The organism is Streptomyces sp. NPDC001292 (genome assembly GCF_042896465.1).
GTDB lineage: Bacteria > Actinomycetota > Actinomycetes > Streptomycetales > Streptomycetaceae > Streptomyces.
In genome coordinates this window covers 1-57671 of sequence record NZ_JBIAXG010000043.1, presented here as the reverse complement: position 1 = coordinate 57671, position 57671 = coordinate 1, and the positions used below count along the sequence as shown (strand labels likewise).

At 68.2% G+C, this 57671-nt stretch carries 43 protein-coding genes, 1 tRNA gene and 10 pseudogenes; 30 read left to right on the top strand and 24 right to left on the bottom strand.

Translation table 11 applies throughout. From position 1 onward, the window contains the following. The first annotated feature begins 291 nt into the window (after positions 1-291). The 11 genes and pseudogenes from ACFY4A_RS33450 to ACFY4A_RS33400 all read left to right on the top strand — a co-directional run bounded on the left by ACFY4A_RS33450 (position 292) and on the right by ACFY4A_RS33400 (position 11286). The gene (locus ACFY4A_RS33450) at positions 292-1308 is read left to right on the top strand and encodes a hypothetical protein (protein ID WP_390833078.1); all 1017 of its coding nucleotides are present in this window, start codon (positions 292-294) and stop codon (positions 1306-1308) included. Beyond that, positions 1305-2642, top strand: coding sequence for a replicative DNA helicase (locus ACFY4A_RS33445; RefSeq protein WP_390833077.1), 1338 nt, complete (start codon positions 1305-1307; stop codon positions 2640-2642). Before ACFY4A_RS33450 ends, ACFY4A_RS33445 begins: the two co-directional genes overlap by 4 nt. A gap of 197 nt (positions 2643-2839) precedes the next feature. After that, entirely contained in the window at positions 2840-3226 is a 387-nt protein-coding gene (locus ACFY4A_RS33440; RefSeq protein WP_390833076.1) for a hypothetical protein, read from the top strand. A 736-nt stretch (positions 3227-3962) separates the two neighbouring features. Next, a complete protein-coding gene (locus tag ACFY4A_RS33435; protein ID WP_390833075.1) occupies positions 3963-4556 on the top strand; it encodes a TetR/AcrR family transcriptional regulator in 594 nt (197 codons plus the stop codon). Beyond that, positions 4553-5395 carry an alpha/beta fold hydrolase gene (locus ACFY4A_RS33430; RefSeq protein WP_390833074.1) on the top strand — a complete coding sequence of 281 codons (843 nt, stop codon included), beginning with the start codon at positions 4553-4555 and terminating at the stop codon, positions 5393-5395. Before ACFY4A_RS33435 ends, ACFY4A_RS33430 begins: the two co-directional genes overlap by 4 nt. Before the next feature lie 612 nt (positions 5396-6007). Beyond that, positions 6008-6241: a hypothetical protein gene (locus ACFY4A_RS33425; RefSeq protein ID WP_390833073.1), complete on the top strand. Its 234-nt coding sequence runs from the start codon at positions 6008-6010 to the stop codon at positions 6239-6241. A 16-nt stretch (positions 6242-6257) separates the two neighbouring features. Further along, positions 6258-6632 (top strand): fic family toxin-antitoxin system, toxin component, encoded by a 375-nt coding sequence (locus tag ACFY4A_RS33420; RefSeq protein WP_390833072.1) that lies wholly within the window; start codon positions 6258-6260, stop codon positions 6630-6632. Positions 6633-6928: 296 nt separating this feature from the next. Further along, positions 6929-7237 carry a helix-turn-helix domain-containing protein gene (locus ACFY4A_RS33415; protein WP_390833071.1) on the top strand — a complete coding sequence of 103 codons (309 nt, stop codon included), beginning with the start codon at positions 6929-6931 and terminating at the stop codon, positions 7235-7237. Next, positions 7234-8937: a helix-turn-helix domain-containing protein gene (locus tag ACFY4A_RS33410; RefSeq protein WP_390833070.1), complete on the top strand. Its 1704-nt coding sequence runs from the start codon at positions 7234-7236 to the stop codon at positions 8935-8937. The genes ACFY4A_RS33415 and ACFY4A_RS33410 overlap by 4 nt, the downstream gene beginning before the upstream one ends. A gap of 622 nt (positions 8938-9559) precedes the next feature. Then, the gene (locus ACFY4A_RS33405; protein WP_390833094.1) at positions 9560-10135 is read left to right on the top strand and encodes a transcriptional regulator; all 576 of its coding nucleotides are present in this window, start codon (positions 9560-9562) and stop codon (positions 10133-10135) included. 73 nt (positions 10136-10208) lie between these two features. Next, positions 10209-11286: pseudogene (locus ACFY4A_RS33400) on the top strand (IS3 family transposase). Here the strand turns inward: ACFY4A_RS33400 and ACFY4A_RS33395 are convergent. Continuing rightward, complete coding sequence (locus ACFY4A_RS33395) at positions 11207-11452, bottom strand: reverse transcriptase domain-containing protein (protein ID WP_390833069.1); 246 nt, start codon at positions 11450-11452, stop codon at positions 11207-11209. The pseudogene ACFY4A_RS33400 and the gene ACFY4A_RS33395 sit on opposite strands and share 80 nt — an antisense overlap. Before the next feature lie 333 nt (positions 11453-11785). Here ACFY4A_RS33395 and ACFY4A_RS33390 point away from each other — a divergent pair, with 333 nt between their 5' ends. Further along, the gene (locus tag ACFY4A_RS33390) at positions 11786-13141 is read left to right on the top strand and encodes an epoxide hydrolase family protein (RefSeq protein ID WP_390833068.1); all 1356 of its coding nucleotides are present in this window, start codon (positions 11786-11788) and stop codon (positions 13139-13141) included. A gap of 120 nt (positions 13142-13261) precedes the next feature. On the opposite strand, the pseudogene ACFY4A_RS33385 reads toward ACFY4A_RS33390, so the two are convergent. The 4 genes and pseudogenes from ACFY4A_RS33385 to ACFY4A_RS33370 all read right to left on the bottom strand — a co-directional run. After that, positions 13262-13659 (bottom strand): annotated as a pseudogene (locus tag ACFY4A_RS33385) (RNA-guided endonuclease InsQ/TnpB family protein); the annotation flags it as partial. A gap of 3 nt (positions 13660-13662) precedes the next feature. Next, positions 13663-14068, bottom strand: a pseudogene (locus ACFY4A_RS33380) (MFS transporter); the annotation flags it as partial. Between the two features lie 192 nt (positions 14069-14260). Then, on the bottom strand, positions 14261-14455 hold the full coding sequence (locus ACFY4A_RS33375; protein ID WP_390729438.1) for a hypothetical protein: 195 nt from the start codon (positions 14453-14455) through the stop codon (positions 14261-14263). A gap of 665 nt (positions 14456-15120) precedes the next feature. Further along, positions 15121-15396: pseudogene (locus ACFY4A_RS33370) on the bottom strand (IS5/IS1182 family transposase); the annotation flags it as partial. A 343-nt stretch (positions 15397-15739) separates the two neighbouring features. Here ACFY4A_RS33370 and ACFY4A_RS33365 point away from each other — a divergent pair. Further along, entirely contained in the window at positions 15740-16987 is a 1248-nt protein-coding gene (locus ACFY4A_RS33365) for an IS110 family transposase (RefSeq protein ID WP_390833067.1), read from the top strand. A 48-nt stretch (positions 16988-17035) separates the two neighbouring features. On the opposite strand, the pseudogene ACFY4A_RS33360 reads toward ACFY4A_RS33365, so the two are convergent. After that, positions 17036-17440: pseudogene (locus ACFY4A_RS33360) on the bottom strand (transposase); the annotation flags it as partial. A 641-nt stretch (positions 17441-18081) separates the two neighbouring features. On the opposite strand from ACFY4A_RS33360, the gene ACFY4A_RS33355 reads away from it, so the two are divergent. From ACFY4A_RS33355 to ACFY4A_RS33345, 3 genes are all read left to right on the top strand, one after another. Further along, positions 18082-19305 (top strand): radical SAM protein, encoded by a 1224-nt coding sequence (locus ACFY4A_RS33355; protein ID WP_390833066.1) that lies wholly within the window; start codon positions 18082-18084, stop codon positions 19303-19305. Positions 19306-19454: 149 nt separating this feature from the next. Then, positions 19455-20474: an alpha/beta hydrolase gene (locus ACFY4A_RS33350; protein WP_390833064.1), complete on the top strand. Its 1020-nt coding sequence runs from the start codon at positions 19455-19457 to the stop codon at positions 20472-20474. 221 nt (positions 20475-20695) lie between these two features. Then, on the top strand, positions 20696-20863 hold the full coding sequence (locus ACFY4A_RS33345) for a hypothetical protein (RefSeq protein ID WP_390729428.1): 168 nt from the start codon (positions 20696-20698) through the stop codon (positions 20861-20863). A 258-nt stretch (positions 20864-21121) separates the two neighbouring features. On the opposite strand, the gene ACFY4A_RS33340 is transcribed toward ACFY4A_RS33345, so the two are convergent. Next, positions 21122-21316, bottom strand: coding sequence for a hypothetical protein (locus tag ACFY4A_RS33340; RefSeq protein WP_390833063.1), 195 nt, complete (start codon positions 21314-21316; stop codon positions 21122-21124). Positions 21317-21340: 24 nt separating this feature from the next. Between ACFY4A_RS33340 and ACFY4A_RS33335 the strand changes: the two genes are divergently transcribed. Both ACFY4A_RS33335 and ACFY4A_RS33330 read left to right on the top strand, forming a co-directional pair. Next, positions 21341-22075, top strand: coding sequence for a PP2C family protein-serine/threonine phosphatase (locus ACFY4A_RS33335; protein ID WP_390833062.1), 735 nt, complete (start codon positions 21341-21343; stop codon positions 22073-22075). Next, the gene (locus ACFY4A_RS33330; protein WP_390833093.1) at positions 21978-22397 is read left to right on the top strand and encodes a PP2C family protein-serine/threonine phosphatase; all 420 of its coding nucleotides are present in this window, start codon (positions 21978-21980) and stop codon (positions 22395-22397) included. The genes ACFY4A_RS33335 and ACFY4A_RS33330 overlap by 98 nt, the downstream gene beginning before the upstream one ends. A 158-nt stretch (positions 22398-22555) precedes the next feature. On the opposite strand, the gene ACFY4A_RS33325 is transcribed toward ACFY4A_RS33330, so the two are convergent. The 3 genes from ACFY4A_RS33325 to ACFY4A_RS33315 form a co-directional block, all read right to left on the bottom strand. Then, positions 22556-22990 carry a DUF2267 domain-containing protein gene (locus ACFY4A_RS33325; protein ID WP_390833061.1) on the bottom strand — a complete coding sequence of 145 codons (435 nt, stop codon included), beginning with the start codon at positions 22988-22990 and terminating at the stop codon, positions 22556-22558. Between the two features lie 68 nt (positions 22991-23058). After that, a complete protein-coding gene (locus ACFY4A_RS33320) occupies positions 23059-23454 on the bottom strand; it encodes a DUF2267 domain-containing protein (RefSeq protein WP_390833092.1) in 396 nt (131 codons plus the stop codon). Positions 23455-23560: 106 nt separating this feature from the next. Continuing rightward, on the bottom strand, positions 23561-23992 hold the full coding sequence (locus ACFY4A_RS33315) for an Hsp20/alpha crystallin family protein (protein WP_390833060.1): 432 nt from the start codon (positions 23990-23992) through the stop codon (positions 23561-23563). A gap of 112 nt (positions 23993-24104) precedes the next feature. Between ACFY4A_RS33315 and ACFY4A_RS33310 the strand changes: the two genes are divergently transcribed. Together ACFY4A_RS33310 and htpG are read left to right on the top strand one after the other, a co-directional pair. After that, a complete protein-coding gene (locus ACFY4A_RS33310) occupies positions 24105-24755 on the top strand; it encodes a type III effector protein (protein ID WP_390833059.1) in 651 nt (216 codons plus the stop codon). Between the two features lie 128 nt (positions 24756-24883). Continuing rightward, complete coding sequence (gene htpG, locus ACFY4A_RS33305; RefSeq protein WP_390833058.1) at positions 24884-26803, top strand: molecular chaperone HtpG; 1920 nt, start codon at positions 24884-24886, stop codon at positions 26801-26803. Between the two features lie 692 nt (positions 26804-27495). On the opposite strand, the gene ACFY4A_RS33300 is transcribed toward htpG, so the two are convergent. From ACFY4A_RS33300 to ACFY4A_RS33290, 3 genes and pseudogenes are all read right to left on the bottom strand, one after another. Next, positions 27496-28380 (bottom strand): endonuclease/exonuclease/phosphatase family protein, encoded by an 885-nt coding sequence (locus tag ACFY4A_RS33300; protein ID WP_390833057.1) that lies wholly within the window; start codon positions 28378-28380, stop codon positions 27496-27498. 12 nt (positions 28381-28392) lie between these two features. Continuing rightward, a complete protein-coding gene (locus ACFY4A_RS33295) occupies positions 28393-30210 on the bottom strand; it encodes a glycoside hydrolase family 3 protein (protein ID WP_390833056.1) in 1818 nt (605 codons plus the stop codon). Positions 30211-30735: 525 nt separating this feature from the next. Next, positions 30736-31169 (bottom strand): annotated as a pseudogene (locus ACFY4A_RS33290) (carbonic anhydrase); the annotation flags it as partial. A 33-nt stretch (positions 31170-31202) separates the two neighbouring features. Here ACFY4A_RS33290 and ACFY4A_RS33285 point away from each other — a divergent pair. Together ACFY4A_RS33285 and ACFY4A_RS33280 are read left to right on the top strand one after the other, a co-directional pair. After that, a pseudogene (locus ACFY4A_RS33285) lies at positions 31203-32007 on the top strand (transposase); the annotation flags it as partial. Positions 32008-32089: 82 nt separating this feature from the next. Beyond that, positions 32090-32341, top strand: a complete 252-nt coding sequence (locus ACFY4A_RS33280) for an integrase core domain-containing protein (protein WP_390833091.1) — start codon at positions 32090-32092, stop codon at positions 32339-32341. On the opposite strand, the gene ACFY4A_RS33275 is transcribed toward ACFY4A_RS33280, so the two are convergent. The 3 genes and pseudogenes from ACFY4A_RS33275 to ACFY4A_RS33265 all read right to left on the bottom strand — a co-directional run bounded on the left by ACFY4A_RS33275 (position 32277) and on the right by ACFY4A_RS33265 (position 35640). Continuing rightward, positions 32277-33197, bottom strand: coding sequence for an IS1634 family transposase (locus ACFY4A_RS33275; protein WP_390833055.1), 921 nt, complete (start codon positions 33195-33197; stop codon positions 32277-32279). The two genes, ACFY4A_RS33280 and ACFY4A_RS33275, sit on opposite strands and share 65 nt — an antisense overlap. 325 nt (positions 33198-33522) lie before the next feature. Next, positions 33523-33660 (bottom strand): annotated as a pseudogene (locus tag ACFY4A_RS33270) (group II intron maturase-specific domain-containing protein); the annotation flags it as partial. A 27-nt stretch (positions 33661-33687) separates the two neighbouring features. Continuing rightward, on the bottom strand, positions 33688-35640 hold the full coding sequence (locus tag ACFY4A_RS33265; protein ID WP_390833054.1) for a LamG-like jellyroll fold domain-containing protein: 1953 nt from the start codon (positions 35638-35640) through the stop codon (positions 33688-33690). A gap of 545 nt (positions 35641-36185) precedes the next feature. Here ACFY4A_RS33265 and ACFY4A_RS33260 point away from each other — a divergent pair. The 5 genes and pseudogenes from ACFY4A_RS33260 to ACFY4A_RS33240 all read left to right on the top strand — a co-directional run bounded on the left by ACFY4A_RS33260 (position 36186) and on the right by ACFY4A_RS33240 (position 42213). Next, positions 36186-37469 carry an IS4 family transposase gene (locus ACFY4A_RS33260; RefSeq protein WP_390833053.1) on the top strand — a complete coding sequence of 428 codons (1284 nt, stop codon included), beginning with the start codon at positions 36186-36188 and terminating at the stop codon, positions 37467-37469. A gap of 393 nt (positions 37470-37862) precedes the next feature. Next, positions 37863-38509 (top strand): annotated as a pseudogene (locus tag ACFY4A_RS33255) (hypothetical protein); the annotation flags it as partial. A gap of 183 nt (positions 38510-38692) precedes the next feature. Next, positions 38693-40132 (top strand): alkaline phosphatase PhoX, encoded by a 1440-nt coding sequence (locus ACFY4A_RS33250; protein ID WP_390833052.1) that lies wholly within the window; start codon positions 38693-38695, stop codon positions 40130-40132. A 78-nt stretch (positions 40133-40210) separates the two neighbouring features. Continuing rightward, positions 40211-40280 (top strand) — tRNA-Met (locus tag ACFY4A_RS33245). Positions 40281-40623: 343 nt separating this feature from the next. Continuing rightward, positions 40624-42213 (top strand): annotated as a pseudogene (locus ACFY4A_RS33240) (TROVE domain-containing protein). 513 nt (positions 42214-42726) lie between these two features. On the opposite strand, the gene ACFY4A_RS33235 reads toward ACFY4A_RS33240, so the two are convergent. The 5 genes from ACFY4A_RS33235 to ACFY4A_RS33215 all read right to left on the bottom strand — a co-directional run bounded on the left by ACFY4A_RS33235 (position 42727) and on the right by ACFY4A_RS33215 (position 51448). Further along, on the bottom strand, positions 42727-44649 hold the full coding sequence (locus tag ACFY4A_RS33235; RefSeq protein WP_390833051.1) for a calcineurin-like phosphoesterase C-terminal domain-containing protein: 1923 nt from the start codon (positions 44647-44649) through the stop codon (positions 42727-42729). 279 nt (positions 44650-44928) lie between these two features. After that, on the bottom strand, positions 44929-46356 hold the full coding sequence (locus ACFY4A_RS33230; protein ID WP_390833050.1) for an IS1380 family transposase: 1428 nt from the start codon (positions 46354-46356) through the stop codon (positions 44929-44931). 583 nt (positions 46357-46939) lie between these two features. Then, on the bottom strand, positions 46940-47863 hold the full coding sequence (locus tag ACFY4A_RS33225) for an RICIN domain-containing protein (RefSeq protein ID WP_390833049.1): 924 nt from the start codon (positions 47861-47863) through the stop codon (positions 46940-46942). Between the two features lie 276 nt (positions 47864-48139). Beyond that, positions 48140-49315 (bottom strand): family 20 glycosylhydrolase, encoded by a 1176-nt coding sequence (locus ACFY4A_RS33220; protein WP_390833048.1) that lies wholly within the window; start codon positions 49313-49315, stop codon positions 48140-48142. 756 nt (positions 49316-50071) lie between these two features. Beyond that, positions 50072-51448 (bottom strand): S41 family peptidase, encoded by a 1377-nt coding sequence (locus ACFY4A_RS33215; protein WP_390833047.1) that lies wholly within the window; start codon positions 51446-51448, stop codon positions 50072-50074. Between the two features lie 1134 nt (positions 51449-52582). Here ACFY4A_RS33215 and ACFY4A_RS33210 point away from each other — a divergent pair. Further along, positions 52583-53062, top strand: coding sequence for a hypothetical protein (locus ACFY4A_RS33210; RefSeq protein WP_390833046.1), 480 nt, complete (start codon positions 52583-52585; stop codon positions 53060-53062). 58 nt (positions 53063-53120) lie between these two features. Next, on the top strand, positions 53121-53954 hold the full coding sequence (locus tag ACFY4A_RS33205; protein ID WP_390833045.1) for a transposase family protein: 834 nt from the start codon (positions 53121-53123) through the stop codon (positions 53952-53954). Positions 53955-54038: 84 nt separating this feature from the next. Here ACFY4A_RS33205 and ACFY4A_RS33200 read toward each other — a convergent pair whose 3' ends face one another. Beyond that, entirely contained in the window at positions 54039-54305 is a 267-nt protein-coding gene (locus ACFY4A_RS33200) for a hypothetical protein (RefSeq protein ID WP_390833043.1), read from the bottom strand. A 112-nt stretch (positions 54306-54417) separates the two neighbouring features. Next, positions 54418-55539, bottom strand: coding sequence for a group II intron reverse transcriptase/maturase (gene ltrA / locus ACFY4A_RS33195; protein WP_390833042.1), 1122 nt, complete (start codon positions 55537-55539; stop codon positions 54418-54420). Positions 55540-55574: 35 nt separating this feature from the next. Between ltrA and ACFY4A_RS33190 the strand changes: the two genes are divergently transcribed. Continuing rightward, the gene (locus ACFY4A_RS33190; protein WP_390833041.1) at positions 55575-56477 is read left to right on the top strand and encodes a transposase; all 903 of its coding nucleotides are present in this window, start codon (positions 55575-55577) and stop codon (positions 56475-56477) included. A 38-nt stretch (positions 56478-56515) separates the two neighbouring features. On the opposite strand, the gene ACFY4A_RS33185 is transcribed toward ACFY4A_RS33190, so the two are convergent. After that, positions 56516-57160 (bottom strand): hypothetical protein, encoded by a 645-nt coding sequence (locus tag ACFY4A_RS33185; protein WP_390833040.1) that lies wholly within the window; start codon positions 57158-57160, stop codon positions 56516-56518. Positions 57161-57671 lie beyond the last annotated feature (511 nt).

Genomic DNA, 57671 nt, shown 5'->3' with positions numbered 1-57671 from the left:
CGTGAGCCCTAGGAGCCCGCGTGGTCACCTGTACCCAGAGTATGCGCAACAGATAGCGCAACGCCACTACTCTGATCCCGAACTGGGTCACATTCGCTGGTCGCGGCTCCCTTACTTGGGGAGATGTACCCCTTGCAACACCAGCACAAAACAGCTGGCAGCGCCCCCGCGGGGCCCGCCGGCAGCATCGATGGATCCGGCCTGCTTCGCCAGGCTCAGGCGCCCGCCAGCGGCATTTCGGTCCCCCGCCACATGGGTGTCGGGTGTGATCTTGTTCACTCTCTGGATTACGTGGTGCTGCTCCAAGTCATGTTCAACCTTGCCTCCGGTGTGCAGTCCACTCCCCTCGCCGTGTGGGAGCAGCTGAAGGAGCGGGGCATCCGCTCCGCGAAGAACGCGCGGGAGCTGGTCGGGAAAAACGCCGTCTACGAGTCGTTCGCGCGCCTGGTGGAGGCCGGCTACGTCCGCCGCCTCCAACTGCCGCATCCGACTCTTCCCGGCCGGAAGGGTCCGGTCGTATACGAGGTCTACGACGACCCCGCCTGGAACCCCGATCGTTCCCCTGCACCCGAAGATCACGAGCAGGTAAACCCGCAGGTCGCGACGCTTCCCGGAACGCCGGATCCGTCAACCGGGGAACCTGGTGAACCCGCAGGTCAGAACGCTTCCCGGAACGCCGGAACTGTGAACAACGCATCCGGCGTTCCGGGAAGCGTCAAACAGCGTGTTCCCGCAGGTCAGAACGCTTCCCGAGTTCCGGGACGCGGAATGGCTTCCCCCCCACACCCCCCGGAGGGGGAGGATTCCTCCTCCCCCTACCCCCTCACCAGCCCCTCGAGCTCGCTTCCGTCACAGAGGGAGGAGGCTGCGGAGTTCTCCCTGGAGGAGATCTCCGCAGCGACCGAGTTCCTCCAGCGCATGCAGCGCTGGCAGGCAGGTGCCACGACGGCCCGCCGGTGCGCGCCCCGGCTGCTGCGCGCCATGCGCAGCCAGGGTTGGCCGATGCTGACCGAGATGGACGACGCGCACCGGGTACTGCTGGAGGCGGACATCCTGAAGAACACAGGCGGCGCCGCGTCTTGGACCAAGTGCCTGCCGGGCTGGGTGGATGACCTGCGCCTGTATGCGACCGTGCGCCCCCTCACAGCCCCGTCCGAGGTCAGCGGCGCGGCCGTGCGCGCCGAGCTGGTCGCGGCCTGCACTGCGTGCGACCGCAATGGCTGGGTCCTGGACGACGACGATGACGCGCCGATGCGGCGGTGCGCGCACCCAGGGGTGACCGTGGGGACGGGGGCGCGGCAGCAGTGATCGATGAGCAGCTCGCGCTGTCCAGCCCGGAGGCCGAAGCCCGGGTGCTCGGGGCCTGTCTCATGGCCACCCCGGCCCATGATCCGGTGGCAGAGGCCGCACGGTTCCTCGACGACGGTGACCTGGAACCCGCCAACCAGCTGGTCTGGGCTGCGATTCAGCGTCTGCACGGGGCGAGCAAGCCGACCGGCCTGCCGATGGTCGAAGCTGAGCTGCGGCGCGCGGGCGAGCTGGAGCGCGCCGGCGGCATGGTGCGGCTGTCGCAGCTGGCGATGGAGGCGTGCGGGCCCGGCGAGGTCGGCTACTACGTGGACCTCGTCCACGGCTACGCTGCGCTGCGCCGCTACCAGGCGGCGCTGGCGCGGGCGGTACAGGCGTCCCGGCTGGCGGCGCCGACCGACGTGCCCGACGCCATCCGCGCGCACCAGGCCGAACTCGACGTCCTTGTCCTGGGCGATGGTGAAGTGGACGCCTGCTTCGGCAGGCTCGGTGACGACCTCGACGAGCACCTGCGCATGCTGGAAACCCCGATCGAGGCGACGGCCGTGACCGGCCTGGTCGACCTGGACCACATCGTCAAGTTGCGCTCCGGCAACGTGGTCGTCGTGGCCGGCCGCCCCGGCATGGGCAAGAGCGCGCTCACCCTGGGCATCGCCCTGGCGAACGCCGCCTCCGGTCGTCCGACGCTTGTGCACTCCATGGAGATGGGCAAGCCCGAAGTCCTCAACCGGGTGCTGGCCGCCCGGGCCCGCGTCGGGCTGCACCGCCTCATGGACGGCGGGCCCGTCATCGAGGACGGCGACTGGACTCGCATGGTTCGCATCCTGCCCGAACTGTCTGCGCTGCCGCTGTGGATGGACTACGCCGCCCGTCTGACCCCCAGCCGGGTCCGGCACCGCATCAAGGCCCTGACCCGGGAGACCGGGCGCCCCCCGCTGGTGATCATCGACTACCTGCAGCTGATGGACACCAACCAGCGAAGCAGCCGCCAGTCGCCCTACGAGCGGGTCTCCGAGATCAGCCGCGAGCTGAAGGTGATTGCCGAGGACACCGGGGCGGTCATCATCTGCTGTGCCCAGCTCAACCGGGGCAGCGAGCACCGTGAGGGCAAGCGCCCGGCCGTGTCGGACCTGCGGGACTCTGGACAGATCGAGCAGGACGCCAGCGTGATCATCCTGCTGCACCGTGAGGACTACTACGAGCCCGCCGGCCCGCACGCGGGCGAAGTCGACCTGATCGTAGGCAAGAACCGCAACGGCGTGACCACGACCGTGACCGTGGCGCACCAGTTGCACTTCGCGCGGATCCGGGACATGGCACGGGAGGATGGCTGAGGTGTTGTAGGTTCTCTGGTTCCGTGTCATTTTCTCGGCCGAAATGTCATGGCGGCGGCAGTTCTGACACGCCTCGGAGAATTGCACGTGAGGGGCGTCACTCGATTGAGTGACGCCCCTTTGTTTCCTCCCGTACGGCCATGCGCCTGGTGCGACTCTCATCGAGGCGGGGGTGGTCGTCCAGCAGGGGGCGAGTCGTGGAGGTCGGGTCGGTCGAGCATGTGACGGTGAGTCACCGTCGCGTCGACGGAGTTGTCGAGGAAAACCGTCCATGGGGCGTGGTGGGTATCTCCGCGCTGTCGCAGGCGGCGCCGTGGCGTACGTTCCGGTGGCATCGCAGGCAGCGGCACTATTCGGGGACGTACTGGGCGGCTACGGTACGCGATCACGTGATCTACGAGTCGCGTCTGGAGTTGGCTCGGCTGCTGCTCGCTGACTTCGACCCGTCAGTACGGCACGTCGTGGCTCAACCATTCCTCGTGAAAGCGCTGGTGCAAGGCAAGATCCGCAAGCACATCCCTGAACCGCCCCCGGAATGTGCGGTTCCTGGCCGGTTACCGCCGGGACTGGCTCTTTCCCGGTGATCTGCTGGATGCAGTGGAGTCGGCCGCCGTCGACGGGATAACGCTCCGCGAGGCCGCGGGCCGTGTCGCGGGGTTCGCCCCAGAGCTTGGTTGCGCGGCGATCTTCCACTCGTTGTGGGCAGGTCGGCTGGTGACGGACCTTCAGAGACCGCTCAGTCCCTCGCATATGCTGCGGGGGGCGGCATGAGCGGAGCGGCCATGCGCCTGGGGTCGGCACGCACTTTCGCTACGACGGCGAGACCGTCGAGGTGGTGGAGATGGCCGCGACGGCGGCGGGCAACGAGGTGGTACTCAAGAATGGGCGCGGCGGCCTGTTGCGGGTCAGCTTGAAGGAGCTGCTTTTCTCTGATCGGGCAGCGATCATTCCTGCTCAGGACGGTCCGGGTGCCGAGGATGAGGAGGAGATCGCTGGGGTCGTGTTGCACGCGAGTACGGCATCCCACTCCGCGACGGCCCGCAGGACTACAAGCCTCGCGGAGCCATCGACCGCGACTGGCTCATCGAACAGTACGTTCACCACCGTCGGACCCTGCCCGACCTCGCCCAGGAGAAGGGCATGAGCACCGCGAACATGGCGAGATGGGCCCACGCCCACAAGATCCCCCTCCGGCCCCGCGGCGGAGCCTCCCATGACGCCGCCCTCCGGGCGGCAGGCCGGGCCGACTGATCGCGCCCCCGATTGCTTTCCTAGGGATCCTAGGCTAAAACTAGAACCTCAAGGATCTTAGGAGGGTGCATGGTGCGGGCCGGGCTGACAGCGGAGCGGGTGACCATTGCGGGCGCAGAGCTGGCGGACGACGTTGGGCTCGACCAGGTGACCATGTCGCAGGTGGCGCGGCGGCTGGGCGTGAAGGACGCGAGCCTCTACACGCACGTCCGCAGCCTGGGGGATCTGCGCGGTCGGATCGCGCTGCTGGCGGCGGACGAGAAGACCATCCGCATCGCGGAGGCGACTGCCGGGCGAGCAGGCAAGGACGCGCTCATCGCGTTTGCGAACGCCTGGCGGGAGTACGCCCACAAGCATCCGGGCCGCTACATGGCAACGCAGACCCCGATCCAGATCGACCCCGAGCTGGCCGCAAAAGCGCCCGGACCACGGCGCGCGGTCGAGCTGACCTACGGCATGCTGCGCGGCTACGGACTGGCCGAGCCGGACCTGACCGACGCGGTCCGGTTGCTTCGCAGCACGTTCCACGGGTTCGTCGCCCTGGAAGCGGCGGGCGGCTTCGCGCACAAGCGTTCGCCACAGCAGTCCTGGATCCGCGCGCTCGACGCCCTGCACACCCTCCTGGAGCACTGGCCCCCGTCCCGAGAAGGAGACTCCTCATGACCGACCCGACCATCGGCAGCCTGCGGGTGAACGGCGCAACCCTGCACTACGAAGTGCGAGGCCAGGGCCCGCTCCTGCTGTTGATCCCCGGAGGGACGGGCGGCGCGGCCTCTTTCGACGGCATCGCCGACGACCTGGCCGCCGAATACACAGTCGCGACCTACGACCCGCGCGGCATGTCCCGCAGCACACTGGACGACCCCGACGCCGAGCAGCAAGTGGCCGAGCACGCCGATGACGCGTTTCGGATGCTGGAACTGCTGTCGCCTGGCGAGGCCGCCCGAGTATTCGGCGCCAGTTCGGGCGCGATCGCTGCCCTGCACCTGCTCACCGCCCACCCCGAACGCATCGCACGCGTTGTGGCGCACGAGCCGCCAGTAGTGGAGGTCCTGCCGGACGCGGCTGAACACCGCGCACTCATCGCACAGGTGCAGGACACGTTCCGCACCCAAGGGCTCATGCCGGCGATGGCCGTGTTCGCTGCGGGCCTCAAGAAGGACGGCGACACCACCGAGCCGGAGGCCGAGCTCAAGCTTCCGCCCCAAGCAGCGGCGCGGGCCGAGCAGACGATAGCCAACCTGCCGTACTTCGTCGGGCGGATCGTGCCCAGCTTCATGTCCTACGCGCCGGACATCCGTCGGCTGGAGGGGCTGTCGGACCGGCTCGTGATCGCCGGTGGCCAGGACTCACGGGGTGAGCTGCCCTACCGCTCGGCGGTTTTCCTGGCCGAGTGTTTTGGCACGGAGCTCCAGCACTTCCCCGGCGGGCACATCGGACTGACCACGCACCCCGCAGAGTTCGGCGAGCTCCTACGGAAGGCCCTCGGAGCCTCGATCTGAATCTCGCATGACCTGGTCAACTCTGTCGGAGGCGGTCGAAGGAAGTGACACGATCCTGAGACACAACTCATCCGTCACTACCTGAGACGGGAGGGAGAACAGCAGGTCACAGCATCGCCATATGACAGCGAACCGGAGAACCTACAGGTGTGGGATCTCAAATCCCGTGGCCGAATCTCACGAACCGTGGCTACCCGATGGCCAATTGGCCACGAATCTGAGACTGGCCGACCAGGGGTCCCGGCGCCATCACCCACAAGGGTGACGGTGCCGCCCTTCTGGCCATCTGAAGCGGGGATCTGCCGCAGTTCTGAGACTGATCAGCTTGGCCACGGCGTGAGACAGCCTCAAGACCAGCGGGTCATGGGCACGCACTTGGCCACGAGCGGCGAGACCCTACATGAGGTGAGCGACTTCCAGGCCATCGATGCCCTGCTCGCCGCCGCGCCGGCCGACCGGACCCAGCTGCCGCCTACCGATGGCCCACGCGTCGGCAGTGGTGGCGTCGAGGTCCAGGCCCTTGTAGGCCAAGGATGCCGGAAGGTGGCCTTGCGGGGTCTGGCTTCTGGTATCCGCTCCCGCACGGCGGTCGGCACCGCTACCGTGGGGGCCATGGCCAGGGAAATCCGCATCGAGATCGATGACGAGCAGTACGCGCAGTTGGAGCGCGAGGCGCACGAGCGGCACGAGGATCCGACCGTGTACGCCGGACGCGTCCTGGCCCAGGAGCTCGACAAGGCCCGGTTCCTCGAGGGCAGCGCCCTCTTCGTCCGCACTCCCGGGGTGCGCGAGGAGTTCGCTCGCCGGTTCGGTCCGGGACCTGGTACCACCGCGTCCGCGGCGTAAGGCGGGCAGCAACGCAGTGGACCTCACGGTAGATCTTCCGTGGCTGATGGAGATCGCTCGCACGCAGTTGGGCGACCCTGACGTGACGGACTGGGGAGCGCTGGAGGCGGCCCGCGCCCGGCATGCCTTCCGTGTCATGGACGAGTTCGTATACCCGCGGCCGCATCACCGGGCTGCCGCTCTCTTCCACTCGCTGGTCCGGGTACCGGTCCTGGAGCACAGCAACGAACTCTTCGGTGCGACGGTCGCAGCTGGCTACCTGCATGCCAGTGGCCTGCCCCTACGGTTCACCGCCAAGGAGGCCGCAGACCTCGCCGATCACGTGTCAGCCGGGAACGTGGACGTGCCCGCCCTGGCCGTGGCTCTGAAGGAGTGGACCGAGCGCGGCTGAGCATAGGCTCCGCCCGGTGAAGACATTGCTGATCATGACGGCCCCTGTGGGGCTGCCCTGTGTTCCCACCCGCCCGTTGCCGCGGCTGCGGTGAGCGGAGCCAGAATGGCGTCCGGCTTCGGCTGTGGCATCAGCGAGGACTCCGCCAGTCTCCACCGGCGTGCCTGCGCCGTCGAAGACTCGTGCCTTACGTCGGGCCGCTCCGATTCGCCCGACCGGGGCCGCTCCACTCCTGAAGCTTGATGCGAAATTCGCATGTCTAATAAGCCTTAGGTGGTAAAATCCTCAGTGTGGGTATGAGTCTCGATGAGCGGGTACGGTCCGCAGTAGCCGCGCTCCTGCACGCGACGGGGGAGTCGCAGACCGATCTCGCCTCGGCCTTGGGAGTGAGCCAGGCCCAGGTGAGCCGCCGTCAGTCCGGCACCGCCGCGTGGAGCCTGACCGACTGCGACGCAGTCGCCTCGCACTACGGCATCGACGTCCTCGACCTGCTGGCGGGGCCGACCCGGGCCGCGGAGTCGCTGCCCGCGGAACGCCGTCGCGGTCCCGGCCGGCACGCGGGCACCGCACGCCCTGTAGCCGTACAGGACGAGGGAGCCCGATGACGAACTTCGACGCGATCGACGCTCTGCTCGCCGGGGCAAAGAAAGAGGTCCCGCTGCCGCCCGCCGAGGAGCGGCGCGCCCTGCGCGAAGGGCTGAGCCTGTCGCGTGCCCAGCTCGCGCAGGCCTTGGGCGTCAGTCCGTCCACGATCGGGGGCTGGGAGTCCGGGCGGGACCCGAGCGGTGAAGTACGGGAGAAATATGCGTACTTCCTCCAGGGAGCGCGGACGAAGTTGGCTACTGCTGCGACTGACGATTCCCTGGCCGAGGAACCGGCGGACGACGCCCCAGCCGAAGCCGTCAACGCTGAGCAGGAGACGGGTCAGGACGGCGTTGACGACGTTGAGGCTCTGTCCGCGCCTCAGCCCTGCGTCCTCTGCGGGCAGCCCGCCTCCCACCAGGTCGCGGGATTCCCGCAACATTTGGAGCCCACCGAGTGCGGCACGGCCGAGGAGACCCAGACGCAGCAGTTCGCGCGGCCGGAGAGACCCGCTCCGCAGAGGGAACCCCGTCCGACAGCTCCCGCCGCAAGGCAGGACAGCCCCGCGGCACGCGGGGTCAAGGTCGTGCCCGTCGGCCGCCGTCTGAAGACCGCCGACACCCCGGACCTGATCGGCTCCGCCGTCGCGGCCGCCCTCGCGTCGCATTCCGGCGACGTGGAAGCGGCGACCGCGGCGCTGGTGAAGCGGGCCATCCCGGACGCGATGACGCTGCTGGACGAGACCCGCAAGGGCGGCCGGTACGACGTTGTCGCCCACCCGTGGCTGCCGGACATCCTGCGCAAGCAGACCTCCCGGGGCGCCGACCAGATCTGGGAGGCCCGGCCCAAGTGGTCACGCGCCGAACTGCCGCCGGGCGAGCACGAGGTGACCGCGCTCGACATCAACGGCGCCTACCTCTCCGCGCTCAAGACGCACCTGCCCATCGGCCAGCTGGAGCACACAGCCGGCAACCATTACGACCGCCGCCGCGCCGGTGTCCACCTGATCACCCCACCCGTCTGGGAGCACGACGCGGTGCTGCCCAACCCGATCGGCAGCCGCGAGGAACCAGGCCCACTGTGGGTCACCGAGCCGACCCTGCGCCTGCTGCTGCGCCTGTCGGGCCCGAAGTACGGGCTGTGCGACCCGCCGGAGATCCACGAGTCCTGGACGTCGGGGGCTACGGAGGGCCTGCTGGAGAAGTTCCGCATCGCTCTCAAAGACGCCCGGGAGCGGGCGATCGCCGAGGACGACGAAGTGACGCTGGAGTACGTCAAGGCCATGTACTCGAAGTTCGTCTCCACTATGGGGGAGTCGAACTACAACCGGGAGCTGTACCGCACCGACTGGATGCACCTGATCCGCTCCCAGGCCTTCGTGAACCTGTGGTGGAAGGCCCACCGCGCTTACGACGAGGGATTGATGGTCGTCCGCGCGATGGGCACCGACGAACTGCACGTGATCGGCGACTGGCGCGCCGTGTTCCCCGAGGGACGTGGCGTCACCGAGGTGAAGGTCAAGGATGCCTACACCGTCGGCACCCCCACCATCACGGCGGCCCGCCACACCACTGCGCGTCGGGAGCTCCCGGCGTCAAGCACCGGCATGGCAGCGGCTGGCGCCTGGAAGCCCAGGCCTGCGGCCGGCATGCAGGCCGCAAGGGCTGCACTGCCTACTGGCCCTGAACAACGCGGCGGCACCCCCGGACCAACGACCGACTGATCCATTTGAGCGAAGCTGCGCAGCCATCACTGCGGGCATGCGTTGCACAGGGCACGAGCAGATCCACCAAGCTGGGTGCCCTGCTGCTTGTCGGCGCCCTGGCCCTGGCTGGTACCGCAAAAGCAATGGCGGCGCGGTGCATCTGCGATCGGACCGGGCCCAAGTCCCCTCACGTGCACCGCTGAAGCCGGGAACCGACTTCTACGCCGAAGCAGCATTGCGCGAACTCGAGGAGCGCGCGACCGAACTGGCCCAGCAACTCCACGCCACGGTCGAACTGCGACGCCGCATGCGAAATGACTTGGACCGAGCACGACAGCGAGCCGCACAGGCAGACCACGCTGCGCAAGAGGCACGCCATGCTGCGGAGACGGCGCGAGCCCGTGCCGAGCGCTTGACTCTGTGAGGTCTGCGTCCCCGCGGGATGCCGGGGGCCATGAGTTCCCTGACCAGGCCGCATGCCGAGTGCGTCCGGTCCCTCGAACCTCGTGAGCCAGCGGTCTGCCTCACAGCGAACGTGGGGGTGGTTGGATCGCGTAAGTTGAGCAAGTGGTTGTGCAGTTTCCCAATGGAGCGTCATCGTGACAGCGAGGCGCTGACGCGCAGGCTGAGGAGAGACGGGGTGCCAGAGAGAAATGTCGAGTTCGGCAAATATGGGGCTCGGGGTATCAAAGGGCACGAAGCCGTAGCCAGGCAGCTGGACAGGCTCGCTAGCTTCGTGGCGACCCCGATCACCGTACGCCGGGGCCTGCTCGCACGGCTCCACTACCTCACTCGTACCAGTCATGCCCAGCAGGCGGCTCGTGAGGCCGGCCTTACCGTCACGGACCGCACCCTCAAAGCGTGGCTCGGCGGCGAGCGCAACCCATCGAAAAAGAACCTCGAGCGTATCGAGACCGCGTACCGGACGGTGCGCCGGCACAACGTCGCACGCTACCTGCTCGCCCGCCTCAACCGTGAAGGCCGCGGAACCCGTGTCGAGTTCCACCCGCTCAACCAGTCCCAGGTCAACCGGCCTCGCCAGCGAGTGGTTTCCTATCGCACACTCAACGTCCGGCACTGGGACCGCATCGTCGAGGCGTGGGCCAACGACGACGAGGCGGCCCTGGACGATGCCTGGATCACCGATGCGGTCGTGGACCTCGGCTCGGAGTGGGGCCAGTACGAGTACGTCACCAACGTCGGGTTCGCCGCCTGAATCAAGAGAAGACCTACGAAACCTGAAGTGCTCCGGGTCTGATGGAGGCTCGATTCCCTGAGAGGATCGAGTCATGGCCCGTCCGTCCCCTTACCCTGCCGAGCTTCGTGAGCGTGCGGTGCGCATGGTCGCGGAGATCCGCCCCAACTACCCAACTGAGTGGGCAGCGATGAAGGCAGTCGCTGCCAAGCTGGGGATCGGTTCCGCCGAGGCGGTGCGGACGTGGGTCCGCAAGGCCGAAGTCGGCGCCGGCCAGCGTCCTGGGGTGACCTCAGAGGAGGCCGCGGAGATCAAGCGGCTGAAGGCCGAGAACGCCGAGCTGCGCCGGGCCAACGAGATCCTCAAGGCGGCCTCGGCTTTCTTCGCGGCCGAGCTCGACCGGCCGTCGAAGCGCTCGTAGCGTTCATCGACGCCCATCGGCAGGTGTTCGGAGTCGAGCTGATCTGCAAAGTCCTGACCAGCCACGAACTGAAGATCGCGATGAGCACCTACTACGCCGATCAGCCGTGTCCACACGGACAACTTCGGTGTGTACGGAGTGCGGAAGGTCTGGCGGCAGCTGCACCGCGAGGGCATACCCGTGGCCCGCTGCACGGTCGCCCGGCTGATGCGCGAGCTGGGCCTTCCCGACGCGGGAAGAAGATCCGCACCACCATCCGCGACGACGGCCACGAGCGGGCCACCGACCTGCTTAGACGAGACTTCACCTCATCCCGCCGAACGAGCGGTGGGTCGCCGACTTCACCTATGTCGCCACTTGGTCCGGCATCGTCTACGTCGCCTTTGTCGTGGACGTGGTCTCCCGAGCGATCGTCGGCTGGTCGGCCGCCACCAGCAAGCGGGCCAAGCTCGTCCTCGACGCCCTCGACATGGCCCTGTGGCGCCGCGACCGGGCTGGCATCCCCGCAGGTCCCGGGCTCATTCATCACTCGGACGCGGGCAGTCAGGAAACATCCCGCCCCACGAACACGAGACCAACCACTACGCGCGACACCAGCCCCAACCGACGGCTGGAGCCAACGCAGAGAGCCTCCACCGATCCCGGAGCGGTTCATGGACCGAAGTGCCTTCTTAGCCGGGCAGTTGTAGACCTATTGCCGGTCGGTTCCCCGCTTCTGGGTGACGCTGAATGCGCCAGCCAAGAAAGTTGAGGGCCTCGTCGATGTGCGTGATCAGCGTCTTCTCCTCCGACAGCCGCAGGCCGACGGTGGAGAGGACCTCCGCCACTTCGGGATGGAGCGCTTCCGCGTGAGCACGGGTGCCCGAGACCAGAATGACGAAGTCGTCCGCGTACCGGATCAGCCGGTAGTCGGCCAACCCCTTCTGGCGCCGGGTGAACCGTCGCTTCGGACTGGTCAGCGGGCCGCCCTCTGAGGTCCACTGGCAACCCTCACACGTGTGTCGAATGGGAGTGATCGGTTGGCGAACAGGCCGAGGTCGCCAGACAGGTGGCTGATCAGCCGTTCAATACGTGTGCACACCAGGTATGGTTGGTCCGAGACACCCTAGGTATGCACTTAGGGATACTTCGCACTCTTGTGGTGTTTGCCCGCCGATGTGGTCGATTGGTGTGCTACGTACAACAGTGCCGTGAATGTAACAGCGAACCGTCTGACATTCCTACCTCATGACGGACAGAAGGAGTCTTCGATGACAGAGAACGAGCGCTCGCGTCGGCTCGGCACCGATCGCCGCCGTTTCCTGGGTTTCGCGGCGGCTGGTGTCGTCGCCAGTCAAGTTGGTCTGTCGGGCCAGGCTCGGGCGGCCACCGCCGATCACGCGGCATCGACGGGTGCCGGTACCGCGGCCAAGTGGGCGCCGCGGCCCGGCTCAGGCGTCCGTCCTTTCCATATCGAGGTCCAGCAGAAGGAGATCAACGAGCTTCGGCGGCGAATCAAGGAGACCCGCTGGCCGGACCGGGAGACCGTCAGGGACCGGTCTCAGGGCGCGCAACTGGACAAGATGCGGCCGTTGGTGGACTACTGGGGTACCAAGTACAACTGGCGCAACCTAGAGACGCGCCTCAATGCCCTGCCGCAGTACATCACGGAGATCGACGGGCTGGATATCCAGTTCGCGCACATCCGTTCCCCGCATGCCGACGCCATGCCGATGCTGATGACGCACGGCTGGCCCGGGTCGATCGTCGAGTTGCTGAAGATCATCGATCCGCTGACCAACCCCACGGCACACGGCGGGCATGCCTCGGACGCCTTCCACTTGGTGCTGCCGACCTTGCCCGGCTACGGCTTCTCGGGCAACCCGACCAAGAGCGGGTGGGATTCCGCCCGCACGGCGCGCGCGTTCCACGAGCTGATGCTACGGCTCGACTACCCGGAGTACGTCTCCCAGGGCGGCGACTGGGGTGCAATCATCTCGGAGGTGCTGGCGGTCCAGCAGCCAAAGGGGCTGCTGGGGATCCACGTCAACATGCCCGGTACTGTGCCGGACAACATCCTGCGGCATCTGCTCAACTTTGATCCGGCTCCGGCGAACCTGTCGGCGGATGAGACGAGGGCTTACAACCGACTGCTTCACTTCTACCGCGACGGCTTCGGGTACGCGGCGATGATGAACCAGAGCCCGCAGACGATCGGCTACGCCCTGGCGGACTCCCCAGTAGCCATGGCGGCGTATTACTACGACAAGTTCGCGGAGTGGACGGACTCCGACGGAGAACCTGAGAAGCTCTTCACGTACGACGAGATGCTCGACGCTATCTCGCTGTACTGGCTGACCAACACCGGGGCGTCGTCGTCACGGCTGTACTGGGAAGGCGCACAGGCCGGCGGCGGACCGTTCAACGCCATTCCCATTCCGAAGCTTCCGGTTGCGGTGACGGTCTTCCCCGGTGAGATCTACCCCGCGCCGCGTAGCTGGGGTGAGCAGACCTTCGGCAACATCATCCACTGGAACGAGGTGGACAAGGGCGGTCACTTCGCCGCCTGGGAACAGCCGAAGATCCTGACCGAGGAACTCCGCACCGCCTTCCGGGTGCTGCGGTAGAACGGCACGGGTGTCTGGGGCTGCGAGCACATCGCCGCCCCACACTCGGTCGCTGGCTGTAGCATTCTTTAGTTGTTCGTCGGGTTGATTCCGGTCACTCTTGACATGCTCCCTGGCCTGAAGTCCAGGGATTCCGGCCTGGGTCGTCTGACCCTTCTGGGGGCTTCCTGCTTCAACGCGCTGTGCCGGGACTTTCATCCTGGTCTTACCGGCGCTCCACGAGGCGTTTGGTGTCTCGGCCCGCCCGGCGGCGACAACACGGCGTTCTTCGAAGAGGACGTCGCGTGCTGCGTTGTGGTCGCGGTTGTGCACGGTGCCGCACTCTCCGCATGTCCACTGCCGGACGTGCAGAGGCTTGGGGGTCGCACTCCGCAGACCGAGCAGACCTGAGAGGACGGGAAGGCCCGGTCCACCTTGGCGAAGGTGCGGCCGTGCTTGATGGCCTTGTACTGCAGCATGCCGACGAACGCGGACCATCCCGCGTCGTGTACGGACTTGGCGAGCCGGGTGCGCCCCAGGGGGATGGGCAGGTTGACCATGAAGGCCCACCGCCAGGACAACTGGTCGGTGAAGACACCGCCGAGCAGAGGGGGCCGACGATGCTGGCGTCACCGTAGACCGCCCCGAACACGCCCTGGTAGCAGCCGCGTTCGCGGCGAGCGACGATGTCACCGACCAGAGCGAAAGGCAGCACGATCATTCCACCGCCGCCCATACCCTGCAGCACGCGGGCGCCGATCAGCTCGGGCAGGTTCTGGGCCAGATCGCAGGCCACCGAGGCGATCAGGAAGAGGGTGATCGAGGCCAGGTACAGGCGCTTGCGGCCGAACAGCGATGTTACCGCCGTCGACGCCAGCAGATACGCGGCGCCGACCACGCTATGTCGTCGAAGCCGTCCAGGTTTCCTGCGAGAGCCGTCGACACGATCGTATTAGAGCAGCCGGGCCAGCAGACCGGGCTTTACGTGATCGGGGTGGCGACGAAGCCGGCGAGTGCACGCTCACGACGCCTACCCCACCGCGTGAAGCCCAACGTCCATACGGATATCGCATTGCGTCTCGGTGCGGAGCGGACGGGGAATCCGATCCGCCGGTTCGGCGGTCGGTGCGGGTGTCTGTTCTACAGGCCTAGGTCGAGGGCCAGGCACGAGTAGTACTTCCAGGAGCCTTCGGGGTCGTACGAGCCCTTCGTGTCACCCGGGGCGGCATCCACCTCTTCGGTCATGTCCTCGAAGCGGATGCGCTCGGGGAGCCGGCCGTACCGTGCGTGCCGCAGTTCCGCGGCGGCGGCGTCCGTGGTGAGTTCCTTGTTCATGGCCATGCTCCACTTCGTAGCTCGTGGATCGCGCCCTACTTGTTGCCTGGGACGACTACCAGCATGCCTCTCCTTGCGTCACCAGTCAAGGCGGTGATTCAAGAATGTGTGCGACGCGGGTTCCCGTACCCTCCACCGGCACGTACTGTTGTGGCCGACCGGCCGTCACATGCTTCCCGGGCCACCTTCCACCCTGTCAACTCCTCCTTGCTCAAGCGCAGTTGTAGTCAACTCGGCTGTGGGCGGCCAAACACTGCCGAACATGCTGAAGCTTCAGCGGACGTGTCTTACGTGTGAGTACAGTCACGCGTGTCTAGCAAGACGCCTTTCTCCATCGAGACCCTCAAGGAGAGGTGTTACCACCACTGTGCGTTTGTTTGGCACATCTCGCGAGAAGTGGAGCAGCAGCCTTCCAGTGGGCTAGGTGTTCTGTCTACGGAGGTTGGTGACAGCGATCACTGGCCTGTGATCTTGAAATGGGTGAGGGCCTTCTGGCTCGGTGTGGATTGCGACATCTGCACCGGCGACCAGAAAGGCCCTCATGCCGCACCGTAACGCACCGCTGACCGAGACCGGCCGTAATCAGCGGCCACCGGACCTCCCCATGCGTGTGCTGCTCGAAGTGCCGGTGGCCAGCATGGCCGGCCGCCTGGCCGCCCGACGGCTCACAACCACTGGTGGATCGCCGCGACGTGAACCGTCGCCTCGTACCGAACCGCGAGCTTGTCGAATCGGGTGGCCACTGCCCGGTGCTGCTTGAGACGGCTGATCCCGCACTCGACCGCATGGCGCTCGCGATAGTCGATCTTGTCGAACTTCGGCGGTCGGCCGCCTCGTGAACCACGCTTCTTGCGGTTGCGGACTTGATCGGCCTTCTCCGGGATCGTGCATCCGATGCCGCGTCTGCGTAGGTAGGCGCGGTTCGCGCGGGAGCCGTAGGCCTAATAGGCACTGTGGATTGGCAGTTGTCAGTCCTGGCAGGGGCCGGGCGAGACGTCTGGACTGTATGCAGCGCCTGGGAGTGCTTCGACAAGAGGGACGCATGCACGGCCTCTGCCGATTCGAGCTCGGCCGCCATACCGTGCCGTGGTTCGAGCCGTTCCCAGGAACACCTCCCGATCAGCTGGAGCCGTGGAGCTCTTCACGAGAGCGAGAACCCTGGACACTGCTGGGGCCACGGACGGCTGATGGGGTGGTGCGCCCATGAGCGCTTCTATTAGGTCGCCGGGTGGTCCTGCCACGGCCCGACACGGACGGACAGGGAAGGCCCGAAAGGAGCGCGCGGTGCACGTGACCTGCGGAATCGACTGGGCTGAGGATCACCACGACGTTGCCGTGGTCGATCAGGACGCCCGACTGCTCGGCAAGCTCAGGATCGGCGACGACGCAGCGGGCCTCCAGGACCTGCTTCGGTTGCTTGCCGAGCACGGTGACAGCCCGGACGATCCGATCCCGGTCGCGATCGCGATTGAGATATCTCACGGACTTCTCGTGGCCTGTCTGCGGGCCTCTGTCCGCCGGGTGTATGCGATCAACCCGATGGCTGTCGCACGCTACCGCGACCGGCACGTCGTCTCCGGCAAGAAGTCCGACCATCAGGACGCCGTTGTCCTGGCGAACATCCTGCGGACCGACGCCGAGCTGCATCGGCCGTTGCCGGACGACTCTGACCTGGCCAGGGCGATTGCCGTCCTCGCCAGGGCCCAGCAGGACGCGGTCTGGGACCGCACCCGGGCCCACAACCGGCTCCGCTCGCACCTGCGTGAGTACTACCCAGCGATCCTTGAGGCGTTCGCCGACAAGCGGGAACGGCTGCTGGCGCGTGAAGCCCGCGCGATCCTGGCGATCGCGCCCACTCCGGCCGAGGCCGCCCGGCTCACCCGAAGCAGGCTCAGAGCCGCTGTCACGCGGGCCGGCCGTCAACGTCGGGTCGAGGCCGAGACAGACCGGCTCCTCGAAGTGCTCCGTCGCCCCCGGCTTCGCCAGCCAGCCTTGATCGAGAAGGCGATGGGGCATCAGACGCGCGCACTGCTGGCCCAGCTCGAGACGGCCTGCCGGGCCTGTGACGAGCTGGCGCACGACACCGAAGAACTCTTTCTGCAGCATCCCGACGCGGAGATCATCACGAGCTTCCCCGGACTTGCCGTGCTCACCGGTGCTCGGATACTCGCGAAGATCGGTGACGACCGCTCTCGGTTCGCCACGGCCCGAGACCTGAAGGCCTACGCCGGAAGCGCTCCCGTGACGAGGGAATCGGGCAAGAGCCGTCGCGTCAGCCACCGCCGGATCAAGGACAGCCGCCTGGCCGCGGCCGGCCGGCACTGGGCGTTCGCCGCACTCACCGCTTCACTCGGAGCCCACTCTCACTACAACCGCCGACGGGAAGCCGGCGACCGCTACCACGCGGCCCTCCGCGACCTGTTCAACCGCATGATCGGCCAGCTCCATCACTGCCTGACCACCCGCCAGAAATTCGACGAAGCGGTCGCCTTCGCCCCACCGGCACAGCCATCGCTCGCAACAGTTGCTTGACCCCATAGCTGCATGGGGTGTCTTGTCCGCCCGGACCTTGTCCGCCCGGACCTTGTCCGGCCGGGATCGCAGCCGGCCAGGACCGGTCCGAGGCACCCGGATGGCCTCCAGGACTGGCTGGAACTGCGGGCTGTCGTGCCGGTGCCCGGCGGTGACGACCAGCGACAACGGCCTCTGACCCTGCTCGCAGGCCAGGTGGAGCTTCGTGGTGAACCCACCCCTTGACCGGCCCAGCCCGTGGTCGTCGGGCTCGATGGCGACACCACCAGGCGCCTCCTTCTGCCCCGCGTCGTCCCGGCGAGCACCGGCCGCATGCTGGTGAGCACGACAGATCGTGGAATTGACGTTGACCTCCCACATGATCAGCCCGGCCTCATCGGCCCGCGCCTGTAACAGCGTCAGCAGCCGGGCCCACGCCCCCTGCCGCTGCCATCGCCGGAACAACCCGTACACGGTCTGCCAGGGCCCGTACTCAGGCGGCAGGTCACGCCACGCATCCGTTACGTTGGTGCGCGATGGCTGCGGCGACAACCGCGTTGTCCGCGTGGCGGGTCAGGGGCCGGCCGTGGAGTCCCAGGGTTATTCGCTGGACCTAGATTTCTTTCGTGGTAAAGTACCCGGCATGCTTATCGAGGTTGACAGACTGTAGCCGCCGGGCGTCGACGACGCTATCGGCCTGTGCCACTGACTCCGCTCCGCTATGGCCCGGACGTGTATACGCGCGCGATTACACCTTCCGCGGTTGAATGTGCATATCCTGGCGCACCTTTGGCTCGGTGCGCCTCACATTCCTTTTTGGCCTCCTGCCGGAGTACACCGAATCAACCTCCCCTCGTGGCGCGTTCACAGCATGCACTGACTCCTTTCAACGAGGTAGAAATTTTTTTCAAGCCGTGATTCCTCCGGTCCGGAATCGGACCGGCATGGCTGACGTCGTTCGAGGAATGCAATGTGCAGTCCGTCCTGTGCGATTCCGTCCTGCGTTTCCCGTCGTCATGCGTCTGACAGCGCCCATTCTTTCGAGGACTTCCTCTCGTCAGCACGATGCATGGTCCGCCGGGAGAGATCACGTGGAAGATTGTGAGCATCACTTCATGCCAAAACAGAACCATGCGAACTTGAGTGGCCGGGCTCGACGGTCCCGCGTTGCACTCGCCAACCCTCCCCCCGGTACCCGACTTGCGCGCATCCGGGAGTATCTCGAATCGATGGGCGTGCCCGATTTCCGCTACCGGCAGTTCGTGAGCGCCCTTCGCCGCGCAGAAGCCGAGACCTTCGACACCGTTCGCGAGTTGCCCGCCGAACTCAGGGCGGGACTCACCGAGAATTTCGGGCCGCGCATACTTCCTATCGTGCCGGTCGCCCGCCAAGCAGAGGACCAGGTCGAAAAGGTCGTCTTCGAGTCGGACCCGGGAACCCGTTTCGAGACCGTTCTCTCCCGCTACAGGGCCGGATGGTCCTCGCTCTGTGTGTCGTCCCAGGCCGGATGCGGGCTGGGCTGCACCTTCTGCGCCACGGCCGCCGTCGGCCTCGCCAGGAACCTGACGGCCGACGAGATCTACGCACAGGTCGTACACCCACACTGGCGACTGCACGACAAGGGTCTGCCGGAGAGCGTGGCGTTCATGGGCATGGGCGAGGCGCTGGCCAACCCACATGTGTTCGATGCACTGTACCTGCTTTCGGGAACCGGTTACGGGGGACTATCGCAACGCCGGATCACCGTTTCCACTGTGGGCTTCGCGCCCAATCTGTCCAGGCTCACCAAGGAATACCCACAGGTCACGATCACGCTGTCCGTGCATTCACCGTTCACGGACGAACGTGCGCAACTGATTCCGCTGGAGAAGAGGTTCCCCCTTGCCGAGAACCTGGCGATTCTGGATGAGCACGCGGGCACGGCACACCGCAAGATCTACCTCGCGTATCTGCTGATCGCCGGCGTCAACGACACCGCAGAGCACTTGCATAAGCTTGCCCGACTCGTAGCGTCGCGATCCCGCCCGGAACTTTTCCATGTGAGCGTGATCCGGTACAACCAGGCCCTGGGCGCAGATCCCGCCTACCAGGCACCCTCGAAGGCACATGTCAGTCAGTTCGTCGAAGGCTTGCGCAAACGTGGCATCCACGCCACCAGACGACGCCAACTCGGCTCGTCCATCGATGCCGCCTGCGGCCAACTGCACGCTCGTTACGCCGCCTCCGCCCCTCCTGGCGGCCCCCTCACCGGTCTTCCACCGATGAGTCCCGCCGAGGACCGACTGCTGCAGATCGGGCGGCCGGGCCGGTCAGAGTCTCGTCGGACGGCAATCGGCTGAAGCGCGGAACGAGGCGTCGGTACGACGACCGGAGACGCGCGCTTCCGACCCGGCGTCGGCCGTCCGCATCATGCACAGCACAACGGCCGTCGTTGGTTCATGTCCCACCCCGGCACCCGAGATGATCGCCCCACAGTCCTGGAGGACGTATGAACAACCATCGTGACCGAGGTCAGCGCACGGTCCCGCCCGTGCCCTTCGACCCAGAACTGAACCCCATCCTGGAGAAACTGGGAGCCCCGCACGAGAACGCGCCGGTGACGGCTGACGACATCCCCCGGTGGCGTGCACAACTCGCAACGGCAGACCCTTCACTCGATCAGCTGCGCGACCATGGCAGGTTCGAGATCCAAGAGTTCCTCGCGCCTGGTCCGGACGGAGCGCCAGACGTCTCACTCCTCGTCGCACGCCCCACCGGCCTGCGCCAACAGGCGCCCGTTGTCTACCACATGCACGGCGGAGGCATGATCGGCGGACTCAACCGCACCGGCATGCAGACGATCCTCCAAGAGTGGGCTGAGCCCCTCGAACTGGCCGTTGTGTCTGTCGGCTATCGGCTAGCACCTGAACACCCGTACCCAGCGGCGATCGAGGACTGCTATGCCGGGTTGGTGTGGCTCGCCCGACACGCCGGGACACTCGGCATGGACCCCCAACGCGTCATCACCATCGGCGGCAGCGCCGGCGGGGGCCTCACTGCTGCCTTGGCCCTTATGACCCGCGACCGGAAGGGTCCCGGAATCCTTGGCCAGTTGTTGATGTGTCCCATGCTCGATGACCGCAACGACAGCTTCTCGGCCCACCAGATGACCGGCCTGGGCGTGTGGGACCGCCACGCCAATGACCTGGGCTGGACCGCTCTTCTTGGCAAGGACAGGGGCAGCTCGCAGGTCTCGTGCTACGCCGCGCCCGCCCGCGCAGCGGACCTGTCCCAGTTGCCGCCCGCCTATATCGACGTCGGTGCTGCAGAAACCTTTCGCGACGAATGCATCCAGTACGCGACGCGCATCTGGCAAGCCGGCGGAGATGCTGAACTGCACGTCTGGTCAGGTGGGTTCCACGGCTTCGATCAACTGGCACCACACACCGAAGTTTCCAGAGACGCCCACCGGACCCGCTTCCGTTGGCTCTGCCGTCTGCTGAGCCGCGAGGTCCGCCAGGCGTCTTGACCGGGCCCCTCCGCAGCCGCTGCCTCGCGACCACTTGGCGAACGACGCGGCCGCGGCCAGGTCGTGTCTCGCCGATGTGGTGTAGCAGCGATCACGGCGAAGGTACAGGTCACGTGCCCAATCAGCCTGCACGACGCCCTTGCCGACCTGACGGGCATCAGGTCAGAGAATAGCCTCGGAGAAGGTCGCGTCAAGGTCGACCAGCACCGCGCAATGACCACTTGGCGGGACACCATCCGCGGCAAGGCCGCCCGCTGCTCGTCGAGCACCGCCGGGTCGTCGGCGAAGTCGCGGGCGAGGGCGAGTTCGTGCTCACGGTCGGCGACGGCGAAGTGCAGCTACTCGCGCGCTCGCGGATGCCGCTGAGGTTGCCGGGCAGGCGGCGCTGATCCGCTGCAGGCGGAGGCCGGGAAGCTGGCGGGGTGGGGTGTGCGGGTGGGAGTTAGGGTGTTGGTCGAAGCGGGCTAACGCGCACGGCAACCCCAACGCCATTGTGCTGCAGGTGCCGACGCATGCGGCCATCACCGCACCGAAGCAGAAGGCCGTTTCCGCATGACTGCGGAAACGGCCTTCGAGTGCGCCGGCGTCGGCCGGGATGGTGACATGGCATACCTCGCCCCCTCTTGGATGCGGGTCGCGCAGGCTGCTCAGCTCACGGGCACCAGTCTGGCGACCGCGCGGTCCCATTCGGCGACCAGGTCGACACCGCCAGGCTCGCGAAGCCACTGCTCCTCGAGCCCCCCCATGACGGCCAGTAGCTGGCGCGCGGTGGACCGGGGTTCCTCGACCTGCCCGGTGAAGGCACGAGTGAGGAAGTCGAGGACGCGCTGTCTACCTCTCATCTGGAGGGGCCGCTCCCGCCCATTGTGGAGACGTCGTCCGATCCGCTGGCGCGTGTGTTGCGGGGGGCCGGGCCGCTGGTGGTCGATCCCGGCGTGATGACCTCGGTGGAAGACGGCAGCGCCCTGCATGCGGCGCAGGTCGCGTTGTTCTCTGAGCTGGGTGCCCGTTCGGCGGTGATCGCGCCGCTGCGGGCGCGGCGGCAGATGTTCGGGGCCCTGACCTTGGCCAGGAGCGGGGATGCCTTCGCGCTCACTGAGAATGATCTGGCTCTGGTGGAGGATCTGGCGCACCGCACGGCTCTGGCGATGGACAACAGCCGCCTGTACGCCTCGGTACAGAGCACCGCCGAGCATTTGCAGCGGTCCCTGCTGCCGGCGCTGCCGGATGTAGCCCCGCTGGGTATCGCCGCTCGGTATGTGCCGGCCCGCGCGGCGGTGGAGGTGGGCGGGGACTGGTACGACTGCTTCCCGCTTCCGGACGGCACGACGGCACTGATCATCGGCGATGTCACCGGCCACGATCTGCCCGCGGCGGTCACCATGGGAAAGCTGCGCAACATGTTGCGCGCGCTGGTCTGCGACCGGCTCGAACCGCCGGGCGACATCCTGCGTCGCCTGGACGTGATCAGCCACCCTTTACGGCGGGCACACTGCGACCTGCATCTACGCCCTTCTCGAACCCGGATCGCACCACAGCTGGCAGCTGAAATGCGCCAACGCCGGCCATCCACCGCCACTGCTGGTGTCGCACGACGGTGACACTCGCTACCTGACCACCGGCCACAGCGTCCTGCTCGGCATCGAACCCGACACGCCACGGCCCAGCAGCACCCACACCCTTGCGCCGGATTCCACCTTGCTGCTCTACACCGACGGCCTGATCGAACGCCCCGGCGAAGACCTCGACCGCGGTCTCGCCCGGCTGCGTCAGCACGCCGCAGCCCTGACCCGCGAACCGCTGGCGGTCTTCTGTGACGAGCTCCTCGCCGGCCTGGTCCATGGCGGTAACGACGACATCGCCCTCCTCGCGGTCCGCCTCCCGCCCCACGACCTGAACCCCCCGGCCGAGGAGCGGCCCTGACGCCGGGTTCTTACCGGACCTGATGCGCTCAGCCGGGCGTGCCGACTCGTCGGTGCGCGCTGACGAGCGGGCGACGGCGGTCACCTCGCGGGCCCCGAGGCGCAGGGCGGACAGCGTCGCGGCGGTCGCGAGTCCGCCCTGCGCCTGCACGTCGTCGGCTACGCGGCGGGGGTGAGTTCGGCGCGGCCGAACAGCAGCGCGTAGCCGGAGGGGAGCCGGCGCAGGATGCGGGTGATGAGGTCGGGGCCGGCGTAGGCCGCGACGGCGGAGAAGACGGATCCGGTGTCCCAGCGGGTGGTGGCCTGGGAGGCGCCGGTGCGGGCGGCGAGGTCCTTGACGAAGGCCCAGCCACCCAGCGGCTGGGTGTCAGGGATCTGGGCGGTGAGGATGCGTGCGGCTTCGAGGGGCAGGCGGGCGGCCAGTTCGACGCGTTCGTCGCCGGTCAGCTGGCGTCCCAGGCCCGCGAGGACGAGGCGGACGGCTTCCTCGGCCTTCTCACGGGTGGGGTAGGCGCCTTCGTAGCGGACCTTCTCCAGCAGGTGCTCGTACGCCCTCCCGTAGGGCTGCTGGAGCGGTGCGCTCTGGTCGGACATCACTGCGGTGGTTGCCTTTCTGTCACCAGGGTCGTGGTGGCCGGTGTGCGGTCACCGGGGATGGGTGGTCAGGTGGGCTGGGGACGGCCGAAGAGGAGGTCGTAGCCCGCGGGGAGCTGGAGCAGGATCTCCTTGAGGAGGTCGTCGTCGGCGGCGTCAGCGACCGTGGACAGGACGGCGCTGACGTCCCAGGCCGCGGTCTGGTCGGTGGCCCCTTCGATCCAGGCCGCGGCCGCGCGCACGAACCGCTCCGGGGACAGCGGCTCGGCGCTCTGCAGCGGGTTGAGCAGGATCAGGGCGAAGTCCTCCGGCAGACGCGCCGCGAGCTGGGCGCGTACCTGGCCGACCAGGTGTGCGCCCAGCAGGGCGAGCACCACGCGGGCCGCGCGTTCGGCTTCGTGCAGGGTGTCGTATTCGCCGCGTTCCTTCACATGGTCGAGGAACGCTTCCCGCCGCACCGTCACGTCGGCCGTCACCCCTTCCTCAGGTCCACGGGGCGCGGAGGACGGGCGAGGAGGAGATCAGGTGGATGCCCGTCCTCCGCCGCTGTTCAGCCCTCGTCTGTCCGGCTCAGCCGGAGATCTCCTTGCGGCCGGATCCGACGCCGATGGCGATCTTGCGGGGCTTGGCGCGCTCGGCGATCGGGATGCGCAGGGTGAGCACGCCTGCGTCGTAGTCGGCCTGGATGTGCTCGGTGTCCAGCGTGTCGGCCAGCACGATCTGGCGGGAGAAGACGCCCAGCGACCGTTCCGACAGCTCCATCTGCACGTCGTCGGCCTTCGTCACGGGCCGGCGCTCGGCCTTGACGGTCAGCATGTTGCGTTCGACGTCGATGTCGATCGCGTCCGCGCTGACACCGGGGATGTCGAAGGCCACCACGTACTGGGCGCCCTCGCGGTAGGCGTCCATCGGCATCGGGGACGGCCTCGACCAGGTGCCCGGGCCCATCAGCTGCTGGGCCAGCCGGTCCAGCTCACGGAAGGGCTCGGTGCGCATCAACATCGGAAAACACCTCCAGGAAGTTCGGGCAGTTGCTGCCAATGCCGTTGTAACATGTCATCCAATAGATGACAAACATGGTGTCGTCAAAGTGATGACGACAGGGAGGTGCCCGTTGACCCCGGCCGACCAGCCGACCCCGACCAGCACTGACGCCCACAGTCCGGCGTCCTTTCTCGCCGCCGCTGCGGCCCTTGCCGCCATAGACGACGCCCTGCGCGATGCCCAGCACGAGACCCCCGACGCCGTCGGCCCCGGTCCCGAGCAGGCACTGGCCTCCCTGATGCTGCTGCGGCAGGTGCGCGAGCAACTCGCCGGCTGGGAGACCGGCCTGATCGAAACCGCCCGCGAGGCGGGCGCCAGGTGGGCCGACCTCGCCCGCCCCCTCGGCGTCGCCAGCCGCCAGGCCGCCGAACGCCGCTACCTGCGCGGCCGCCCCGGCGCCGTCGGCACCACCGGCGAGCAGCGCGTGACGGCCACCCGCCAGGCCAGGGCCGCCGAACGCGCCACTGCTACCTGGGCCCGCGCCAACGCCGCCGACCTGCGCCGCCTCGCCGGACAGATCACCGCCCTCGCCCACCTCGCGCCCGAAGCGCGCTCAGCCCAGGCCGCCCTGCATGCCGCCCTCGGCGCCACCGACGCCGCCGAGCTCATTGCCCCCCTGACCGGCATGCGCCCCTACCTCGATGCCCACCACACCGACCTCGTCAAATGCCTGGACGCCCTCGAGGACCAGCTCACGACGACAGCAGCTGACGATGACTGACTCCCATCACAGAGAGTCACAAAATGCGGGTGCAGCCCGGGCCGCCCCGAACCATGCCGACGGCGGGCAACGATCCGTCTCGGCCCGAGTCCAATCCGTTCATGACGTTCCCACAGAAAGAGACCCACATGGGTAGCAGTGTCGAGACGCTGGAATTTCAGGCCGAGACCCGCCAGTTGCTCCGACTGGTGATTCACTCGATCTACTCGAACAAGGACATCTTCTTGCGCGAGCTGATCTCGAACGCCTCCGACGCACTGGACAAGCTGAGGCTGGAATCGCTGACCGACTCCAGCCTCGTCGCGATCGACACCACCGACCTGCACATCTCGTTGGAGGTCGACAAGGACGCCCGCACATTGACCGTCCGTGACAACGGGATCGGCATGACCCGGGATGATCTCGTGGAGCTGATCGGCACGATCGCCAAGTCCGGCACCGCCGGCCTGCTGGAGAAGATCAAGGAGTCCAAGGACGCCGCCACCGCCGAGAGCCTGATCGGGCAGTTCGGCGTCGGCTTCTACTCGGCGTTCATGGTTGCCGACAAGGTCACCCTGCGCACCCGGCGGGCCGGCACCGACTCCGGCACCCAGTGGGAGTCCGACGGCGAGGGCACCTACGACCTCCAGGGCGTCGACGGCCTGCCCGTGGGCACCTCGGTCACCCTGCACCTCAAGCCCGCCGACAGCGAGGACGGCCTCGCCGACTACCTGTCTCAATCGAAGATCCGTCAGATCGTCAAGCAGTACTCGGACTTCATCCGCTGGCCGATCCGGATGGCCACCGAGCGCACCGACACCGAGGGCGAGACCACCCACGACGTCGACACGCTCAACTCGATGAAGGCGCTGTGGGCCCGGCCGCGCAGCGAGGTGACCGAGGACGAGTACAACGAGTTCTACCAGCAGATCAGCCACGACTGGCTGGCCCCGGCCGAGACGATCCATATGCGCGCCGAGGGCACCTTCGAGTACGAGGCGCTGCTGTTCATCCCCTCGCAGGCACCCTTCGACCTGTTCTCCCGCGAGACCAAGCGCGGCGTGCAGCTATACGTCAAGCGGGTGTTCATCATGGACGACTGCGAAGCGCTCATGCCCAACTACCTGCGCTTCGTCAAGGGTGTCGTGGACGCCCACGACCTGTCGTTGAACGTCTCCCGCGAGATCCTCCAGCACGACCGCCAGATCCGCGGCGTGCGTCGGCGCCTGGTCAAGAAGGTCCTCGGCGCCATCAAGGACATGCAGTCCAAGGACGCCGAGCGCTACGCGAAGGTGTGGGCGCAGTTCGGCCGGGCGCTGAAGGAAGGCCTGGTCGAGGACACGGACAACACCGAGGCCCTGCTTGAGCTGGTGTCGGCCGCCTCCACGCACGACCCGGAGAAGACCACCACGCTGCGCGAGTACGTCGAGCGCATGAAGGACGGGCAGGACGCCATCTACTACCTGACGGGCGAGTCCCGCGCGATGGTGGAGAACTCCCCGCACATGGAAGCCTTCGCCGCCAAGGGGTACGAGGTCCTGATCCTCACCGACCCCATCGACGAGGTGTGGGTGGACCGGATCCCGGCCTTCGACGGCCACCGTCTGCAGTCCATCGCCAAGGGCCAGGTCGACCTCGACGAGTCCGCCGACGGCGACCAGGTAACCAACGCCGAGAAGGCCCAGCGCGAGCAGGACTTCGCCGCCCTGCTGCCGTGGTTGACCACCACCCTGTCCGAGCAGGTCAAGCAGGTCCGCCTGTCGTCACGCCTGACGACCTCGGCGGCATGCATCGTCGGCGATGCCCACGACGTGACGCCGACCCTGGAGAAGATGTACCGGGCGATGGGACAGCAACTGCCCACCGTCAAGAGGATCCTGGAACTCAACCCCGCACACCCGCTGATCACCGCCCTGCGCACAGCACACGACGCCAACGCCGACGACCCCGCACTGGCGGAAATCGCCGAGCTGATATACGGCAGCGCGCTGCTCGCCGAAGGGGGCGACCTGCCCGACCCGGCCCGCTTCACCCGGCTGCTCACCGACCGCCTGCCCCGCACTCTGTAACCATGGGTGCGGCCCGGCACGGCCGAAGCGCCCGGTCGCACCCACCTCGACCGCGCCACCTCACACTCCCCATGAACCCGCCCGCCTCGACACCCGTTACGGGGTGTCGGGGCGGGCGGGTGTGTTCGGGAACGCGCCGCCACGGGCGACACGGCGCCGAGAGCGGGCCGTCCGCCGGCCTTCACGGCAGGAAAACTCCCTTCTTGAGAGAACGGAGCGACTCAAGCAACGGCCCGCCGTGTTCTCATCGCCTGAACCGCCACAGCCTGAACCAGCGCCAGCGCGTGGCCGTACGGCCAGGACGCGGGGGGCGTTGGATGCTGTGGCTGTCACCGCGCGGAGGGCGCTGGACGCGCTCGCGGCTCGGCAGGATCCGGCGCCACCAGGGCGGCCGGGGGGCCGGGCCGGGTGGCCGCGCGGGGTCGAGCAGGGTCCCGCAGCGTACGCACAACCGCCGGTCGATCGGATTCCCCGCACGGCAGCTCGGGCAAGGCAGGGCGGCCGGGAGATTGCGGCGGGGCGACCGGCCAGGGCGGTGCCACGGGCGGCTAACCTGGCGCCGGCTCTGTTCTCGTACTCGCGGCGGGCCTTGCGCTGGGCGGGGACCACCGGGGCGCCTTGGCTGCCGTCGAGCGGCTGACAGCGGGCGAGGAGTCCGCGGTGCACCGAGGGGCGGGCGGGCCTAGAGCGGTTCAGCGGCCGCGCTGGTGGAGTTCCAGGTCCGTGACCACGGGGCGGTGGTCCGACGCGTCCGTCGCGACCTCCTGGGCACCGACCACGGTGATGTCGGGGGAGACGGTCACAAAGTCGATGCGATTGACCGGGTTGATCGCAGGGTACGTCGCGCCGCCGTTCGGGTTGGCGTCCCTCAGCTGCTGCCACAGCGGCGCCAGCTCCGGGGCCTTGGCCCCGGCGTTGAAGTCGCCCACCAGGACCTTCGGTCCGGAGTCGGCGGCCATCACATTGAGCATGTCCGCCACCTGGGCCTTGCGGACCGACGGGTTGGCCCGGTAGTCCAGGTGTGTGTCGTAGACGTGCACGTGCGAGCCCTTGACGTTGACCGTCACCTCGGCGAAGCCGGGCGCCGGGGCCGGTACCGGGTTGGGCGTCTGGGTGGAGAGCCGGGTGATCTCGTGGTTCTCGGCCTCGAGCACCGGGTAGCGGCTCAGCACGGCGACGCCGAACTGCCGCCTTTCCCCGCCCTGGGTGGCCGGGTCCATGTCGTAGATCGGAGCGAAGAACACGTTCATGTCGAGCTTCTCGGCCAGCGCGTGGGCCTCGTCGACGAAATTGCTACGGGCGCCCCAGTGCACGTCGACCTCCTGGAGGCCGACCACGTCGGCGTTCAGGCCACGTATCGCCTCCGCGGTGCGGTCGAGGTCGAAGACGTCGTCCTCGCCGGCCCCGGCGTGGATGTTGTAGGTCGCCACCCGCAGCGGCACCGCCGGGGCCTGCGACCCGGGAATGCCGGGGTCCGCGGCCGTCGCCGGCCCCGCAACGGCGAGCACGGCGGTGGCGGCGAGCACGGCAGCGGCGGCACGGCTGTGGCGGACGGGACGTCGGAAATTGGGCTTCATGACTTCTCCAGGTCAGGTGGTGGTGAGGCCGGAACCGAACGGGAACAGGGGCGTTCCCTGGTGAGCGGGATCGGGGATGGTCACGGGCAGGCGTCCGGCGGGCTGGATCGCTCCGGTCAGCACCCCGGCGAGGGAGCGCATCGCCACGTCGTTGAACGCATAGGTGGTGAGGTAGGCGGGCGCCTGGGGGAAACACATCACGTCGTACGGATCGCGTACGGCCACCGCGACGACCCGCGCGCCGGACGCCAGCAGCGCCTCGACCAGCTGCTGCTGCCCGGGATCGCCGGCCGCGCGGTTGGTGAGCACCACTGTGGTGTCGTGGGACCGCGCGGCCGCGACGGCGGCGTCGATGCGCGCCCGGGACGGCTTCGCCCCGGTGCTCAGGACGTCCACCGTCAGGCCCTGGTCGGTGAACGCCCGGCCCAGGGCCGCGGTGGTCGTCGGCGCCGCCGGGTCGTCCCATCCGGTGACCAGCAGCCGGTCCGCCGGTCCAAGCGGGAGCGCGCCCGCCTTGTCGCGCAGCAACGTCGTGGTGCGGTTGGTGATCCGCTGCGCGACGGCGAGGTGGTCCGGCGTGCCGACCGCGCCTGCGACGTCCGCGGTGTCGACGAAGGGCGAGCGGACGATTCCGCGGCGCCACTTCAGCCGCAGCACCCGGGCCACCGACTCCTCGATGCGGCGCTCGCTGAGCTCACCGCTGCGGACCGCAGCCAGGACCGCCTCATAGGCGACCCGCATCACCGGCGGGTTGACCAGCATGTCGGCGCCCGCCTTGAGCGCGAGCACCGGCACCCGCTCGTCGCCGTACTTCTGCCGCACGCCGGCCATACCGAGAGAGTCGGTCACCACGACGCCGTCGAAACCGAGCTCCTCGCGCAGCAGCCCGGTAAGGATCGGGTGGGACAAGGTGGCGGGGTCGCCGGACGGGTCGAGCGCCGGCACGACGATGTGAGCGGTCATCACCACATCGGCGCCCGCGCCGATGGCGGCCCTGAACGGAGGCAGGTCGATCCGGTCCAGTTCCGCACGGGAGTGGCTAATGACTGGCAGTCCGCTATGGCTGTCGACCGCCGTGTCGCCGTGGCCGGGGAAGTGCTTGACGGTCGCGGCCACACCGGCGTCCTGGTAGGCGCGCACCTGCGCGGCCACCATCTCGGCGGCCAGCTCGGGGGATTCGCCGAAGGACCGCACTCCGATCACCGGGTTGGCCGGGTTGACATTGACGTCGGCCACCGGCGCCAGGTCCTGGTTGACACCGACGGACCGCAGCTCCTGCCCGGTGATGCTGGCAGCGGTGCCCGCGTCGGCGACGCTGCGCCCGGCGGCAAGGGCCATGTTGCCGGGGAACTGGGTGGCCGGCGGCCCCAGCCGCACCACCGCACCCTGCTCCTGGTCCGTGCTCAGCAGCAGCGGAACTTGCGACGGCTGCTTGAGGGCCACCCGCTGGATGCCGTTGGACAGCGCGGCGACCTGCTCGGGCGCGCGGGTGTTGCCGGCATAGGCGAAGTACACGAAGCCGCCGAGGTGGTAGCGGGCCACGGCCTGTGCCGCATTGTCCACCCCGAGGAATGACTGGTTGGTGCGGACCGCGTCCGGATCGGTGGTGTCCGCGGTCTCGCCGTACACGCGGGTGGTGAACAGCTGGCCGACCTTCTCCTCCAGCGTCATCCGGTGCAGCGTGGAGTTCACCCAACCGGTCTCGGCGGCAGAGGCGGGCGGCGCGGTGGCGGCCGTGGCCCGGGAGGTGTCCAGCGCGACCGCGGTTGCGGCAGTAACGCCGACCGCGAGGATCGATCGACGGCTGATGGAACGTTCGGGAAATGGCATGCAGCGCTCCCTGGGTAGGGGACGGGACCACCTCACAAGGGCGGACCCGCAACGACCCGAGAGACTATGGATCTTCGGTGAATCGCTGAAAGCCGATCACCGACGCATATTCGACGAACCAATGACACTCGACACCCTGGCCCGGCGCTTTGTCAGAAAACCGGCAGGCCGCGGTGCGTGGCCGCACCAAGCTCGGGGGTACGGGCGGCGTCTGTGCGGGAAAAGAGACGACCGTCATCGGCCCGACGGGGGCCGATTGTGCAACATCCCGCGAGTTCGCCATGCCCCTCGCTTCCTCGGCATGGGGCCTGACCAGGCACCTCGTCGCCCTCGGCCTGTGCGCCCGTGTAGGGGCTATGATGGCTCTTCAGGAATCCCGAAGGTCCATCATGATCTATGCGGATCCATCGCTCCCGCCTGCCGGGCTGACCTGCGGCAACGGGAGATAAAAGCCAGGGCGAACCTGCGGGATGTCGCATAATCCGACCGGGGCAAATCATGTAGGGGCAGCCACGGCCGGGATGGTCAGGACGCGGCAGGGACCGCCGCATCAAGGCCGCGCGAGGCGACGAGCTGTGCACTGCCGTCGGCCAGCCGGTAGGACAGCCCCACCACACCGAGGCGGCCGGCGGCCACCCGCTCAGCCAGGACGCGGGAGCGTTCGAGCAGCAGGTCCACGGTGTGCTCGATGTGCTCGGCCAGGATCTCTTCGGCTGTCTCGCGTCCGGCGGCGCGGGCTGCCAGCACGCTCGGCGTCACCCGTTCGACAACATCACGGACGAAGCCGCCGGGCACCCTGCCACCGTCGGCTGCGGCACGGGCGGCTGCGATGGCCCCGACGAGTCGTGGCCGAGCACGACGACGAGCGGGGCGTCGAGCACGCTCACGCCGTACTCGACGGAACCAAGGACTTCTGCACCGGCGACATGCATCGCTGACCTGCTGGGAGTCAGCCCCCCCGCCCTTGTCCGCATGGGTGGAGGTATCCGACGCCCGACCGCTCCGACCGGCGCCGACGGGGCAAGGACGACACCCTCGACGCCGAGAACGCCGCCCACGCTGCCCTGGCCGGCAACCGCGTGATCACTCCCAAGACCCGCACCGGCATGGTCGAGTCCTTACGCGTCCTGCGGATCGCCCGCTCCACCGCCGTCAAGGCCCGCCGCGTCGCCCTGCAGATGCTCCGCTGCCAGATCATCTCCGCGCCCGAGGAACTCCGCGACCAGGTCCGGAACCTGACGCGCATGCAGCTCATCCGCACCTGCGCCGCCTGGCGACCGGACGAGACCGCCTTCCGCGACCCCGTCTCAGCCACCCGCATCGCGATCAAGACCCTGGCCCGCCGCTACGTGGAGCTCAACGACGAGGTCGCTGATCTCGATGCGATGATCGAGCCCCTGGTCCGTGATGGCCCCCTCGCTGCTGGAGCGGACCGGCTTCGGGATCGAGAACACCGCCCAGCTCCTGGTCACCTGCGGCGACAACCCTCAGCGGGTCACCGACGAGGCCCGCTTCGCCAAACTCTGCGGTGTCGCCCCGCTGCCGGCCTCCTCCGGGAAGATCCAGCGTCACCGGCTCAACCGCGGTGGCGACCGCCAGGCCAACTCCGCTCTCCACATGGCCGTGGTCTGCCGCCTGCACTACGACAAAGCCACCCAGAAATACGTCGAACGCCGCACCAGCGAAGGCAAGTCAAAGATGGAGATCATCCGCTGCCTCAAACGGTACGCCGCCCGCGAGGCCTACTACCTGATCAAGCAGGACAGCACCCCGAACAGGTCAGTCCAGAGGGGTTGACGTACAGGAGAGCGTCCGCGGGTCGGAGTACACCAGTGAGGCGTTTCAGGACCTCTGCACCCGTTGGGGCGTGGCCCAGTCCATGGGACCGGTCGGGTCCGCGCTGGACAACGCCGCCGCGGAGTCGTTCCACTCGGTGCTCAAGGTCGAGTACGTCCACAGGCATCGCTTCGCCATCCGGGCCGAGGCCAGGCTGAAGACCGCCACGTGGATCACAGACTTCCACAACACCAGACGTCGCCACAGCGCAGCCGGCGGGCAACCACCCGTCACGTTCGAGAATGCCATCCGAGAAGCACGCGACCACACCCGTCACCAAGGCCAGGTTGCGTAACCAAGGTCTCTACGAAATCAAGGGATTGACAGTCTTCCAGCACACGGTAGGTCTCGCGCCGCTCGGCGGGCTTGCCGGCCTCCCGGTCAGGCGTCCAGTCCACGACGGTGGCCCGCGCCAGATCGAGAGCGGCATAGACCTCGTCCTTGACCTGCACGGCCGGGGCCGGGGCGATGAACTGCACCCCGGCCGCCAGCAGCGCGGAGACGTTGGAGTAGGACACCAGCTTGGAGTCGGCGACCATCAGGAAGTCGCGTGTCCCGGCCATGGCCCGCAGGTCCTTCATCGCGCCGACGACCTGACTGACCTCGGCCGCACCACCGCCGAAGACCCGGGCATGGAGCGGGATCCCGCCGTCGGCCGACACCGCGGGCCCGGCCTGGACCTGCTTCAGATTGAAGCGCCGGTCCTTGGGATGCCCGTAGCTGATGACAGGGAAGTCCTCGTCCTGACCCTCAACCGGGAAGGCCCCGTGCACGGACATGCTGGTCATGTCCCAGTGCATCCGGGCCACATCGATCCCGAACTCACCGATCGCCCGCGCCCCGACCGTGCCCGCGATGTGCTCCAGGTACGGAGCGATCGCATCCAGCGCCCGGGCCAGACGATCATCGTTGAGCAGACCGGACTCGATCCCAAAGACCTCCTCCACCGCCCAGCACCTGGCCCAGTCCTCCACCCGCACCAGCGGCGCGGGCGACGTCAGCCGGTTGGCCACCAACGCCTCGATCACCTGCCCGTGCGTCACCAGCGCACTCGCGCCACCAGGACACACCGCGTCGACGATCCCAGCGACATCCAGCCGGCGCAGAAACTCGGCAGCGACAGGCAGAGCGCCCAGACGCTTCTCCACCACGGACGTCACGGCCACCTCAAGGCGTTGACGCTGAGACCGTGGCCGCGGGGACCGGGAAGTCATCGACACACCCCACCCAACGCCACACCCCCGGTCCAGGACACCCCCGGACCGGTCACACCATACGAATCAACGACCCGCGAAGTACGGGTCTAGCCGGCGGCGCCGGGGACCGGCCGAAGACCCCGCGGCTCGCGGAGCCGTAGGGTCCCGGGCCGCCTGCGCACCGCGGAACTGACGGTCTGTGGGGCGTTTGCGGGGCGTCGCCGCCCACCCTCACACGACCAGTCCACGACACCGGGCAGAATGGGGTGATCACCAACCCTCAGGAGACGAACGGCCCATGGAATTCCGCGATGACGCGGATCAAGAGGGGATTCAGTGCGGACCGGTGGAACCGGCCGAAATACTGCATCCAGCCCCGCACGGTCGGATTGATCTGTCGCGCGAGCTCGACGAAGGAGAGATCGGACCGAGTATAGGGTGACGACTAATCCAACGCCGCGACCTGATCCGCTGACAAGGCCTGGTCGAAGACCTGGACGTTCTTGATGCCGCCGGGGAAGAAGTCGGCGGGTCGGCCGTTGAAGGTGGCGCGGCCGATCATGAGGGAGCCGGGGGTGGTGACGGGTCCGTTGTCGTTGGCGGTGCCCCGCTGCGTGCCGTTGACATAGAGGCGAAGCCGGTGGGCGTCGCCGTCACAGACCCCGACCAGGTGTGTCCAGGTGTTCATGACGGGCGGCTTGGCCGCGAGCGCGCGGACACCCGGCCGGGAGAACGCCCACCGGTGGTCGGAGCCCGAGTACTGGAGGAAGAAGGCGCTGCTGCCGGAGGCACCTTGGCTGACGGCCGTGGCGAAGCCACTCGCGCTGGTGAGGTAGACCCAGGCGGAAACCGTGAAGCTGTGCCCTGGGGCGGTGCCGAGCACCGGACCGCGCGTGGTGATCTGGCTGCTGACGCCGTTGAAGAGAGCGGCACCACTGTCGCCCGCGCCCCAGCGGACATCGGACGCGGTGCCGTCGTGGAAGCCGGCCGTGTCCGCCGCGTAGGTGCCGGAGCGCTCGTCAAGTCGCCATGCTCCCACCGGCTTCGGACCGCTGGGCCGGACTGGTGCGGAGCCCCGCACGGTGTCGGTCTCAGCGTCGGGGCCGAACGTGCGGGCCATGGGGACGCCCACCGCGGCTGCGGCCGCCGCGGCGGCCACCGAGATCAGGAGCTTACGGCGGACGGCGCCGCGCCGACCCGATGTACCAACCCGACGCGGGTGCGTTATTGCCGTCTCCCGGATGGGAGTGGCGGACACGTCGTGGCGGGGGGCGGTCGTCGGCCCCGCCTCGGGGGCGCTCGGCATCGGAATCCGGGGGTCGGTCGGCGCCGCCACTGCCCCGTTGGCCGACGGGTAACCGCGGTAGGCCGTTTCGCTCCGCACACCGCTTTCCACGGCGCCGCCGGGGACGCCACCGGCGTCCCGGCCGCCACCCCCACCCGGGGACATCGCAGAGCCGGCGGAACACTCGCCGCCGATACCAACGGCGGCTTCCGGGCCGGGGCTGCGGCCGGATGGCGCCGTGTCGTGCAGCGTCGCTTCGCTGCGGCCGGCTGCGGTGGGCAAGTGGTCACTCTCGACCGGCGCTGGTGCCCCGGCCACGCCGCACCGGGCCAGGATCTGGCGCGGGGTGGGGCGCCGGGTGGGGTCCTTGGCCAGGCAGTCGGTGATCAGGGCGCGCAGCGCGGGGTCGGTGACGCTGCTGAGATCGGGGGTGTCGTGGACGACCCGGTAGAAGACTGAGGCCGGGTGGCCGTTGCCGAACGGGTTGTCGCCGGCGGCCGCGTACGCCAGTACCGTCCCGAGGGAGAAGACGTCGCTGGCCGGACCGATCTTCTCGCCGCTCGCCTGCTCCGGCGACATGAATCCCGGGGAGCCGAGCACATGCCCGGTCGCGGTGGGGGAACTGCCCTCGACGACCCGGGCGATTCCGAAGTCGATGACCCGTGGGCCGTCCGCGGCGAGCAGCACATTGGAGGGCTTCAGGTCGCGGTGGACGAGGTGCGCGCTATGGATCGACACCAGCGCCTCGGCGAGCCCGGCGGCCAGGGCGAACACGCGCGGAGCGGTCATGGGCCCCTGGTCGGTGACCGCCTGCTCCAGCGACGGACCGGCGATATAACTGGTGACCAGCCAGGGCTCGGCCGCGTCCGGATCGGCGTCGATCAGCGGCGCGGTGAACGCCCCGCTGACCGCGCGAGCGGCCTCCACTTCCCTGCGGAACCGGGAGCGGAAGTCCGGCCGGTCGACCAGCGCGGCATGCACCACCTTGACCGCGACCTGCCGGCCGCCCGGCGAGCGCCCGAGGAAGACCCGGCCCATGCCGCCAGCGCCCAACCGCCCCAGCAATTGGTATCCGCCGATGAAGCGCGGGTCCTCCGGAGACAGCGCTGCCACAGATTTCCCCCTTATCGTCGCGCCGATCAAGTCGGCCGGGCGGCCCTCAGCATAGGGGGCCCGCGCGTCGGCCATGACACCCCCCACCGGCCCTGGCAACGACCCTGACCTGCGACAGATTCCCTCCATGCCATCCACCCACGGCCACCGCACATCGTGCATCCTTCACACACGCTCACGTGACAACGTGGGGAGAAGCAGACTCGGGAAAGTCCATGGCACAGGGTGATGACGGGGACGAACTGCGCGCGTGTGGGGGCCCGAACGGCTCGCTGACGTGCCGCTCACGCAGCCGACGAAAGCGTTCCTGACGAGGACGGGCCTGCTGTTCGAGGCGCCGCTGCTCGTCACCTTCTACCACGACGACCGGCTGCTGACACCGGTTCAGTTCCTCGGCGTGCGCTACCGGGTCTATTCGCAGTGCACCGGGCTTCAGCCCGGTGCAACACCGTTGCTTTTGGACTGCGCGCACCCTGTCAAGGGGGCAGGACCCCTGGTAGTCCCTTTGGTGTCGAAGCCTGGGGACGAGCGATCCGGGGGTCCCGTTGTCACAGAAGTCTGTCAGTGTCCGGTCCGGGGCGCCATCGTCGGACGTATACGCGCCCGGCCAGCTGGGCGAGTTGACGCAAATCATCGACCCCGACCTGGTTGATGCGGTGCTCGATGACACCGATGCCCGCAAGCATAGGGTTCGGTTGCTGCCCTCCCGAGTGGTGTTGTACTTCGTGCTGGCCTTCGCGTTCTTCGAGAACGCGTCCTACCAGGCGGTGTGGGGCAAGCTCACGACGGGGATCGGGGCCCGGATGGCGGCCCGGCCGTGTGCTTCCTCGCTGTCGCGGGCCCGGCGTCGGTTAGGCAGTGCCCCGCTGCGCCGTCTGTTCGAGGTGCTGGCCGGCCCGGTGGCCGGCCGCGGCCAGGCCTGCGCCTTCTACCGGGGGCTGCGCGTGGTCGCGGTGGACGGCACCACGCTGACCGCGCCTGACGAGGAGGCCGTGACCTGGTACTACCCCAAGCACGTCGGGGAGGTCCGCACCTTCGGTTACCCGCTGGTGCGGCTGGTGGCCCTGGTGGAGTGCGGGACCCGCGCGCTGCTGGGCGCCTGCTTCGGCCCCGACGGCACCGGTGAACTCGCCTACGCCCACCGCTTGCTGAACCACCTGGACGCCTCGATGGTGCTGCTGGCGGACGCCTACTACGACGCCTTCGGCTTCCTGCGCGCCGTCGCAGACACCAGGGCCCACTTCGTGCTGCGCTCGACCCGCAAACGGCGGCCGTCCCTGCGCCGGCCGCTTCCCGACGGCTCCTACCTGACCGTCATCCAGCGGCGCGAGTACCGCGCGGGGCACGGGTACGAACGGCTTGAGGTACGGGTGATCGAGGCGTGGATCACCGTCACACTCGCCGACGGCACCCGGCGTCGTGAGTTGTGGCGGCTGCTGACCGACTTGCTTGACGCCGAGCGTTACCCCGCACGGGAGCTGCTGGAGCTATATCACCGCAGGTGGCAGGCGGAGACGTGCTATTTCTCGCTGAAGTCCACAATCTTGGACGGGCGAGTGCTGCGTTCGCGCACCGTCCCCGGCCTCGAGCAGGAGATCTACGCGCTACTGGTCTCCTACCAGGCACTGATCAGGGTGGCCGATGACATCACGACGGCCTGCCCGGGCCTGTCAGCACAGAGGATCAGCTTCACCGTCCTGCTCCAGGCCGCCGCCGACCAGATCGTTGCCGCCCGGGGTGCTGCCCCGGACGCCCCGTCGCCTTGGTCGGGGCCATCGGCCGCGCTGTGCTGGGCGCCCTTCTCCCGTCCCATCCCCGTCAGCGCCTGAAAGCCCGCTACCGCAAGACCGCGAGCAAGTACAGCTTCAAGCGAGGCGATCACCCCCGCACCATCCAGGCGTACACGCTGGAGGTGCAGATCATCCAGGACGGCGTCCTTGACACCGCCCCCCAAACCTAAAAGCAACGGTGTTGCACACGAGGGGACATGACCGGCGCGGACGATGGTGGAGTCGATCTGGACCAGCCAGTCGATGTCTCCGGCCGCATCCGCCCGGGCCTGCATCTGCTGCAGGGCCCGGGTGAAGATGCCGTCGAGAGCGTAGCGGTGGAAGCGGGTGTAGACCGTCTTCCCGGCCCGTAGCGTTCGGGAGCGCCGCTACGCAGGAAGGCTGTCCCGGCGTGCTGCTGTCCCGGCGTGGTGATGGCCGGTGGTCGGAGGAGGTTTGGTCAGGCTCACCCCCCTCGGGTTGTACGGAGTGCGCGCCCGCCTCCTGGAGGCCGGCTTCGGCGCCCCCGCGGTCGGCGACCTCGCCGGCAAGGGCGCCGACGCGCTGCTCGACGGCATCGCCCGTCTTACCCCGACCACGCCGCGCGCGCCGAGACCGCACAATGGCGCGCCGGCCGTGAACCGGGTGAGGCCGCCGGTGAGCTGCTGGCTGCCGCACGCGGTGCCGACCCCCTCGCACCGCTGCGCAGGCTCCACTGCCACCAGACCCTCACCGTCGTCGGCACGGCCGCCGAACCCGCGGTGCGCGCGGTGCTCGACGACCCGGAACTCGGCGGCCTGGCCCGGGTCTGGCTCGTCGAGCGGGGCGCGACGGACGTACCCACGCCGTCCGAGCCGATGGTGTTCTGGCTGGCCATCGACACCATCGCGGCCCAGCTCGCCGCCCAGGGAGACCTGGCCGAGCTGCAGGGCCTGGTGGAAGGCCTCACCGGCCGACACAGCGGCTTCCTCGACACCGCGTGGCGTGTCGACCACCCCGCCACAGCGGACGTTCTGGAGGCGATGGGCCGGATCCATCCGCACCCGGAGACGGCCAAGGACGCCCGCAGAGCCGCCTTCAAGGCCCGCTCCCGCGTCTGACCGGGGCGTGAGTGCCAGGGGCCCGGTGGCCCCGAGGGCCACCGGGCCACGGAGAATTCCCGCCCGGCGGCACAGGTTCATGCGAGCAGGCCCCGCGTAATCCCGCGATGTTCAGACTCCGTTCACACCCGCGCGGCAGTGTGGCGGCGCAAGCTCACTCCGCATGCACCACCAGGAGAAACGATGCCGCTCACTCGCAGGGACTTCACCAGGCAGGCCGCGCTCACCGGCGCGGGCATCGCCCTCACCGGGGCCGTCGGCGCGCTCGCCACCGCGCCCGGTGCCCTCGCCGCCGACGAGCCCGCCGAGCCCGCCGAGGCCGCGTCTGGCAAGGGCCGTGAGCTGGGCTACGGGCCGCTCATCCCGGACCCGGCCGGCATCCTCGCCCTGCCCGAGGGCTTCTCGTACCGCGTCATCACGCACAGCGGTGTCACCAAGCTGGAGTCCGGCGAGACCACCCCCTCCAACCACGACGGCACCGCCGCCTTCGAAGGCCGCCGCGGGGCGGTCCTGCTCGTCAACAACCACGAGCTGGGGGGCCCGCGGTCGAAGGTGAAGTACCCCGTGCCGCTCGCCGAGGGCCTGGTCTACGACCCGGCCGCGCCCGGCGGCTGCACGGTCGTCGAGGTCCACAAGCACGGCGAGGTCGCCGAGTGGGTCGGCATCACCGGCACCTCGACCAACTGCGCGGGCGGCAGCACCCCCTGGGGCACCTGGCTGACCGGCGAGGAGACCGAGAACCGGGCCGGCCAGAACGGCATGACCAAGGACCACGGCTACATCTTCGAGGTCGACCCCTACGACGTACGCGCCAACCAGGACCCCCAGCCCATCAAGGCCTTCGGCCGCTACGCCCACGAGGCCGTCGTCGTCGACCCCAAGCGCGGCGATGTGTACCTGACCGAGGACGCCGGCTCCCCGAACGGCCTGCTCTACCGCTGGGTTCCGCCGCAGGGCTTCGAGCACGGACGCGGAAAGCTGCGTACCCTCGCCGCCGAGGCGGGCGTTCTTCAGGCGTTCAAGTGCTTCGACTCGGCCGGCCTCTTCGTCGACGACCTCTCGCGCGCCACGAAGATCGGCACCGTCTACGGCGTCGACTGGGTCGACGTACCGGACCGCGACGCGCAGACCGTGTCGGTGCGCAAGCAGTTCGCGGCCGGCGAGATCACCCGCGCCCGCAAGCTCGAAGGCATGTGGTGGGGCGACGGCGGCTTCTACTTCGTGTCGTCGTTCGCCCGCGCGGAGAGCCCCGGCACGCCGCACGACGGCCAGGTCTGGTTCTACGACCCCAAGCGCCGCACCATCACCCTGAAGGTGCTGCTGGGCGTGAACACCGACGACACCGGCTTCGACGGCCCCGACAACATCACCGTCTCGCCCTACGGCGGCCTGATCATCGCGGAGGACGGCAACGGAGCCCAGCACCTCTTCGGCGCCACGGAGAGCGGCCGCACGTACCCGATCGCGCGCAACGAGCTGAACCTCGGCACCGCGGACGCTCCGAACTACAGCGAGTTCACCGGCGTCACCTTCTCCCCGGACGGGGACACGCTGTTCGCCAACATCCAGACCCCGGGCATCATGCTCGCGATCACGGGACCGTGGCGACGCCAGCCGCGCTGACCGGGGCCGCGCTGCCCACAGCAGCGCTGCCCGAATAAATGTGCGGAGCCAGAACGGCCGCCCGCCTAGAGTGATCGATGTCCAGGTGCGAAGGCAGGACCTACTTCGACTCATAATCGGGCGGTCGCGGGTTCGAGTCCCGTCACCGGCTTCGGGCCGGTGTAGCTCAGATGGTCAGAGCACCATGTGGTTCAGCCGACTTCGATCTCTGGACACCTTGCTTCACGCACCTCCCGGTGCGACGGCCGCGGCTACTTCTCTGTCAAAGATCACGCCGCTGCCGGACTTGATCTCGGGAGGCGCGGCATCGGGGGCGCCCGGTGTGCAGGCAACGGTTACTTCTTGAACAGCGGGTTGCGGGTTCGAGTCCCGCCCAGCTCCGGCCGGTAGCTCAAGTGCGCAGAGCAGCTGTCCCTGTACCGTCGCCGACTTCCGATCTCGGGCGCTCTCCTCTGCCGTGCTTCCCCCTGGAATTCGGGGGGATTTCACACATGGCACGCTTCAACACCAAGGCGGCCAAGGGCCGGCCCGTCTCGCCCGTGGCGACGACCGGGCGCACGACCCGTACGCACCAGGGCGGACAGGGGCACGTCCGGGACGCCCGCTCCGAACTCTTCCTGCTCGCCGTCGCCAACTTCGTGACCCAGCAGACCTATTACGAGTCCGGCTCCGACCGCGACGACCGCTTCGCCGCGCTCGTGCGCAAGCTCGCCGTCGAGGACCCCGAGTGGACCGCCGGCCTCCTCGGCTGGCTGCGCGGCGACGCCAACATGCGCACCGCCTCGCTCACCGGCGCCGCCGAGTACGTCAAGGCCCGCCTCGACGCCTCCGCGACCGACGGCCCGTCGAACCGGGCGGTCATCGCGCCCGTGCTGCGCCGCCCCGACGGGCCCGGCGAACTGCTCGCGTACTGGACCTCGACGTACGGGCGCAACGTGCCCAAGCCGGTCAAGCGCGGCATCGCCGACGCCGTACGCCGCTTCTACAACGGCAAGTCGCTGCTGAAGTACGACACCGCGTCCAAGGGCTACCGCTTCGGCGACGTCCTCAACCTCGTGCACCCCACGCCCGACCCGGACAAGCCGTGGCAGGGCGAGCTGTTCCGCTATGCGCTCGACCGCCGGCACAACCCGGACACGGCCGTGCCGCCCGCCTCGAACCGCACCCTCACCGCACATCGCGTGCTGATGGCACTGCCGGTCGAGGAGCGCAGGGCCTTCGTCACCGGACCGGGCGGCGCGGAACGCCTGGCCGAGGCCGGTATGACGTGGGAGGCGCTGGCGGGCTGGCTGCAGGGCCCGATGGACGCGGCGGCGGTGGGAGGCGGTGATCCCTTCCATGGGCGCGATGGCACTGACCCGTAACCTCCGGAACTTCGACCAGACCGGCGTCTCGGACGAGGTCGCGCCCAGGTGGCGGCCAGGATCTCCGCCCCCGAAGCGGTTGCGAGGTCCCGCCAGTTCCCCTTCCGCTACCTTGCCGCGTACCAGCACGCCCCGTCGCTGCGCTGGGCGTACCCGCTGGAGAAGGCGCTCGGACACTCGCTGGCCAACGTCCCCGCATTCCCCGGCCGGACGCTGATCCTGGTCGACCGCTCGGGCTCCATGTGGGCGCCGCTGTCCGACCGCTCGGAGCTCAACCGCGCCGACGCGGCGGCCGTCTTCGGCGCGGCGCTCGCGCTGCGCGCGGCCGACGCGGACCTGGTGCAGTTCGGCACCAGCAGCGCGGAAGTGAAGTACGGCAAGGGCGAGTCGGTGCTGAAGGTCCTGGAGCGCTTCGGCAACCTGGGCGGCACCAACACCACGGAGGCGGTACGCCGTCACTACCGGAAGCACGACCGGGTGCTGATCGTCACCGACGAGCAGGCGTCGTACCACTACGCGGGCAACTCCATCCAGCAGATCCCGGCGGACGTCCCGGTCTACACCTGGAACCTCGCGGGCTACCGCCCCGGCCACGCCCCGTCGGGCTTCGGCAACCGCCACACGTTCGGGGGCCTTACGGATGCGGCTTTCCGCATGGTCACCTTGCTGGAGAGCGGGCGCAACGCGGACTGGCCCTGGCTGCAGGCAGACGTCTGACGATGGCGGGACCGGGGATGCCACTGTGCACCCCGGTCCGGCTGCAGCCGTGCCATGGTCCAGGTATCGCGCCAGGGCGTCCCTGCCATCGGGCACTGACGTTTCGCGCTGCAGAGCAGTCGGTGCAGCTGGACGGCCGTCCGGTCGTCGTCACGTCCGGTGACCGGACCGTACCGGTACGGGGCCTCGCCATCGACTGACGGACCGGCCAACCGAGGGGAGCAGTGTGTCTGGTGTGGCCCTGAGCCGGGGTACTTGCGGGTTGGGCGGGGCTTTCGGGTCCCGCCCTCGCCGTGTGCCATGAGGCGCCGCCAGGCTGCCGCGGCCCTACGGGTCGTGGGGGTACGCCGAAGCCGGTGAGCAGCAGCCGTTCGCAAGCGCACCGTCGCGTTCCGCCTCGGTCAGGGCTCTGCGGCATGCTCCTCCCTTGGTGACGGACATCATCCTTCCGGGGCCGGGGTCCCAGGACTCCGATGTCCGTCACAGGCGATCAAGCCGGCTTCAGAGCACGAGTTACTCGGTGACCTCGAAGGTCAACGTCTCCACGAACTGACGTCCGTAGACGTCGATCGCTGTGACCGTAGCCGTGTGGGTCCCTACCGCGAGGTCGGACGGCAGGTCATAACGCCACAGGTGCATGGTGCTGTCGGCCAGCAGCCGCACACCTTGGGACAGCTGCGTCAGGACCGCCGCCGGGTCTGAGTACGCCGCTCCGGTGAAACGCTGCTCACCCTGCAGTTGCTGGGTGCGGACAGCCTCGACGGGTGCGGCCCCGTCGAGGGAGACCTCGACGGTGGACCCCGTGGAGCCCATCCAGAAGTTGGTGGTCAACCAGGAATCGCCGAGCTCGTCCCGCGACAGGACGAGGGGCTTGTCGAGCTGCGGCGCGCCGTCACGATTGTTCTTGTACTGGTCGAACCAGGTGCGGTAGCGCGGAGTGTTCAGTCCGAGAGCCATCTGGTCCGAGTCGTCTCCGCCGACCGGGGTGAACCGCTCGTACACGTCAGTGTTCTTGATGTCGAGCGTCATGACACCGGGCGGCGTGCCGTCCTGCTGCATCGCCGTCGGGTAGCCACCGGGCAGCAGTTCACCCTTGAACCACTGTCCCGCAATGGCCGGGACGGTCAGGTGTGTGAACGGTAGCCCCTTGTCGCCGATCTTGTTGACCCAACCGGGCATCTTGTCGCCGGCGCGAAGATTCTCCGAGACGTGGGTGTGACCCCCCAGCGCGACGACCTTCCGGCCCTCCAGTGCTTGATAGATGCCCTTGAGGTTCTGCTGCGGAGCCGAGGTGTGCCACAGGAAGTCGAGCAGGGGGCTGTGGGCTGCGAGAACGATGACACTGTCCTCGGGTACCTGCGCAATGTCCCGTCGCAGCCACTCCAGTTGCTGGTCGCTGATGCCGTAGGCGACCTTGTGCGTAGCCGTGTTGTAGCGGATGTTGTTGAGAGCGGTAAAGTGTGCCTTGCCGACGTCGTACGAGTAGTACTCGGGCCCGAAGGTAGCACGGTAGGTGTCAAAGGCGTGGCCATTGCTGGGCGCATCGAGATTGATGTCGTGATTTCCCGGCAGGAAACGAGCAGGGCCGTTGATCATGCCCACGAGCTCACGAACATCTTCGTAGACGGAGAGGTCGTCGCTGGCTTCATCCCCCATGAACAGGGCACCACAGCCCGCGTATCCCGTGCGCTTCTGCAGGTCGGCGAAGGCGCCCAGCTGGGCGTATCCGGCCTGCTCGGAATTCAGCGGCTGTGGGTCACCGCCGATAATGCACTGCTGCCACGGTGACTGGGTGAGCTGGCTCTTGGCGAGCGGGAAGTTGACAGATTCCGGGAGATCGCCCGTGGGGGGAATTCCCTGGTACTTCATCTGCGGCGATCCCTCGGGCAGATGAATGTAGGAGAACTGCGCGAAGTTGTTCTCGTCGACCGGAACCTGGTACCCGCGGGGCTGCGTGACGAACACGACCATGTTGTCGTAGGCGGGCAACGCGTAGCGACCGTCGTCGTCGGTCATGACGACGTCGCGCCCATTGGAGACGACGACGCCCTCGATACCGGGCTCGTCGGCATCCCGCTTCGAGTTGCGGTCCCGGTCGTTGAACACGACTCCGTTGAGCACGTCAGGGGTGTCGTCGGCCCCGCGGACGACCTCGACCGAGCCTCGGTAGGCCGACTCGGTCCAGTTGACCGACGTGGGCGCCTTGTCGGTCACGGTCACGCCGTGCCCCTGACCTGTCGCCTGGGCGGCACTGGTCGAGGCCACCACGGTCACTGTCGCTGTGGCTACGGCGAGACCGATGCCCCTGCGGAGTGGCTTCCGGGACGATCTGCTCAGCGCCGTACTTCTCTGTGCTGCCACTGTCTCTCCTGTCTGGTCGGTTCGTAAGTTCGAACCGTCGAGCACTTGAGATTCACCCTTTGAGGTGAACGACATTCCTCAGACGAGTGAATTCGCCATCCTGGTATGGAGGATGTCAACGGCTCGGGTTATGCGCACCGGCAGTACTCGGTGACACATTGACAGCACGCAGGATCATTAGCCTCGATTCGTCAGCGGGTTTCGGTCGCTGATCGGTGCGGCTGTTCGCCCGTAATGTCCTCTGCCGTTGGAGGACGGGCCGTCGCGTGACGCCGCGGGGTGCGCCGGGTTCCACGGGCCCGGAGGGTGCGGGTTGTCCTCCTTCCTGGTCCTCGTCGGGGTGTGAGCCGGCCGTCAGGTGGTGGCCGGAAGCTGCGTGATCCTGTTCCAGCTGGTGGTGAACGCTGCTGCCCAGGGCCAGGTCCGCTCGATGCGGAGGATGCGGCGGCGGGCGTGGGCTGCGAGACGGGCCGGAAGGTGGTAGAGGCGCAGGCGCATCGTGTCCGGCTCGGCGTCTTCGAGGCCGTCCTGGTCGTGCAGGGTGAGCAGCCGCAGCCAGGTGTCGAGATCGGCGGCGAGGTTTGTGGCGAGCATCCAGCCTGTGTTGATCTGCCACGACTGTGAGGGCAGGTTCGTCAGTCCCATGGCCTTGCCGGTGCGGATTCGGTCTTCGACCTCGGCATGGTCGCGGTGCAGGGCGTCGAGGAACTGGATCTGGTGGGAGCCGGCGATGCCCCACATGTGCCGGATGTTCGTTGCCGTGATCGAGTAGCGCCAGTCGGTCTTCTGCTCGAAGGCGGTCAGCTTCTTCATGTGCCGCCGGGACGGGCGCACGCGGCGGACGATCAGTCGCATACCCTCCGGCCAGCCGTCGCGGGTGTTCAGGTGGGTCAACTCGGCAACCTGGTAGCCCGCTTGCAGGTCGCCGCCCTGTGTCAGCGAGGTCTCCCACGCGTGTTCGGGGAGCCTTGCGATCGCTGCCTCGTCCTCGGGCGTGATCTTCCAGCCGACTGTGTAACGGACCGTGCGCCGCTTCGTGTTCAGCGCCTCCAGATGCTGGAGCAGGCCGTGGGTGGCGCCCGCGCCGTCGACCCGGACAAGGATCTTCGACTGGGAGGAGTGCGGTATCTGATCCAGCGCGGCGGCCAGGACGCGGACGTGGTCGTCCACGGTGTTCGCCCCTGCGTTGCCCGGGCGTAGTTCCATCGCGAGGCTCTCGCCGGTGTTCGCCAGCCAGCTGCCCAGTGGGTGGAAGCCGAACGTGCCCTTGAACGTGGCCGCGGCCCCTTGTTTCCGGGGCGCGCTCGTGATGACCGTGGCGTCCAGGTCGACGACGATCCAGCCCGTCAGCCTCCGTCCGGCGACCGTGAGCCACGGGAAGCCGCCGGGCCGCAGGTGGAGCAGCGTCCACACGTGCCGGCGCGCCCGCCGCCGCACCTTCGCGATCTTCGTCAGGGTCTTGTCGTCCAGTTCGGCCAGCAGGCGGCGCATCGTCGAGTCCGAGGCCGCAGGGCCGAACAGGCCCTGGTGGTGAAGCTGGAGCTGCTCGGCCTCCAACAGGCTCCGCGCCCCGAGCACCATCGCGACGGCGAGCTGGACGAGCACCCCGGCCCGCTCCCGCCACCCGGCACTCGTGCTGGAGGGAAGCACTCCGGCGAGCCCTCGTGTCAGTCCCACCCGGTCCGCCAGCCGGCGCAGCAGCACCGCTCCCGCATGCCCGACCAGCCCCTTTCCGTCGGCTGCCACGGACAGCCGACGGTCCCACCCTGTACGCTCGCTCACCAGAAAGGTGTCCTGACTCCTGCACCAGATACGACCTAGACACTCGCATCCTCGCAGGTCAGCGGCACCTTTCTGCTGTCAGGCCGTCAGCCCATCCAATTTCGCTGAATAACCGGGGTTAGCTGATGAAGGGGCACCTGGGCAGCCGGGGCCCGCATGTGCCCTACGCGAGGGTCTCGTACGAGAAGAGGAAAGTACGGGACACCCCGCGTAGGCACCCTTTCTGCCTCCGGGAAGGAAGAGTCTTCTGCGGACAGAGGCAGCGTCTCGACGGCGGCCGCGGTTGCCGGGTGCGGGTGCGGAAGATCTGCGAGCTGGAGGATCGCGAGGTCGCGAACGCGGAGATCGGCAAGGGCTACGAGTACGCCCGCGGGCAGGTCGTCGCAGTGACGTCGGCGCCGGAGGCGGGGGCGGCGGCCGTCAGCAACGCCGAGCCGTGGTGTGCGCGACTACGTCGCGGGCCCCGGTCTCTTCAGCGCGTCCTTGGTCGGAGCGTATGAAGAGACCGGGGCCCGGTCCGGGTCCGCAGAATGCCCGGGTGAGCGACGTGGTTCGACGCCCTTTCCGAGCTGCTCGGAATCCCCTAGCTGGCCTTGGTGAAGGTCCAGGACTGGTGGGGTGCGGCCATGATGCCCAGGGAGATGACCTTGGCGCCGCTGGTGGCCGACTCCGCGGTGATCATCTGGGCGCTGGCCGTCGTCGCCACCAGGGAGTAGCCGGAGTCGGAGGTCTGCCAGAGCGACCAGCGCTGGGCGGCGGTCGACGCGCAGGCGGTCTGGATGATCGCCTGACCCCCGGTGTTCGAGTTGGTGGAAATGGCGACGCAGAGTCCGCTGTGGGCGCTCTTGAGTGTGTAGGTGTTGTTCGAGTTGGCGGTGATGACGAACTTCTGGTTGTCGCCGGAGTCCGGGCTGTCCACGGTGAGCTGGGTGCCGTCGGTGCCGGTCAGGGGGATGTCCAGGGCTTGGCCACCGGTCTTGAGCTGGTAGGTGGATCCGGACTCGATGACCGGTGCGTAGACCTCGAACTCGTTGAGTGCGTAGCCGGCGCCGTTGGCGCTGTCGGTGCCCTGCATGCGGACGTAGCGGCCGGTGCCTGTGAGCCCGGTCAGGTCGTCGATGCCGCCGTCACCCGTGGTGGTCGTGTGGACCGTCTTCCACGTGGTGGCGTCGTCGGAGACCTGGATGCGGTAGCCCTTGCCGTACGCGTCCTCCCAGTGCAGCTTCACCCGGCTGACCGGCTTGGGGATACCGAGGTCGACGGTGATCGACTGGTTGTCGCCGCGGCGGCTGGACCAGCGGGTCGTGTAGTCGCTGTCGACGGCGTTCGCGCCCGCGACACTTCCGCCCGCGGTGCTGGAGACGGTCACCGGCCTGCCTGCGGCGACGTTGCCCTGCTGGGCGTCGGCCGGCCAGGCCGGGTTGCGGCCGATGGTGTCGATCGTCGCGGTGAAGCTCGACCACGGGGTCACCAGCTTGGGAGAACCCCAGGTCTGCTGGGCCACCATGCGCAGGGGGTTCTTGATGTCGCTGGCGACGCGTTCCTGGGTGGCGGTGTCGCGGTCGCACCAGACGTGGAGCTTGGTGCCGAGGTTCTTGGACTCCGAGGCGTCGGTGATGGTCTGGTTGCCCTGGAACAGATCGGGGTTCCAGATGTCGTAGCCCCATTGGGCGGCCGGTCCGCTCGGTCCACCCGAGCCGAGAACGTAGTAGGTCGGGTTCCAGCTCTCGTTGGAGATCAGGTGCCCGTTGTCGATGTGCTTCTGCGGAGAAAGACCCAGGTTCTACCAGAATTCGAGGATGATGTTGGGGTTGACCGTGACGGCGCTGCCGCCGCCCACTCCGTCATTCCACGCGCGGGTGGTCTTGCCCGCGTCGCGGACGATCTCGTTGGCCCAGTTCATGAAGCCGAGGTAGACGTCCTTGCCGGTGGCGTCGGGGCCGTAGGTGTCCTTGGCGTACTGCTCCAGCTGCGGGTACTGGCTGTAGCTGCCGACGCGGTACTCGTCGGCGCCGATGTGGAAGTACGGGCCGGGGAACAGCGCCAAGTACTCCTTGTAGAGGTCCTTGAGTAGCCTGTAGGTCCCGGGCTTGCTCAGGTCGATGAACTCCGACTGCTGAGTGCCGGTGCTGGTGACCAGCCGCAGTTCGGGATGGACGTTGATGACCTGGCGCAGGTGCCCGGGCGCGTCGATCTCCGGGACAACGGTGATCTTGTACCTGGCGGCCAGCGCGATGATGTCCTTGACCTCCCGCTTGGTGAGGTGCTCGTAGGACACGACCTCCGGGTGCGAGGTGCTTTCGATCCGGAAGCCCTGGTTGTCGGACAGGTGCAGGTGCAGGTAGTTCATCTTGAGGTAGGCGAGTTCCTTCACGTGGTCTTTGAGCCACTGCGGGGTGAAGTACTTTCGCCCGACGTCCATCATGAGTCCGCGCTCGGGCTTGAGCGCCCAGTCCCGGGCCGTGCCCTGCGGGATCGCCGTGTCCTGCTTGAGCAGTTGCAGGATGGTCCGGGTGCCGTAGAAGGCGCCTCGGTCGTCCCGCGCGGTGATGACGATCTTGTCCGTGACCGAGAGGGCGTAGCCCTCGGTCCCGAGGTCGGTGTCGGTGGAGCCGAGGGACAGGAAGATGTCACCGGTCCGCAGGCTGGCCTTGGTGCCGATGACCTGGGTGACGGCGTGGCCGTTCAGCTCCCGCAGGTCGTCGGCGAAAACCTCACTGGTGGTCTCCAGCGCCCTCGCGTTCGGGGCGGCGCGGACGATCCTGGTGGCGCCGGAGTAGTGGAACGACCCGTTGCCACCGGTCCACTCCTGCAGCGCGGGAATCGTCTGGGGTTTGGGGTTGGGGTCGAGGCCGGGCGCGGACTGCGCGCCTGCCGGAACGATGAACAGCGAGACGGTGACGGCCAGCCCGATAAGAACGGCGAGCACAGTGCGGGGAAGCGTCAGCAAGGGCTTCATCTCGGTTCCTTCAGAGCTGTGATCGGGCCAGATATGACGGCGGTTGGGCGGGGGAGGAATTGCATGGTGTCCGTGTCTCCTCGTTGAGGGCTGACTGCCGTCAGGTGGACGGGCCGTCCGGGGCAGTCGGTCCGGCGAGCGGGTGCCCTCCGTAGGGCGGCCCCCTTCGTGGGGGATCGGGGTCCGATTGGGTGGTCCGAGCCGGTGGTCGCTCGCGACACGCCTACAGTGGTCTACACCTCTTCAGGTTTGTAGCGCTCTCGTCAGGTCCAGGTCAAGGGGAAGGCCATGACGGGTTCACGCTTGCCGGGTAGCGGTCAGGGCCCCGACACGACGGCCTGCGGGAGGACATCACCCAGGCGCTGACGAGCGTGCTCGCCGATGCGGACGCCCACGACTGACGCTCGTCGCGCTGGCGGGAAGATGCAGGTGCGACCGACCCGGAACCGGGCCGTGCAGGAATGGACGTACGCACCGACCACCTGACCGCGGGCCGAAAACGAACGTTTCTTGAAGGCCAGGAAGTGCGGACGGCGTCACGCGACGCTGTACGGTCGCGGCCGTCCGCCGATCGCCTCGGTCGTTCGTGCGGCCTGGTCGAGCATGTTCTGCCTCCGCTTGCGGCTGACCACCGGCCTCGGTGCTTATTGGTGGGCTCGCGTATTCAACTGTCGCGAGTTATCGGTGCTGCTGAGCCTGGTAGTGACTTTCCGTGATCTCCAGCGGGTTGTCACCCCCCGTCCCGCTGCTCTTGCGTCAGCTCGTGGTGCCGCCGTAGTTCCGCAGGACGTTCACAGCCCTGTCGAAGGCCGAGTCCCTCTTCTTGTCGAACTCCTCCTTGGTGAAGACCGGCTCAGTGAGGTGCGGCGGAATGCCCATGCCGTCGAAGGTCCTGCCCGACCGGGTCAGCAACTCTTCGTTGGGCAGCCAGGCTGACATGCCGTTGGGGAGCTTGCGCAGCATGACGTCCGAGAAGACGCCCTGTGTGGGCTGCCCGATCCGGACCGTCTTGCCGGGCCGGTCCATAAGGGCCTGGGTGAAGGTCTCCCCCGCGCTGAAGGTCGAGCCGTCGGTCAGCACGGCGACCTGCCCGGTGTAACGGGGCCCTTGGGCGGGCGTGGCATACGCGGGTTGGGGGCGAGTGTGCCGGGTGGGGTCGGCGGGGTCGTTGCGGGCCCGCTTGGAGTAGGCGAGGTAGGAGGTGTCGGTGAGGCGCTCGGCGATGTGGATTCCCAGGGCGTCGGAGCCGCCGCCATTGATCCGCAGGTCGATGATCAGGCCCTTCAGGCGCTGGGTGCGCTCCTGGCTGAGGACCGTATCCAGCGCCCTGTCGAGCTCGGCCAGCTGGGCGGCGTAGGGGGCTCCATCGCCCGCGTACCCGCCGAAGCCGGAGATTCGCACATAGCCTTGCCCGCCGGGGAGGTCGGCGTAGGTGATCCGCCCGTTGGCGAAGTCCTGGAGGTTCCGGGCGTCCCTGAGGTCGCGCTCCACGATGAACTTCTTGACCCTGGCATCCAGTTCCCCGGTGGGCACGACGGTGCCGGGGCGGACCTGGGAGAAGATACGGTTGCCATCCTGGACGACGACATGGGCGTCGTAGAGCGGCTCGACCATCTCGCTGAAGACGGCATAGAGCTCATCCCTCGTCGTCCCGGTGTGCACCTGGGGGCGGTACTGGTCGCGGACCTTGTACCAGTCGATGCCTTTGGACGCGAAGAAGGGGTAGTTCTCCTCGAAGGTCAGCCAGAAGACGTCGAAGGCTGTGCGGGGGTCCTCGGCCATCGGGCGCGCGCAGGCGTCGGGCAGCGTCGGGATGCGCCGGACGTTCCGGTTGCCGACGGAGCCGTCCGCGTGCAGGAACGCGTGGTCGCGGTCTTCTTGGGCGCGCACGGTCAGGACGACGCCGTCGGGCGTGGTGTAGGTGCCGGGACCGGTCCGCTGCGCGGAGTCGCCCTTGAGGCAGCTGACGGCGGTGGTCTGGTACTCCTGGAAAGTTCCGTTCCGGATGGATAGCACTGTGCCGTAGCCGTCCATGCGCCAGATTCCGTCGGTGGTCGGCTGGTGGGCGTTGGCGGCCGGTGCAGCTTGGCAGGCAAGAGCCAGCGCGACGGCGGTTGCCATGACAATGCGCACGATATTGCCTTCTCTGCGGGCGACTTGCTCGGGACAGCCCAACCGTCGCCGACACGGCGTACTCCCGACCATCCGGCTGACCGGTTGATCGGGGGTGAGGCCAGCCCCCACTACCGGCAGTACCCGGGGTCGCCGCCGCCCGCCCTGACGCCGGCGGGAACACGGCCATCGAGCCGTCTTCGGGATGCTCGCCACGGCTTCCAGGCATGTGCGGCCCCTCTCCACCGAGTACTGGACAGCACGGCCTGCCGTCCTGGTCTCAGGTATCCCAGCCCTTCGGCACCCAACTGACCGGAATCGGCGTACGACTGACAGCAACCATCGCCATCCGGTACAGCCGTGCCCGCGCACGGGTGGCGATCTGCTGGACGCCTTCTCGCGGGCGGCGTAGAGCTGACGGGTCCTCGGATCACCGGCCTCGGCGAACAGCAGCTACTCGATCGCGCGGCGGGCACGACGGTGCCGGTAGCGGCGATTGAATTTCGACTGTTGTAGCGCGATAAGCCCTCTCGCGGCGGACGGTTTCGCCATGTCGCTGCGGGGTGCCCGGCGCCTATTTTTGGTGCCGGGTGGTCGCCCGGGCCCGCGCGGTCGAAACACCCTGGAACATGATCACGTGCCCGGACGGCACCGTGCTCGGCGTGGCCAATCACCCGGACCCGCCCGCCACCCCGCTTCCGCCGCCCGCCCCGACCTGCGACCCATTCGCGGCTGGATTTCAGGGTGGGGTCGGTGGGTTGATAGCCAGGCCAGTGGCGGTGAAGCAGCCGTCGATCAGGTGCGGCCGGGCGGTTCGTTAGGGGCCTGGTGCGCGTCCGAGAGGCTTGTGAGCAGCGCCCGTACGCCGATCGTGGTGACAGCCGCGGCCATCAGCAGGGCGACTCCCAGGATCCAGAAGCCGAGACCTTGCCCGCGCCAGAGCGCAATCCCAGTACCAATGAGCGCATTTCATCTTGAAGTTGCTGGTCACGGGGCTGGTGTGAGTGGGGTTCGGGTTGCTCGTGCTGGTCGGGTGCGTGATCGGTAGCAGGTGATCGTCTGTCGCGGGGCGGGTTTGCCGGAAACGTGTGCCGCGATGGCCCGTGGTGCCTACTGTCCGCGGAACGGGGAGTTCGCGGGCGTGAGGGGCGGTCTGTGGCCGAGATACTGACGTGGGTGATGCAGCGGCGAATGGTGCTGGCCGAGCGGGCCGAGCGACTGCGCAAGGAGCTGGCGGAGATCGATGCCGAGGTGGGTCGCCTGGAGGCCGCGGAGGTGGTGATCGGCCAGTTCATCGAGGCCGAACGCGCGGGTGAGGCGGACGATCCGGCCATGGATGCCGAGCTGGAACGGGTGACCAGTACGCCGGGAGCGGGCGGGATGCTGCTGGTCCCGCTGCGTGAAGACGGCATGGACACGGACACGCTGCCCGCGGACTATCAGGCGGTTCTTGAGGTGGTGGGCCGGGCTGCGGAGCCGGTCAAGGCCGGTCAGGTGAGCGACGCGCTGGGCAGGGGGACGCTGCCCGGTCAGGTGGAGGCGGTGCGCGCGAAGCTGAAGCGGCTGGCGGAGCGTGGCTGGCTGCACCGCACCCCGGCGGGCCGGTATGCACCGCTGACTGGGCACAGGCCATGAGTGAACCTGACCGGATCCAGGCGTAACAGGCTGGCTCCCGGCGGGAGTTGGGATGCTCATGTCGAAGAGCTCCCACCCCGTCGAGGGCCCGGACGGGTTTGTCTACCAGTGCCGCCTGCCGCTGTCGAGTGCCACCTTGGACATGGTCGCCGGCCTTATCCGGGCTCACTTGAAGAAGATCCGCTCCCGCTGGCGCAAGCTCCCGCCCGGCCGGATCGCCCTGATCGTCCTCGCGGTCCTCCGCCACGACCAGCGGCTTTCCGATATGGCGGGCGGCAACGGCGTCTCCGCGTCCACCGTGCGTCGCTGGCTGCTGGAAGTGATCGGGCTACTGTCGGCCCGTGCCCCGCGCCTGGACCGTGCGCTGAAGAAAATCGCCCGGAAGGACGGCGTCGTCGTCCTGCTCGACGGCACCCTGGTGCGCACCCGCCGACGTACCGGGGACGAGAACCGGCCGAACTATTCAGGCAAGCACAAGGCCCACGGCCTGCTGTTCCTGGCCCTGACCGATGAAGCGGGCAACCTGGTCTGGATCTCGGCGGCGAAGCCGGGGCGCTCCAGCGAGATCACCGCCGCCCGCCACAACAGGATCACTACCCGCCTGCGGGAGGCCGGTCTGGGGGCTCTGGCCGATCTCGGCTTCGTCGGCCTGGACGATGACCCCGACGACCCGGTCATCGTCACCGGCCGCCGAGCAACCCGCGGCCATCCGCTCACCGACGCCCAGAAGGAGGCGAACCGGCTGGTCAGCCGCGAGCGAGCGGCGAACGAGCACGGCTTCGCCGACCTGAAGAACTGGCGGATCCTCACCAAGGTCCGCATGAACGCCCGACACGCGACCCCGCTTCTGCGGGCCCTCCTCGTGCTGACGAACGCCGAAATCCACCGCTGACGGGCGATCACCTGTTATCGATCACACCCCCGACCGGCACGAGCATCCCAGCCTCGACTCACACCAGCCCCGTGACCAGCGACTTCAAGATGAAACACGCTCAATGACGGCACCCACGGGCAGGCCCAGGGCGGGACGCCAGTCCACCGTGCGAACGACCGGGTAGAAGCCCCCGAACACGGCGAACGCGCTGATCATTGTTGCGGCGACGTACTTCCCTGCCCCCGGCGCAGCGGCACAGCGGTTGCGGCCGTCCGGGCATCCGGAGTGCTCCACCAGACCGGAGACACCCCACGCGAGTGCGGTCACTGTCACCACGAACACAGTGAAGCCGGCCCATTTAAAGATCACGCAAAGAGCTTAGTAGGGTCGGGGACTGGCGCGGTGGCTTCCGCTCCGTTTCCAGCCCCCGCCGCTTCAAACCGTGCGTGCGGTTCTCCCGCACACGGCTTTCCGACATCGTTCACCGACTGGCATGCGCCGTCGCCCTGTGCACGTTTCCGGTCAGGCGGTAAACCCCGAGCCGGGTGATCCACTCGTAGGTGAACCGCGTGGTCCAGTTCCGGCCTCGGAGTCTGTGTTTCCGGCTGGCGAAGATGGCCAGCCGCTCGTGGACGTAGCCATCGACCGCGTTGAACTTCCGCCCGGAGTTCCCGTTGCGGAAGTACGCCGCCCACCCCCGCAGTACGGGGTTGAGGTCAGCGACCACGGCAGCCACCGGCCGTTCGGTCTTCGAGCAGGAGGTGGCCGCGCGGACCTTGTCCCGCAGCACCCGCATCGCTCGGGCCGAGGGCCAGCGCTGCAGATAGAACCTGCCTCGCCATTTCCACGATTCGACTTTCCGGTGGTGGAAGCCGAGGAAATCGAAGCCCTGCCCGCCCCGGGTGAGGCAGGCGATGCCGGACTTCTCGGGGTGCAACCGCATCCCGAGCCGTTCCAGCGCTCTCGCCGCCAACTGCTGGGCCTGCTCGGCCCGTTGTCTGGTCGGCGACAGGACCACGAAGTCGTCGCAGTACCTCACCAACACCCCCAGCCGGCGGCCCTCGTCCTGCCACGCCTCGTCGAGGACATGCAGGGCGATGTTGGCCAGCAGCGGGGAGATCGGTGAGCCCTGCGGCGTCCCCGCCCCGGTCGGGGAGGTCACCCTGTCCTCCAAGACTCCCATCCGCAGCCACGCCCGGATCAGCTTCAGCATCGGCCGGTCCACGACACGCCGGGCCACCTGGGCCAGGAGCGCGTCGTGGTCGATCGTGCCGAAGCAGTCCCGGATGTCGGCCTCGAAGACCCACTCCCGCCGCTGGTTCGCCGCAACGCGCACGGCTTCGCACGCGTCGATCGCGGACCGTTTCGGCCGGAATCCGTAACTCGCCTCAGTGAACTGGGCCTCAAAGACCGGTTCCAGGACCAGTTTCGCAGCCGCCATCACCACCCGGTCCGCCACCGTGGGAATCGACAGCGGCCGGAACTCCCCCGGCCGCCCCGGTTTGGGAATCTGGACCCGCCGCAGCACCGACGGACGATACGTATACGTCCGCAATCGCTCGGCCAGATCCTGGAGGAACGCATCCACCCCCGAGGCCGCCACCGCGTCGACGGTCACAGGAGGTGGCCGCGCGGACCTTGTCCCGCAGCACCCGCATCGCTCGGGCCGAGGCCGCCGCGTTCGGACCCGAGAGCGACGGCGAACTCCCTTATGCTGTACGCCTGTTGGACCGCCTGGAGGCGAACATGCTGGTGCTGGCGGACGCCGGGTTCGACGCGATCGGTTTCCTGCGCGGCATCCACGCCACCGGCGCGCAGTTCCTGGTGCGTTCCTCGGCCACCCGCCGCCCGCTCGTCCAAGACCGCCTGCCGGACGGCTCGTATCTGACCCGCCTGTCCGCGCCCTACCGGGCCAAAGCCGGCTACAACCTGCTGACCGTCCGCGTGATCGAGGCATGGATCACGGTGAAACTGGCGGACGGGACCGTGCGCCGGGAGCAGTGGCGGCTGATCACCAGCCTCACTGACCCCGCCCTGCACCCCGCCGAGCGCCTGGTGACGCTCTACCACGAAAGGTGGCAGGCGGAAACCTGCTACGCGAGCGTGAAGGCGACCCTGCTGGACGGCCGCGTCCTGCGCTCCGGACACCCCGCCGACCTGGACCAGGAGGTCTGGGGCATCCTCACCGTCTACCAGGCTCTGATCCACACCGCTGCGGACGCCGCCGCCCACCGTCCGGGCCTGGACATGGACCGGCTCAGCTTCACCGTCGCCCTGAACGCAGCCCGCGACCAGGTCACCACCGCCTCCGGCATCCTTCCCTCCGGCACTGCCCAGCAGCTGGTCGGCACCATCGGCCGTGCAGTGCTCGACAACCTCCTGCCGGCGCACCGCCGCCAGCGCCTGAAAGCCCGCAGCCTCAAGAGCCACAGCAAGTACGCCCCGAACACCGCCCAACACCCCGCCACCGCCCAGACCTACACCCTCCACACCGAGATCGCGATCACGGAAAAAGGGCTTGCGCCCCGCTCACATCGGTAAACGCAACGGCGTTGGCCAACTCATTCTGAAATGATCAGTTAGGGCTTCGTGGCGTCCACCCAGGGAGCCAGGGCCTTGCGGAACGCCGGGAGGTCGGCGGATATCCACTCGGTCTTCGACTGAGGCTCGCCGTCAAGGAAGAACTCCTGGGCCGGACATGTATACCGGTCGTCACCCTTCACCTTCGTGCTGCCGAGCTTGCGGCCAGTCCTGGCCTCGTACAGCGTGACGGTGTACTGGCCCTGCCGGACGTAGCGGACGTAGTTGTCGGCCTGGTGCATGAAGCGGCAGGTCGTCACGAGCTTGCCCTTGTGCTCGTTGGCGACGCAGGCGATGAGCTGGACCGTCGCTGGATCGGGGTGGTACGTGTCGACCGGCGGGGCCGACGCCGTCTCGCCCGGCGACGGGAGCGGCGCCTGCGTGGCCGGAACACCCGACGGGTCGTCGGTGCCGAGCTGCACGGGATGCGGCCCCTTGCCCCGGTAGGCCGGCTGGCCCGTGAGCAGCGTCTCGGGGCCGTGCGGGTAGCAGTACGCCGCGAGTTCGTCGGAGGTCGTCGCGGTGGGGCGGGGGTCGGCCGAGGTCGCGGTGGTCAGGTTCGTCGGGGACGGAGCGGCCCTCTCCCCATCGTCACCGCCGCCCCCGCTGCACGCCGACGCCAGCAGCACGACACCACCGGTCAAGACCGACACGATGCCCCGAGCCCTTGTCACTGCTTCCGCCCCCCTGCGTCTTCGTACGCGCACGCCCGTCGCGTCGCCGGTCCTCAATCCTTTCGGATCTGCGCCTCGCGATCAACGGCATGTCCGGCCCTTCGCTATGAACGGCGCGGTTGGTCCCGGACCGGGCGCCGGGCGTGACCTAGTCCGCACTGCCAGCGGAGTACCAGCGCATCCTCGCTGCGGTACGGCAGGCTGATGGTCTGGTCGCGGTGCGGCAGATCGGCGAGGTGCTGGGCCTGGACACGGGCGTAGCCGAAAAGGCAGGAGTAGCACGGATTTCGTACTACCTGCACCGTGTCGAGAGTGAGTTGCTACGGCCAGCTTGAGGCCAGTTGCCCCCGTCTTGAGCCTTACCGGGACAGTAGGGCCGGCCTCACCTAAGCCTCGATCCACCGGTCAATTGCCGGTCCAAGACCTGGACATGAAGACGCGGATGCCCTCTGACCTGGGATGATGGGACTTCCTAGGGTTC

Bases quoted from the DNA above. Each gene is read 5' to 3' on its own strand.
- ACFY4A_RS33435 (WP_390833075.1), top strand. From the start codon at position 3,963: ATGGTGCGGGCCGGGCTGACAGCGGAGCGGGTGACCATTGCGGGCGCA.
- ACFY4A_RS33430 (WP_390833074.1), top strand. From the start codon at position 4,553: ATGACCGACCCGACCATCGGCAGCCTGCGGGTGAACGGCGCAACCCTG.
- ACFY4A_RS33425 (WP_390833073.1), top strand. From the start codon at position 6,008: ATGGCCAGGGAAATCCGCATCGAGATCGATGACGAGCAGTACGCGCAG.
- ACFY4A_RS33415 (WP_390833071.1), top strand. From the start codon at position 6,929: ATGAGTCTCGATGAGCGGGTACGGTCCGCAGTAGCCGCGCTCCTGCAC.
- ACFY4A_RS33410 (WP_390833070.1), top strand. From the start codon at position 7,234: ATGACGAACTTCGACGCGATCGACGCTCTGCTCGCCGGGGCAAAGAAA.
- ACFY4A_RS33390 (WP_390833068.1), top strand. From the start codon at position 11,786: ATGACAGAGAACGAGCGCTCGCGTCGGCTCGGCACCGATCGCCGCCGT.
- ACFY4A_RS33375 (WP_390729438.1), bottom strand. From the start codon at position 14,455: ATGAACAAGGAACTCACCACGGACGCCGCCGCCGCGGAACTGCGGCAC.
- ACFY4A_RS33355 (WP_390833066.1), top strand. From the start codon at position 18,082: ATGCCAAAACAGAACCATGCGAACTTGAGTGGCCGGGCTCGACGGTCC.
- ACFY4A_RS33350 (WP_390833064.1), top strand. From the start codon at position 19,455: ATGAACAACCATCGTGACCGAGGTCAGCGCACGGTCCCGCCCGTGCCC.
- ACFY4A_RS33340 (WP_390833063.1), bottom strand. From the start codon at position 21,316: ATGAGAGGTAGACAGCGCGTCCTCGACTTCCTCACTCGTGCCTTCACC.
- ACFY4A_RS33325 (WP_390833061.1), bottom strand. From the start codon at position 22,990: ATGTCCGACCAGAGCGCACCGCTCCAGCAGCCCTACGGGAGGGCGTAC.
- ACFY4A_RS33315 (WP_390833060.1), bottom strand. From the start codon at position 23,992: ATGTTGATGCGCACCGAGCCCTTCCGTGAGCTGGACCGGCTGGCCCAG.
- htpG (WP_390833058.1), top strand. From the start codon at position 24,884: ATGGGTAGCAGTGTCGAGACGCTGGAATTTCAGGCCGAGACCCGCCAG.
- ACFY4A_RS33300 (WP_390833057.1), bottom strand. From the start codon at position 28,380: ATGAAGCCCAATTTCCGACGTCCCGTCCGCCACAGCCGTGCCGCCGCT.
- ACFY4A_RS33295 (WP_390833056.1), bottom strand. From the start codon at position 30,210: ATGCCATTTCCCGAACGTTCCATCAGCCGTCGATCGATCCTCGCGGTC.
- ACFY4A_RS33280 (WP_390833091.1), top strand. From the start codon at position 32,090: ATGGGACCGGTCGGGTCCGCGCTGGACAACGCCGCCGCGGAGTCGTTC.
- ACFY4A_RS33250 (WP_390833052.1), top strand. From the start codon at position 38,693: ATGCCGCTCACTCGCAGGGACTTCACCAGGCAGGCCGCGCTCACCGGC.
- ACFY4A_RS33235 (WP_390833051.1), bottom strand. From the start codon at position 44,649: ATGTCGTTCACCTCAAAGGGTGAATCTCAAGTGCTCGACGGTTCGAAC.
- ACFY4A_RS33225 (WP_390833049.1), bottom strand. From the start codon at position 47,863: ATGGTGGCCCAGCAGACCTGGGGTTCTCCCAAGCTGGTGACCCCGTGG.
- ACFY4A_RS33220 (WP_390833048.1), bottom strand. From the start codon at position 49,315: ATGAAGCCCTTGCTGACGCTTCCCCGCACTGTGCTCGCCGTTCTTATC.
- ACFY4A_RS33205 (WP_390833045.1), top strand. From the start codon at position 53,121: ATGTCGAAGAGCTCCCACCCCGTCGAGGGCCCGGACGGGTTTGTCTAC.